Source organism: Micromonospora sp. NPDC005087 (assembly GCF_042872965.1).
Classification (GTDB): domain Bacteria; phylum Actinomycetota; class Actinomycetes; order Mycobacteriales; family Micromonosporaceae; genus Micromonospora.
The window spans coordinates 1-41,644 of sequence record NZ_JBIALB010000028.1; the positions used below are offsets into that span (position 1 = coordinate 1).

Below are 41,644 nucleotides of genomic sequence, written 5' to 3' on the forward strand. Positions count from 1 at the left end.
CCCACGGCAGATCGGCGACATCGTCCGCGCTGCTCTCCACCTCATCCACTTCGAATACCGATACCTACCGGATTCTTGTTGAGATCACGTCACTACACGGTCATCGCGCCTGACCTTCGGGGAGCCGGCGGTAGCGACGCCCCGGCAGGAGGCTACGACAAGAAGACCCTCGCCGGCGACGTGTACGGCCTGCTCACCCAACTCGGCCTTGATGGCGACGTCAGCATCGTCGGACACGACATTGGGACCATGGTCGCGTACGCGTATGCCGCCGCTCACCGCGATCACGTGAACAAGCTCGTGCTCACGGAAGCGCCTATCCCTGACCAGAGCCTGTACCAGGTCCCGTCACTGACCCCGAAGGGACCGGGTTTCTGGAACTTCGGCTTCTTCAGCCTCCCAAACGGCCTGCCGGAACAGATCGTGGACGGTCGCGAGGCCCTTTGGGTGGATCGGTTCACCGATTCGATGGAAGTCCAGAAGACCGGCATCGGCGATGACGATGTCCGCGAGTACGCCCGGTACCTGCAAGACGACGCTCACCTGCGGGCCAGCTTCGACTACTTCCGAGCACTGCCCCGAGATGTCGCCGACAACGCTGAGTACGGCAAGACGAAGCTGACCATGCCGGTTCTCGCACTCGGCGCCCGAGCCAGCCTCGGGGAAGCGGTACCTACCCAGGTCGCGCAGTACGCCACGACGGTAACTGGTGGCGTCATCGAGGACTCTGGCCACTGGATCTTCGAGGAACAGCCGGCCGAACTCACCGCGCAGCTCATGCAATTTCTCCAACAGACCTGAGCCGAACCTAGCCCCGCCCGACAAGAGGCGCGTGGCGCATCCGCTTCTGCCGCGATCCGCGCGCTTGCCATGGAGGAGCGGGGATCAGGTCTCGCCGGCTGGAGTGGTCGGCTTGGTAGCGAGAGCAGTGCCCGAGTAGATGCAATGAATGCGCCGAAAGTGGATCTTGATCTGTCGCAGCGTTACCGGTATGTACTCGGCCTGTTGCCGAGCGGGTGGTGTTGTCGGGCCCCCATGGCGGCTTCGCAGCGGCCGGACGGGGGGATCGGGCCGGACAGGTCGCCCTGCGTGACGGCGGCGGCCACGACGCGTTCGGCGCGGCGGCGGCGCATCCGCAGGACTGGCGCGGTCACGCCCTCCTCTGCAGCCAGGTGCTCGATCAGCGCGTCGCCGAACCGGGTGGCGCTGATCAGCTCAGCGGCCTCGGCCGTGATCAGGCCGGCGGCGGCTGCCCGGCCGAGCAGCAGGTCCGGGTGCCCGTAGGGCATCCTTGGTGAGCGCGACCCGGTGGACAGGTCCAGCGGCAGTTCCTCGCCGTCGTCGGCCTTGACGACCGCGGCTCCGGCGCGCCAGGCCGCCCAGCACAGCCGCAGCCATAGCCGGGGTAGGGCGAGATCCGCTCTACGCAGAGATTGCAGAAATCCGGCCAGGACTTCGGAGTCGATGTCGTCGGCGTGCCGGGCGTAGCGCGGCTAATCTTCGCCGCGAGGTGCGTCAACGCGGGCAACGCCACGCCGATCGCGCCCACGACCCAGGCCGGTCCCCATTCGGCTGGAGGTCGACGCGGCTGCCGGCCCACTTGACCTGGCCCGTTGACGAAGCCGATCAGGTCCAGCCGCGGCGGGCCGCTTGCACCCCCGCCTGGAAACGGCCGCCTGCCCCTAGCCGGGCTTGCAGATCACCGATGCGACGGCGCAGGGTCCGGACACTGATGTCCAGGTGGCGGGCGATCGCCTCACAAGACGCCGTGAAACGTCGTCAACCAGCGAGGAACCGTGACAGCCGGAGACGCCGTGTGAGCAGGCGTCGCGGGCCGTTCCCGCTGGTGGTGGGGCAGCCGCTCTCAGTTCCGCTTCAACATCTGACACGGCTAGCGGAGGAGTTGGAGCGGCTCTGGCACGCACCCGCCGACACTCCGGCGTACCGCAAAGGTGTCTTGTCGCCGGATTCCGTGCGCGATCGACGGACGGTGACCGAGGCCGAGCAGGGCACCATCGCGCAGGGTGTCGCCGATGACGCCACCCGCGCCGCGGCCGACATCGTCGTCGCGGCCCTGTCCGCGATGGCGGCCGCAGTCGCGGACAAAGAGGAGGAGCTCGGCCGGATCGACGCCGTCGCCGGCGACGGCGACCACGGCCGAGGGATGGTACGTGGAACGGCCGCCGCCGTGGACGCGGCGCGAAAGTCGCAGGCCGCCGGGAACGGGCCGGGTCGTGTCCTGGTCGCCGCCGGCGAGGCCTGGGCGGCCCGGGCCGGCGGCACCTCCGGCGTTCTGTGGGGCGCGGCGCTGGCCGCGCTCGGAGGCCGGATCGGCGAAGCCGGACGCGACCGCGGTCGTTGAGGGTGTCCGCGCGAGCTACGGCGCCCTGACCGCCCTCGGCGGCGCGAAACCCGGCGACAAGACGATGTTGGACGCTCTGCTGCCGTTCGCCGACAGCCTGGCCGCGTCCGCCGCGGCCGGCGAGCCGCTGAGCGCAGCGTGGACTGGCGCCGCCCAGGCGTCGGAGGAGGCCGCACAGGCCACGGCGCAACTGCGCCCCCAGGTGGGCCGGGCCCGGCCGCTGGCCGAGAAGAGCGTCGGTACGCCCGACGCCGGCGCCGTGTCGATGGCCCTGTGCCTGCGGGTGGTCGGCGGTGTGCTGGCCGACACTCGCGTCAACTCACGATGAAAGGACAGTCAGTGGCAGAGACCAAGCTCCGTATCGTCGTCGGCAGCGACGACGCGGGAGTCCGGTACAAGGAGGCCCTGAGCCGGGACCTCAAGGCCGACGACCGGGTCAGCGAGGTGATCGACGTCGGCATCGACCTCGACGAGCACACCTACTACCCGCACATCGCCGTCGCGGCCGCCCACCTCATCACCGAGGGCAAGGCCGACCGGGCCCTACTCATCTGCGGCACGGGCCTCGGCGTGGCGATCAGCGCCAACAAGATCTCCGGCATCCGGGCCGTGACCGCGCACGACAGCTACTCGGTCGAGCGCTCCGTGCTGAGCAACGACGCACAGGTCCTGTGCTTCGGCGAGCGCGTGGTCGGCCTGGAGCTCGCGCGCCGCCTTGCCAAGGAATGGCTGGACTACCGGTTCGACCCCCAGTCGGCCTCCGCCGCCAAGGTTGCCGCCATCAACGACTACGAGTCCCCAGCACAGCCGAAGGAGTGACGTCGTGACCTGGGTTGATCTGAATTTCGGCCTCGATGGCAAGGTCGCGGTCATCACCGGCGGCGCCTCCGGCATCGGCGCGGCCATTGCCGAGGCGTACGCCGCCAAGGGCGCGTCCGTTGTCGTTCTCGATCTCGCCGTTCCGTCCGACGACGAGCGCGTCGCCAAGCTGGGCGCCAGTAGCGCGGCCTTCAAGTGCGACGTCACCGACGAGGCGTCGGTCGCGGACGTGGTGGCCCAGATCGCGGAGCGGTACGGGCAAATCGACATCTTGGTGAACAGCGCCGGCGTGGCACTGCTGGCGCCGGCTGAGGAGCTGAGCCTGTCCTCGTGGAACACGACGCTCGCCGTCAACCTCACCGGTGCGTTCGTGCTCTCCCAGGCCGTTGGCCGGGTCATGCTCGGGCAGGGGCGTGGCAAGGTGATCAACCTGGCCTCGCAGGCCGCCAGTGTCGCGCTGCTGGAGCACGCCGCCTACTGCGCGTCCAAGTTCGGGCTGGTCGGCCTCACCAAGGTGCTCGCGTCGGAGTGGGCCGGCCGGGGCGTCACCGCCAACACCATCAGCCCGACCGTGGTGCTCACCGACCTCGGCCGCAAGGCCTGGGCGGGGCCCAAGGGCGACGCGCACAAGGCCGAGATTCCCACCGGACGGTTCGCCTTCCCGGAGGAGATCGCCGCGACGGCCGTATTCCTCGCCTCCGACGCCGCCGACATGATCAACGGTGCCGACCTGGTGGTGGACGGCGGTTTCACGATCCGCTGATCAGATCACGCCGATTGGACCACGATCGCCTCCGCGTGCTCGGAGGTTCAAGCCCTCCTCGAAGCTGGCGGCATCCGAGTGGGTCTGCCACGACGTGTACCTTGTAGCGCTCGGAAACCCGGTTCGGCCCGCTGAGTTTTGTGCGGCCCGGCCAACCCGTTCGCCGGCCTCGCCCCGGCGATCTGAGCTCGGATCCGACCCAGGTTCAACGCGTCCGTCGATCCCACAACGCAACTGTGAGTCAAACAGCGGTGGGCAGCCGCTGAGAGAGCGACCCTGCCGATCACCTCGACCAAGCCTGGCCGGGTTGCGGTCGTACCACCAGTAGATAAGTAGCCGCTGGTCGCGCGGTTAGGCCAGCTGTCAACCCCAGAAGATGCCCGTAGGGTCCTGGTCAAGTTCGTTGAGCAGGTCGTTGATGTTCGTGGTGGGCGGGGCGAGGTCGTATCGGTGGAAGCGCAGGTTGCGGTCTGCACCAGGTCAGCGAGACAGTCGCCCCGGATGCACACGGCTTCGCCGTGGCGGAGGGGTCTGATCCGCGTTCCGGTGAGTTCGGTGGCGAGGTCGCTGAGCCGTCCTTCGTGTCCGACCAGCAGTAGACCCTGCCGACGGGCCAGGTTCGGATCGAGGACCATGGCCTCCTCGATAAGCGTGTCCACGTCGCCGGGGCCGCCGTGTGGTGTCAAGCCCCGGGTTTGGTGGAGAGTTTGATGTTCCCCGGGTTTCGTGGAGTCGGGGAACATCACCTGCCCGGATGACATTCTCGGCAGGTACAGCGTCGAGGCGGAGCACGTCTGGCCGATATCGCGAGGCAGTTGGAGGTTGCCGCTCCCGGGTGGTACGACCTGCATCGACACGCGGAGCAGTCAGGGGACGGGGTGTTGCTCGACCGCCTGGACGGCATGGCCTCTGCCTGACGAGCCGCCGACTCTGCCGGAAGAAAACCCGCCAAAGATAAAGGCCCCCGTGCTGTTCAGCCGTGGGCCTTTACAAATGACTCGATGGTCTTTTTGTGATGATGCTTTTCCTGCTTTGGACTATTCCGCACGCAATACTTCAACTTTAAGTACCTTCGAGTGAAGACAGTCTAAGCTCCACCATCACCCCCACGCAAGTAGACGCGCTGGCTGGTCTCGAGAAGAGTGTGGAGATAGGTGTGTGGCTTGGCCGATCCGATCTCCATTTCTCGTGGCGTGAGCATGTGCAGGTCGATCGTGATCGGAAAGGCGCGCAGCGCCTCGTTGAGCTCCCGGTCACGGATCCAGGACGAGGTCGTGAATGGGCCGATCACCAGGATGTCGATGTCACTGTGCCGGTGCGTGGTGCCCTTGGCCCACGAACCGAACAGGATGATCTCGTCCGGGTCGCAGTGGCTGACGATGACGTCGACCAACGTCGTCAGCACCGGCGCCGACGGCCGCGTCATGATGTCGTGAAGGCGACGACCAGGTATGCCTCCGTCAGGTCGTCGGCCGGTAGTGAGTGGAAGTTCGGCACGCCGGTTCGCCGGATCTTGATGGTCAGCGGTCCGAGGATGTCTTGTGGCGGGGCCACCGGATCGACGATCAGGTGGTGTGCCTCGGTGGGTCCTCCCAGCCGGGACATCAGGTGCGTAGCGGCAGGGGCGGGCCCGGCGAAGTCGACGCTCACGTCGTAGTTGTCCGGGTGAGCGCTGTCGACGATCAGATCGAGTCGCGTGATCTTGACGCCGCGCGCACCGCGGGCTCGGAACGGCAGGTGCTTTCGCTCCAGCATGACAACCAGTTCCTGGTCTTTGCCGGGCTGCGGCGACAGGAACCGTTGCCATTCGCCGGCGAACTCTCGGTTCAGGACGAACAGCCGCATCCCCGACTTCGGGACGACCGTGGCCAAGTTGGTCCGGGCCGCGTCGACGAGGCCGGTGCTGCCCGGTTCGGCCTTGTACCGCACGTGCAGGATGACATCCGAGATCGTGTTGAAGTCGAACTGGTTGTGCTCGGGTGGCAGGTCGATCGTCCACTCACTAACCGCGCCGGCTCCCTCGAACGGCAGGAACCTGTCGTCGTTGAAGCTCAACTCGAACATGCCGCTGTCGTTCTGCGCGTGACTCGTGGCGATCGACGTGGTCGGCACCGCGTGGGTCGCGAACCGGTCGTCCGCCGGTGCCAGTGGGTCGCCGTAACCGCCCGCGGTGCCGTCCTTCACCCGGACCCCGTTGTTGGTCAGCGACAGGGTGCAGTTGACGCTGGTGTACGGGCCGACGACGCACGGGACGCTGATCGAGACGGACGTGATGCGCCGCCGGAGATGGCCGGGATAGTCGAGGTCGTACAGCCATTCGGGCAGCTTCACGTGGCAGGTGCCGGTCGTCTTCAGGGTGAGGAGGGCGAGTGGGTCGACCTGCGCGAGCGAGACGTTCTTGCTGATCTCGAACGTACGGGTGTTCCGCTCGAGCCATGCCGCTTCCATGCGGCGCAGGTCGTTGGTCAGCCGTTCACCGGCGAGCAGACCCTTCTTCAAGCCGTCCCAGTATCCGAATTGGACGAAAGAGAACGTGTCGTCGCCGAACTCATAGCGCATCGCCTGCTCGGCGCGCTTCGCCATGTCGAAGGCGAGCTGGTAGCCCTGGAAATACACCGTGCTGACCTGCCGCAGCATCCAGTCGTAGAGCTGGCGGTTGGTGTACTTCGTACGCAGATAGTCCTCGATTCCGCGCGCCTGCTCGATCTGCGTCTCCTGGCCGGCGAGGTCGGTCTCGGCGATGGCGACCCGCACCTTGGCGGCTTCGATCTGGGCCAGCAACTGGTTGACCTCGAGACCTGCCTGGCCCTTCTGGAACTCCCACTCCTCGGCGCGGCGCTGGTACCCGCCCATCGTGGTCGCCATGCTCGCCCACTTGTCGGCGGCGCCGGCGATCGCGGAGATGGTGGAGACGGCGCATTCGGCGGCTTTGGAGAACTTGATGCCGTCGGGGATGTCGGCGGCCGCGACCGGTGAGCCGCCGAAGCCGGATGCCCCGATGGTGAACTTGGGGATGAACGCGAGGCCGCCGGCCAGGGCATACCCGAGGGCAATGGCAGTTTGGGCCAGTGTGGAGATACCGCTGAGGGTCAGCGCGGTGCCCTCCCAGAGGTTGATGTAGTCGCGAGAGCCGTAGTATTCGATCCGGCCCTCGGCCGTCTCCCGGCTGCGCTCGAGCGCCACCTGGTTTTGCTCTGCCTCCTTCACCTGCAGCCGCTTGATGTCGAGGCCGGCATCCAGCAGCCGCACCTCGTTCGACGCCCTGATCAGGTCCAGCGCCTCGGCGTCGCCTTTCTCGATGGCCGCGAGCAGGCGCTCGCCGAGGGAGTGGACGTCCTGTGTGTACTCCAGTGCCTTCTGGATCAGGACTCGGGAGCGGTATTGGCTGGACGGCGCTCCGCCGCCGCCCAGCACGGTGTCGAGGTCGACACCGGCCGCCGCGGCCTGGACGAGCACGGCCGGGTCGATCGGCGGCTCGAAGAGCGGAAGCTGCCGCACGATGCCGCGGATGTTCATGCAGTTGCGGATCTTCCAGAGCCGGTCGGCGACCAGATCCCAATAGCCGAGCAGGTCGTTGTTCTGCGGGATGCCGAAATAGGAGATCTCGAGTACGGGCATCGTCTCGGCGCCTTCGTCGGTGCGGATCACCTGGACCGGCGAGTCGGCGAAGTTCTCCATCAGGATCTCGATCTTCTGGTTGCCGAACGGGTCGAGCGCGCCCTCGGCGGTGAGCTCGTTGTACGACTTGTCGGAGCGGGTCACGTCGGGAACGGTGACCGGGCGCGGGCCGAGAATCTCCCAGGCCAGCAGGTACAGGGTCGTGGCCTCGTTGATGGACTCGATCGTGTCCCGGCGGAACAGCTGGTCACCCCAGGCGATGAGGTTGTCGATGTACCGCATGACCACGGTCTTCTGATACGCGACTGGGCGATAGCGGGCGATCAGGTGTGGCTTGAACGGGTTGTTCTTCCACGCCCGCAGCTGGTCGAGGTTGGCGCCGATGTCTTTGAGCAGCTCCTCGATCCGCTGCCGCCGGTACTGCTCGTCGTTCTGCTCGTAGAAGGGCCGGGTGATCCAGAAACGCTGGGGCGAATCGACTCCGTCCGTGCTGGTGGGGTCGAAGATGAAGTGAAACCAGCGCATGGCCTCTTCGAATCGCTGGTTCTGGGTCAGCTTGACGGCCGCCATCAGCGGAGCGTGGAAGAAGATCTCCCAGTTGTAGACGCTGTAGGCACCGCCGAGGTCGAAGTCGACCACGTCGCTCGCCGCCGCCGGCCGCGCCTGCGCGGGTGTGGCCGGGGCGTATTCGGTGAATCGGTAGCCGTTGCCGGGGTGATACGACTGCGGCGAGACCTGAATCCGGCGGTTGAGCAGCCCGTCGAGTCCGGAGCGCTGCAGCTCCCGCAGGAAGATCGCCGAGTACGGGTGGTAGAAGGGCGTGAACTCGTACTGCAGCCGTTGCAGCGTCTTGTTGTATCCCATCAGGACGGTGCGCCAGTACGGCTTGATCAGGAATGAACGCTGCGGATCCTGATAGATCATCGGCGGAGGGAACCGGACTGCCTCGTCGAATTGCAGGCCGTGCTGGGAGAAGACGAGATCGAACGGTGCCCGGGCGCCGCGCAGGAGCGCGATGCTGCCCGTACCCTCCAGGACGTTGAGCACGTTCGGGTTCGACACTCGGGTGTTGTTGCGTAGCCGGGTGTTCTCGAAGTGCATCCCGGCCGGGAGGATCGTGCGCGGCATGGTCTCGCGGCCACCGGCTGCCCGGCCGATCGCGGCGCCCTGCGCGCCGAACGTGGTGCTGACCCAGGTGTGCGAATCGGTCGCCGTGAGGTTGTCGGAGACGTTGCCGTTCGCGTCTTTAAGGTGGTACTGGCCGCTGAGGCCCTTCATGCGCGTGCCGGCCACGTTTCCGTTGAAGAGGAAGGACGACGAGTGCCAGGGGCGACCGGCTTCGTCGTAGACGGTGGCCGTGAGGCGCTGCTTCTGGCCGGTGTAGGCGTCGGTGAACCGTGTGCCGTTGAACTCGACCGACGTGGAGATGAAGATGTCCAGCCAGAGCATGTTCTCCTGCGAGCGGTAGCGCGGCCGGAGATTGTAGGAGTGCAGCGGCCGCTGCCACGGGTGAAGAAGCCTCTCGCGGGACAGTTTCTTGGCCGTCCAGCCGTCGTCCTTGTGCGTGGTCCAGGCGAGCTGGAGTTCGAGCTGGGTGGACGGGTCGGGAGTGTTCTGCGGTGTGTCACTGGGCTTGGCGGCCGGCTGCTTGCGCGGCTTCTGCGGCTTCTCCGTGAACACCAGCCAGAAGACGTACAGATCGCGGTTGTAGACCACCGGAATGGCGTGGTCGCCGCCGATCTCGACATCGATGCGCTCCCAGGGTGACCAGGTGCCGTAGTTGAGGTCGTATTGGCGGTAAAAATAGACGGCTGGGTCGGCCTTGGTCCGCCCGAGCACGTGCAGCCGGTTGATGTTCGGCGGCAGGTTGTCGTAGGGATTGTCGTCGTCGACCTCGTAGTAGACGCCGGTGACCTCTAGCCGGGCCACCTCGTGGACCTTCTCCAGATAGTGCCGCAGCGCCGCTTCGGCCGCGGCGTCGGTGATGTCCGCCTGCAACAGTTCGTTCTCCAGCTCGGTGAAGAACGGTGACTTGTCATCGCGAAGCTCCGGCTCGATCCAGTTCTCCGGGTAGAGGAAGACCTTCCGGTTGGCCTCCCAGACCCGGTAGTTCTTCATCCACCGCCACTGCTTCCAGCTGTCGAGCGAGACGGTGTCGGCGAGGGCGGCCCGGGAAACCTGGACGAACGCCTGCTCCAGATTGAGGAAGCAGCGCTGGACGAACATCTGGGTCGAGCCGATCGCCTGCTTCGTCCGCGACGTGAGCTGGCACGAGCTCATCTGCACGTCAATCAGCACCCAGGCGAGCAGGTCGTCGGCATCCTTCCAGCGCATCGGGTTGGGCCACTGCCTGCCGTCGACGGTGATCGCCGGAGCGGCGGTGCGCAGCGAGTTCTCGACCAACCACGCGGTGAGCGCGTCGCGCTTCTTCTCCCGCAGGCCGTCGACGAGTGGCGTGGCCACGGTGAGCCAGGCCCTGGTGGTGTAGTGGGCCTTCGTGGCCTGACAGACCTGTCGGGCGGTGGTGAACTGCGCGTTCGCGGTGTCGCGATCGGCCCAGGCCAGCAGTTGGGTGGCCGGCACGCCGACGCGGCGGAGGGCTTGGAAGCATTCCGCGAGCCGCCGGTACGTCTCGACGGAGCGGTACGAGGACGTGAGGCCGTGCGTGAAGCCGAGCCCGGTGTGCAGGTCCGCCAGGTCCTCGCGGTCCCAGCCGGTCAGGGCGCAGAGCTCGTCCAGCACGGCGGAACCGGCCGAAGCCTGGTTGCGGGCCAGGTCGAGGACGGCGGTCAGCGAGGTTCCCTCCGGGGCGGCGTGTTCGTCCCGGAACCGGAGCAAGCGGTGCAGGGCGAGCCAGCGCTCGTACAGCGATGTCGCGGGTGCGGTGTCGACGGGCAGGTCGGCCGGGCTGAGAGCACCGACGGCCGCGCCGTTGGACAGGAACCAGGTGATCTCGGCCGGGTCGCTCATGCCGTGCAGGGTGAGCAGAATGCCAGCCTTGTGCAGCCGGCGATAGCTGCGCAGGAGAGGCGCGGAGACGGTCAGGTCCGGATCGAGGAACCGGCCGATGATCGGGCCGGCGTCGTCGACGAGGCCGTCCAGCAGCACAGCCGCCTGCCCGTCGGTGAGTGCGAGGGCGGCGGCGACTCCCGCGATCACCTGGCCTCGCGGATCGGCGGCCGGGTTGCTGCGCAGGCTTTCGCGTACCGCTGCGATCTGCTCGGCGATGACCTCGTCGCGCAGGCCGTAGGCCGACTCCGGCCGCGCGTTGAGCAGGTGGTCCAACGCCTCGACGGAGACGCCACCGGCGGCAATCGCTTCAGCTTCCGAGATCGCGTCGAGGGTTCCGGCCACCGTCGCGAAGGGATCGTCGATGCCGACCAGCTTGAGCATGGTGACCAGGTCCGGCGCGCGCATGCCGAGCCCGGACGCCAGGGCGGCGTACCCGACCAGGGTCGAGAGGTTCGCGACGGTGAGCGCTCCGTCGGTGCGCCCCAGCAGGGGAGTGAGGTCGACGTCGCTGACGCCGAGCGCGGCGACCAGGGCCGGGCGATGGTCGGCGAGCAGCGGGCCGGCGGCGATCGGCAGGTCGAACGCGGCGTCGACCGGGTTGGTGATCGTCGGATTTCGGAAGAGCCGGCTGTACGCGGACCGGATCACCTTCTGCTGTTCCTCGGGCACTTTGCGGTCTCGGGTCGGCAGTTCGCCGTACATCGCGAGCACGGTCTCGGCGTTGATGCGCAGCCGTGACTGAAGTTCGCGGACGCGCGACAGGCGCACGAGGGTGTCGCCGTCGAGGTTCTTGTTGCCGATCTTCGCGGCCCGGATCAGCAGGTCGAGCTCCGACATCTGCCAGGGCGTGTGCCGCCACAGCCGCAGGAACCGGTGCAGCTTGTCCAGCTTCGCCGTGGTGAGGTTGGTCAGCCGCTGCTCCCGGAGGCTGTAGGTGCTCGCGGGCCGTTCGATCACAGAGTGTCCGCCGCCGGCCGGGTTCACGAACTCCACGTCACACAAGCGCAGCAGTTCCGGGTACGTGATCTTGGCGCGTTCCAGGAAGTCGGCGACCGGGATCGTGGCCGGGATGGCGGTCAGTCCCCAATAGAGCTTCTGGTCCGCGTCGGTCGCCCGGGCCGTGGTGATGAGATCGGTCTCGCGCGTGGAGATCCCGAGGCTCTCGCCGGCGATGCTCACGTCGGTCGGCTTGGGGCCGGCGGCGGCCTGGAACCGCCTCATCAGCTCGTGGCGGGGGAGACCCAGGTGGTCGAGAAAGACGCGCGCCTCTTCCTGCCAGAGGTTGAAGGCGCTGTGCATCGGGAAGTCGGCTCCCGCCAGCTTGTCGTAGACGGCCTTGTCCTCGTTCTCGGGGAACGCGCGCAATTCTTCTTGCGTGCGGGTGGTCTGGTGCCCGATGGCCGGGTCGCCCGGCGGCACCAACGCCTCCAGCACCTCGTTGACCAGGTCGATGTACGGGAGCGCGATCGTGGTGTTGTCGCAGTTGAGCCTCAGGTTTCCCAGGTCGGGCCGTCGCTTGAAGAGCTGTTTGCGGACCGTCTCGCCGGCGATCTGGGAAGGCTGCTCCTCCAGGAACCGCAACATGTCGGCGAGATATGCCGGTGGACCGAGGACGGAGAGGCAGTCCGGGCAGTCGCAGACATCCATGGAGCCGAACAGGGTCTCCAGGTTGGGCACGCCGCCCGAGAACTCCTCGAGCTCCGCCGCCGTGTAGGTGTGGGCGACGATGGCCTTCGGCGTGGTGCGGTTGAGCTCGGTGCGGTACGCGACGAGGCGATTGACGGCCTGGCCGTACTGGAACTCGGCTACGCCGTAAACGGTCAGCGCCGTCCGCTCGTCGATGCCCGCGGGGGCCAGGGTCGTGACGATCCGTTCCTTGCCCATGTTCAGCACCTGGAGAGCGCTGTGGATGCCCTGGTCCAGCAGGACCCGGCCGAGGCTCGCGTCCGGGGCGATGCGCCGCACCCGCTGGAGCACCTTCAGCTCGCCGCTCACCGCGTCATCGACGGCGACATGGTGGGTCGCGGCGTAGGCGTCGATCCGACTGGTACGCAGGTCGAAGTCCGGCTCGGCGTCGACGAACTGCTGGACTTCGGCGAGGTGGGTCAGCTGCGTGTTGACCCCTCGGCCGGCCTCGGCGACGAACGCGACCGTGGGATAGAGGCGTTCGGTCTGAGCGGCCAGTGTGGCGGCGTAGTTGGCGACCTTCTCGGCGGCGTTCGTGCCGTCGGTGCCGGGCGGCACGGCTCCGCCGCCGTCCGTGATGAGCTGCACCCACTCGGCGTGGCCGAGCTTGGCGAAGTCGCGCGGCGAGTTCGCACGGTTGTCGGCGGGGTCGTCGATGATCGCCTTCAGCCGGCCGGCCATCGTGCTGAAGTTCTTAGTGACCTCGCCGAGGCTGACGGTCGTCTCGAGGTCGTCGATCGCGGGCAGGCCACCGAAGTCGGCCGGCCGGCTCCGGGCGTCGGCGAAGAAGTCGGCGCCGAGGGTCTTGTGGGTGAGGAAGGCGTCCGCCACGGCCGGGTAGCGCGCGGGGTCGATCGAGGACGCGTCGAGCAGCGTCTTGAGGTTGCCGTCACCGATGAGGATCGGCTTTTCCAGCACGTACGTTTCGCGGGCGGCGGCAAGCGCGGCCAGGATGCCGTCCCGGCCGGTTCCGATGCTGATCGGGATGTAGTTTTCGCGCACCGCGTTGTCGAACGCCTCCAGCTGCAGGGCGGGGTCGAGGAAGACCAGCCCGTTCGCGACGCGTTCGACGACCTGGTCCACGAGCGTCCACTGCTGGGTGCTCTGCAGCAGGTCGCTGGGAAGCGACGGCGGCAGGTTCTGCCGGATGAAGGCGTAGACGGCTGCCGTATCGACCGGCGGGGTGTCGATCTCGGCCGCGACCCGGGCCGCGACGACCATGCGCATCACGTCGTTGACGCCGAGGCCGGTGTTGACGGAGACGTGCGTGATGTCCTGAACGGAGTCGGTCTCCTCGAGGTTGAGCAAGCCGACCGGGTGGGCCGCGGCCGTCACTGCGGTCAGGCGCTGCTCGAACTCCGAGGTGCCACGGTACGGCTGGCCACCCTCCACGAAGTTGACCCAGGCGATGGTGGTCGGGTTGAACAAGACCTTCTGGTCCAGCACCGCGTTGGCGCGGTCGACCACCTTCACCAGTACGTGGTACGGCAGCTTCCACTGCTTCGTCGCGGGGTCGAGCGGCGGCGTGTAGGGGATGTCGTAGAAGCCGGAGCTGGTCGTCGGACGCTCTCCGAGCAGGGCCCCGGTGCCCCGGATCAGCTTCTCCCACAGCTGGACCCGCAGGCCGGCGCGGCCCCGCCAGAGCTCGTCGCGCACGGAGCCGCGGATCCGGGCCGGCAACGCCTCGGAGACCGCCTGCGGGTTGGCGCCGGCGATCTTGGCGTTCAGCCGGCGGAGTGTCTCGCCTTCGACGTGTCCGGTGACCGGGATCTGGTTGCTCTTCTGGAAGGCGATCACCGCCGTACGGGTGGAGGCGCCGAACGTGGCGGTCTTGAACTCCTTCTCGTCGATCGGCAGACCCAGGAAGGCGAGCGACTTCTGGAGCTTGCCGACGTGCTTGTTGGTCATGTTGAGCCGCAGGTTGCGGGTCACCGGGGTCAGATCGTCGGCCACCTCGACCGTCAGCTTCGCGACCGGCTTGGGGCGGCTCGTGGCGACCGTCTCCATCCGGCGAAGGGTCAGCGGGTCGAGCTCCCCGGTCGGCCGCAGGCGGTATTTGCGCTGGAAGGCGACGATCGCCGCCTTGCTGGTTTCGCCGAGCCGCTTCTCCCGCAACTCGACGGGGTCGATCCGCAGCTCCAGTTTGCCGATCCGGATGGCCGACAGCAGCGTGCGGTGGATCTGCCCCACCTGGGTCCTGGTGCTCAGCCGGGCCTTGAGGGCGTCGCCTTCCAGACGATCGACGAGCTCCGGGCTCAGGGTCGTGTCGGTGGCCAGGCCGGCGCCGCGAAGGTAATCGGCGTACGCGGCACGGGTGCTGTCGCCGAAGCGGCGGCTTTTCGTCTCGGCGGGATCGATCTGGTGCCCGCTGCGAGCGAGCAGATCCTGGATCTTCGCGGCCCGCGTCTTGCTGTCGGTGAAGTACCGGTGGCTGAGATCCCGGTTGAGCCGATCCAGCGTCTCGCTGGTCAGCTCGCCGGATGCCGGCAGCCCGGCGGCCCGTTGAAACTCGCGGATGGCCGCGCGCGTCGAGTCGCCCAAATTCCCGGCCGCTTGTTCGTCGGGGTCGACGGTGATGCGGAGCCGGCCGAGCCCCGCATGGAGGGTCGCCAACTCGTGCCGGTCCGGCGTGCTGGAGGTGATGCGGATGGGCGGCATGGCGACTCCCACTTTCGATGATGCCCGATGCGTTTACCTGATCTCGGTGACGTGATGCTTCAGCGGCGGCGGCTTGACGTGCTTCGCCGCCGCGGTGGACAAACGGGTACGGAACTCGTCGATGCCCGCGGCGAACCGGGCCAGTGCGTCGGCACTGAGGTTCAGCGCCTTCACCGCGTCATGGGTCGTGACGTCGGCGGAGCCGCTGATGAGCTCCCACAGGGTGTCGAAGCCGAGCACGGCCGACTCCCGGATCACCAGGTTGACCTTGTCGGTGGGCAGCGTCTCGGAGTCCTTCGCCACCCTCAGGAGCTCGGTGACGACCTTGGCGGCGGCCTTCTTGTCGAGGCTGTACTGGTACTCGACCTTCGCGCGCAGGAACTCCGGCAAGGTGCTGCCGCCCGCGATGCGAACGTCGCTGTTGCGAGTCACGTGGCCGACGTCGATGTGTGAGACGAAGGTGTAGTTCGACAGATCGGGGTCCGCGTGCAGCGTGTCCGCCAGGCCGTTCTTCTTCCCGCAGGAGCAGGCCTGAACCACGAAGGTGATCTGCTGACTCTGCTTCGCTTCCTTGAGCTCACGCTTGAGCGTCGGAGCTCCGATCCACTCACCGTCGCCGAACGACATCTCGCTCGAGATGCCGTGCCCGAACGTCATGACGACGTCGGGCTTCTCCTTGGCGATGACGTCACTGAGCTTGCCGGATGCGACCGACTGCGCCTTCACGCCGTGGTCGGTGGCCGCCTGCGTCGCCTGGCGCTTGAACTCGTCGTCGCCCTTGTCGTACAGAATCAGATATTTCTTCTTGTGCGCCTCGTCCCAGAGCTTGCGTGCCATCTCGTCGGTCTGCTTGGGCACGGCCTGGCGAAACTCGTCGAACGTCGTGAACGTCCGCGGATCCGGCTCGGCGTCCGGCTGCCCGGCGTCCTTGGGATCGGTTCCCTCGGGATCCCGGTAACGCACCGGGTTGTCCCTGCAGTAGCGGTAGAGGTTCGGGCCGTCCACCAGCAGCAGAGGGTCGGGCGAGCACCAGCGGCCGAGCCACGAGGCGTAGAACCGCGCGCCCGCGTAGTCGAAACCGGTCTCGTCGTCGCGTTCCCGGCCGATGTATCGGTAACGCTTGAGGCTTACCTCCGCGACGCCGCGGCCCGCCTGGAAAGAGCTCGCCCCGAACGGCGTGAACTCCTCCAGGCTGATCAGCGCGCCCGCGTCGTCGAGCTCGACCGACGCGGTGCGGAGGTGGTTGGCGAGCTGATAACGCTGGAGCGGCACCGGGTCGGCGGTGTCGGCGCCCTGGTCGACGGTGAGCGTCTCGACGATCGCCACCTGCGCCTGATCGTCCAACACCCGCAGCGACTCGCGTTGGAGCTGGACGGTGGTGCCGGCGGCGTCGTACTCCCGGTACACCTCGAACACGCCGAGGTAGATGCGCTCCTTGCGGCGCGTGCCGCCCTGGGACTCGATCACCTTACGCATGCGCCGGCCGCCGGCATCGTAGGCGTACCAGGCGACTCCGCCGCCGCCGAGGTCCGCGCGGTGCAGCCGGTCCCGGAAGTCCCAGCGCAGCTCGGCGCCGTTCACCGCGGTGATGCAGCCGTGCGAGTCGCGGCCGTTCAGGTCGGCGTAGGAGTAGGTCTCGTCCGGAAGCACCTGGCTGCCGATCGCCGTGTTGCTCAAGCGGTTGCCGGTGCGACCGGGCTCCAACCGGCTCGCTTCGTCGCAGACGTACGTGCGGGTCCAGCCGCCGCCGGTGGCGATGTGCTGCATCCGCTCGAGGTTGCCGGCGAGGTCGTACCGGTACCGTTCGGTGTAGTTGCGCAATGCTTGGTTGTCGTTGGGATCGGAGCGAACTCCCACGAACGGGCGGTCCCGGCGGTCCGCGGTCGGGTTGGTGTCGAAGGCGGTCTGCCCGACATGCTCGCGTCCGGTGGCTTCCACCAAGCGGTACAGGGCGTCGCAAGTGAAGGTCGCAGCCGCCTCCACCAGCTGTCCATCGTGCAGGACCGCCTTCTGAGCGGCGTCGCGGATCCTGGTGGTGTTGCCGACCGGGTCGTAGGTGTAGGCGAGATCCTGCACCACCGCCGGGTTCGCGAAGAGCTGAGCGGCGGTCGTGTCGGCGGCGGCCGGGCGCGTCGTCCGCAGCCCGATCAGCCGGGACGTCGCGGGGTCGTACGTGTAGGTGGTCTCGGCGCCGTTGGCGTACTCGATCCGCTCACGTCGGCCCTTGGCGTCGTAGTCGATGTCCGTGACGAACGCGGTCGGCCCGCCCGCCGCGCGGAGCGTCACCTCGATGCTGTCCAGCAGACCGGCTTCGTTCCAGCCGGGCCGATAGACGCTGCCGTCCGGAGTGCTCGCCGTGACCACGCGGTTGAGGGCGTCGTACGTGCCGGCGCTGGTGAAGCTGCCGTCGTCCACCGGCGGGTCGTCCGCCCAGTCCACCGTGCCGTCGTACGTGCGCAACAGGTCGCGGCGGCTGGACACGAGGTTGCCTTTGAAGTCGTACCCGAGATGGGTGACGCGGCCGACCGCGTCGAATACTTCGTACACACGGGTCCGGTGATTGCCGGCCGCGCCCTGCGCCTCGCCGTAGACCGTACGCTCGACCAGGCGCTCGCCCGCGCCCTCGACGAGGAAGACATCCGTCGGACGGCGCAGCGCGTCATAGGCCACGCGCCTGGTGTGGCCACGGCTGTCCCACTCCCGCAGCGGAGCGCCCGTGACGTCGGGCAGCGACCAGCGCTCGCCCGAGTCCATGCCCGCCTGCCGGATGACCCTGCCGAGCATGTCGTAGTCGGTCCGCATCGCGAGACGGTCCAGCGCGTCGTGCACCGTACGCTGATTGCCCTCGATGTCCCACGCCACCCGCGTGGCCTCCGCCGACTCCACTTCGACGCCGTTGTCGACGAACCGGTTGGCGACGATCGTCGCGAACGGGCGGCCGAGCGGGTCGAGATGGGTGGTGACCGGGGTGTTCGCGTGGACCGCCGCCCGCTGAGCGGCGTCCGCCTCGTCCAGGCCCAACGCGTTGCCGGTCCGCCGGGCGAACCAGGTCGACCACCCGGCGCCCTGGCCGTCGAAATACCCTCGGACGTGCGCGCCGACGTCAGGATCGGTCCGCGGATCGCCGGTCTCGAGATCCCGCGGCGCGACCGTGTCGTTGCGGTCGAAGGCCGTCTGCTTCCACGGCGAGTGCACGACCTTCTCGTAGGTGTGGTCGGGATGCAGGATCGCGACGACCCGGTCGACCGGGTCGTAGAAGAGGAACGGGCTCACCCCGGTGTCGGTCAGGTCCGGCTCCGGCTCGTACAGGTGGGTCACGCTGAAGAACGGCTCGTATCGGCGTACCGGAAGGCCCTTGTTGTTGAACACCGTGCGACCCGTGCCGACCCATCGAGGCGCGGCGACCGCCTGCACCGGGTGCCCCTGCGCGTCGCGGACGAGCAGGCCGGGCACGACGTCTCCGCTCGGCAGCGTCGTCGATGGCTGCCGTTTCGGCGCCTCCCCGGTCTCGGCGAGACGCTTCGCCTGGATCGGCCGCCCGAATCCGTCGGTGAAGTCGACCTTGATCTGGATCGCGGTGGCGGCCCCTCCGGGGTCGGTGGTGTGGGTTTCCCGGGCCATCGTCAGGGCCAGGGCCGGCTGGCCGCTGCGGCGGAACAGGTCGAGGTCGTAGACGATGCGCGTCGTGGCCGTGCCGAGAAGCGCCGCGGCCTCAGCCGACGGGTCGGCGAGCAGCGCGCGGCGGGCGGCCGGTGTGGGATGCGGGTCGATCTGACCCAGCAGGTCGCCGCGTTGTTCTCCGGCCTTGCCCATCAGCGCGGAGGCCACCACGAGGCCCAGCGCGTCGAACGCCACGGCGGTGCGGTTGCCGTTCGGGTCGGTGACCTGGCGGGGGAGCAGGACCCGATAGTCATGCTCCGCGACGACCACGTTGCCCAGGGCGTCCTCGGATCGGGCGACCAGCAGGTCGGACGGGTCATACGTCACCACGGTGGCGTTGCCGAACGGGTCGACGACCTTGCGCGGCAGATAGAAATGGTCCCGGGCGGTCGCCAGCTCCTGCGCCGCCGTCGTCGCCGTGGGGTCGAAGTACGCGCTGCCGCTGGGAATCCACCACGCGTCGGCCATGAACACGTACCCGCCCTGGCCCTCGAGGACGGCGGCCGGAGCCGGCAACAGTGCCTCGTCCGGCGCGCCCGGCCGCTCACGGACGAAGGCCGAGTCGACCATCCCCGGGGTGAGCGCGAGCCGGTAGACCTCGGCGAGGATCGCCTGCGGCTCCGCCGTCGCGAAGGGGAGAAAGGCGGTCAGGTCGTCCGCGCGATAGACGGTTCGCACCGCCTCGACCAGCCGCCGCTGCCGGGTGGTGTGGTCGGGTGCCGAGTTGTATGCGATCTCGGTCGCGTCGGCGATCATCGCGAAGTCGTCCGCGGCCCAATCCTCGAAACCGAACCGCTCGGCGCCGGCCACCGGCCGGAACCCGGTCAGCTCGCTGGTGCGGACGGCCGCCGGCAAGGGGACGCGGTAGTCGTCGGGATACTCGGCCGGGTCGTCGATCGCGTTGGTGTATGCGTTGTCGATCAGGACAACGATGGGCCGTGTCTGGACCTCACGGTCGCCCTGCCGGAGGGCCGCCAACCCCTGGTTGGGCACCATCGTGACCGCGCCCGCCGCGTCGACCCGCCGCACGACCTCGCGTCGCCCGTACGCGATGCGAAGCTCCTGCCGCACGTTGCCGGAGGCGGTGTCGACCCGGAGCACGATCGCATGCTTGGCGCGGGGATCCTCCGGGCTCCGGTCGTATTGCGACTCGAGCGTCTCCCGCGGATGCGCGAAGAACACGGCATGCCGCTGGTGCACCCGTGGCTGCAGCATGTGGACGGCGAAGTTCTGCTCGGTCACGACGCACGGATGCGCGTCGAGGCCGTAGACCTCGCGGTGCAGCATGACCCCCTTCAACGCCCGGCGGGCCTCCCGCTCCTCCTCGATCGTCAGCCCGCCCGGCAGGACGGTGTCGTCCAGCGAAACTCGATCCCCTCCCGCAGCGCCCCCGGTGTGGAACCACGTCCTGGTGAAAGTCGGCGGGACGTGCGACGCGGCATCGACGTTGGTCGCGGTGACCAGCTCCGCGAAAAGCTGGGTGTCCCATTGCTCCACCAGGCCGAAGCCGTGAAACTCGCGTTCGGCGGTGTCGAAGTTTCCGTGGTGATAGGCGTAGCGGGTCAGGAACCTGTTGCCGGTCAGGTGGTCGACCGTCTCCACCCGTTCGAGCACGTGGACCGGGAACGGCAGACGGGTCACCCACGGCTTGCCGGCCAGCCGGTCCGATTGGAAGAACGTGGTCGACGACACGTAGCTGAGCCGGATTTCGGCCCCGAGGTTGTTGCGCCGGCCGATCAGCAGGTGGGGTTTACGGCCGCCCATGAGGTCGACGTAGCGCATCGACCGGCCCGTGTCGTCGGGACTGCGGCTCCACCAGACGAGGCAGGCGGTGCCCGCGCCGAGCAGATCGACGATCCGTACGTCCTCGGGTCGCTCGGTGATCGGGCACTGCGGCAGCGTCACGCCGTCGCTCCAGCTGTTGCCGGACAGGTTGCGGTAGAGCGTCGCCCCGTCGCCGCCGAGGTAGACGACGTCGGTGGTCCCGGACCCGTCGACGTCGGCGAGATGGATCCGTGCCGGGTCGAAGAGGTCCGCCGTGGCGAACACCGGCGCGTTGTCCATCACGATCTTGGCGCCGAACCGCCCGTACCCCAGATTCGGCCAGTACCAGACAGATCCGTTGGTGATCTGAACGAGGTCGGTCAGGCCGTCACCGCTCAGGTCGGCCACGAAGAACCTCGTCGCGCTGTCGCTGAACACCAGCTGAGGCCCGCCGGACTGACACACAGCCGGCCCGAAACCCTCCTTCCCGAGTGACGGATACCAGGTGATGGCGTCATCGCCGGTGACGACGATCTCCGCGATGCCGTCGCCGTCGAGGTCGAGCATCCGCAGGTTCGGATCCTTGAGGTCGAGGTTGGGGAACGACGCGAAAGGCTGAAAAGTCGACCAGTCCCCGGCGTCCGTGCGCTCGTGGAACCCGCCGGTGCCGGGCTCGAGGGCGGCGAGGGCCACCCGGCCCTCGCCGGTCAGATCGATCAGGGTGGCGACGCCGGGCCGGCCGGCGAGCGCCGGCCGGGATGTCACCGGCCGGCCGGGATCGAACCGCGCGAACGGCGGGCTGCCGGCGTTGCGGCGGTAATACCAGGCGCCCTCGTGCTCGGTGAGAATGCCGGACACGCCCTCGCCGTCGAGATCCACCCACTGCGCGGGCGAATCCGCGGCGTCGAGGTCGGTGCCGCCGACGGTCTCCACCGGCAGCCGGGCCAGCTCCGCCGCGTCCGGCACCCTGCTGTAATCGAGATCCACCGGCGGGTACGAGCGCACCAGATAACGGTCCGGGAGCAGTGCCGTGGCGCGTAGCGCGAAGCCGGACTCGACGACCGCGGTGAGGTAGGTCGCGGCGGGATCCGGCTCGTACTCGAATCGCATCGCGCGGGTCAGGTAGCCCGCGCGACCCAGTTCCCCGGGGAAGTGGTGGAACATCAATACGCGCCGGCAGAGGCGGGCGGTGCGCACCTCGAACCCGGCACGGTAACTGGAGAACGGATCCGCCCGGTCCGGCCAATGCGCGCCCAGGGACCGGGCCGCCGTGACGCTGGCGAACTCCTCGCCATCCACCGCCGGGGCCTGAACGTAGTGGCCGTCGTCGTAGTCGAACACGACGTCGAACATCCAGTCTCCGATGATCTCCGGGTCGATGGCGGTGCCGCCGGCGTCGCGGTTGGGGATCCGGTTGCCGTAGCGAACCCGCTTGAGATAGCGGTTCGCGCTCTCCGGCTCGTACTCGTATCTTGTGGCATTGCCCTTGTCGTCATAGCTGGAGCAGATGAGCCAGCTGAATACCCGCGTGGGATCAACGGGATCGACGATCCTGCTCTGCGGGGTGCGGCCATACCAGGACGTCACGTTGTCACGGCTGATCGTGCGCCAGCACGTGTCGCCATCGGACTGCCGGACCCACCGCTCGATCCGGGCGAACAAGCCCTCGATCCGCGGCCGGTAGCGATGGACCAGGAACCCGTCCCGAAGCACCGGCACGTGCCGCCACCCGCCCGCCGCGTCACGCTCCAGAAAAGGCACGAGATCGTCCGAACCGGAGACAACGAACGTGTCCGACTCGTTCGCGTCGTCGTACCGGGGGACCTGGCGGTCCGTCCGCCGCCTGATCACGGGCAGCGCGAGGCTCCAGCCGAGGCCGAACGGTCCGTTGCCGGAGCCGCTGTCGTACGAGAGCGACAACTGCGGGCCGAACCCCGCCCGGCCCGGCGAGAGGGGGAGCGGAAAGCGCAACGTCGCAGTGCCCGTCGCCTGGTTCGCGGCGAACGTCTCGCCCACGGCGCGGATCGCCCCGCCGCCCTTGGGAACCGTAGGGGGCACTACGGTGGGGCCGCTCGTCCCGGCGGCGGGGGGTTCGAACTGTGTGAGGCTTCCGGTCATTGACGCCTCCGGTGCACCGTGTAGTCGTCAACATCCTTGTGCCGTGTTGCGGCCGAACGACCAGCCAGTCCCGTATCTGACAGAGTTCGGCGGCGGCGTTAATCCCGACGTGGAGGCCGGCGAGTGGCGGAACCTCGATGTGTCCAGCGCGATCGACGCGGCCCGCGGCGTGGGTGACAAGCCCGAGTATTTGCAGTGGGCCGTCCAAGATCCATACTGCAAGACTGCAGGGAGGCACTCCGCGGCCGCTCGCCGATCCTTCACGCGGGCGCTGCGGATGCTCAAGGTGAAACCGACTGAGGTAGTCACGGATGCCGCGCCGGTCTATCCCGGCGTGCTCGACGAGCCTGGTGCCTTTGGCGTAGCGCCACGTCGAGCGTAATGCGAACAACCCGATTGAGGCCGATCACGGTCAACTCAAGCGCCCGCTGCGACCAATGCGCGGACTTGGGACTGATCGGACCGCTCAAGTGGTGATCGCCGGCCATGCCTTCCTGCAGGAGCCTGCGCCGCGGTCACTACGAACTCGTAGTCGCCGCCCGCCCGACATTGCGGGTCGCTGCGGCGTTCACCAAACGCGACTCACTGAGGAGCGGCAGGCGCGTCTGCCTGGTGGCTGGGGCGCCCGGCATGCCGCGCCAGGTGGGGGGCGGAGACGGGCAGGAGGCAACCGGGCACATCGCGGACGAGTTGGCGGCCGGGCGCGACCACCTTGGCGACGGTTCTGGGCTAGGGCGGAGATCATCACCCGGGGCATACCCGGGGGGGTATGTGTTACCGTGGGATGCGGAGGTAGATGAGATGAAGTTGCGTCCCGAGATGACCGGCGAGGCCCTGACTCGCTTGAAGCGAGCCCGAGGGCAGCTCAATGCGGTCATCGAGATGATGGAGAACGGCGAGGACTGCCGTGAGGCGCTGACCCAGCTTGCTGCGGTGTCGAAGGCGATCGACCGGGCGGGCTTCAAGATCATCGCCTCCGGGATGCGGCACTGCTCCGCTGCCCGTGATCGCGGCGATCAGCCGGAGATGACCGAAGAGGAGCTGGAGAAGCTCTTCCTGGCCTTGGCGTGAGCCGCCGGGGCTGACTCTGGTAGGCCCAGGCGGCGTGTGACCCGCCCGGGCGGGTAAACGCGTGTTCGATTTCGACCAAGGGTGACGACTAATCCCCGGATACCCCCGGGGGTATAACTGGAAGGAGTGGACGGATGGCGATGCAGGTGTCGGTCATCGCGACCTCGTCCCTGGGTGACCGCAGCTACCTGGCGACAGACGGCCGGGTGGCGGTGGTGGTGGACCCACAGCGGGACATTGACCGGATCGTGTATCTCGCGGGGGAGAAGGGTGTGGGGATCACGCACGTGGTGGAAACGCACATCCACAACGACTACGTCTCTGGTGGCCTGCAACTGGCCCGGCTCACCGGCGCGGAGTACCTGGTCTCCGCCCACGACGAGGTGGGCTTCGACCGCATGCCGGTGTCCGACGGCGACCAGGTGACCGTGTCCGATGGGCTGCGGCTGCGGGTGGTCGCCACTCCCGGGCACACCTTCCACCACCTTTCCTACGTGCTGGACGAGCCCGGTGACGGTGGCTGGTCTCCGGTAGGGGTGTTCACCGGCGGCTCGCTGCTGTTCGGCACGATAGGCCGCACCGACCTGCTCGGGCAGCAGCACGCTCACACGCTGGCCCACCAACAGCACACCTCGGCGAAACGGCTGGCTGACCTGCTGCCCAACGGGGCCCAGGTATGGCCGACGCATGGGTTCGGCAGCTTCTGCTCGGCCAGCCAGGCCGACGCCTCCGAGTCGACCATCGGCCGTGAGAAGCAGGCCAACCCGGCGCTGCGGCTGGCCGCCGACCAGTTCGTGATTGAAACCCTGGCCGGGCTGGACGCCTACCCGGCGTACTACGCCCACATGGGCGTAGCCAACACCGCCGGACCGGCTCCCGTCGACCTCAGCCCCGTGACCCGCGCCGACGCCGGTCAGCTGCGGGAACGGATCGCCGCCGGCGAGTGGGTCGTCGACCTGCGACACCGCAAGGCGTACGCCGCCTCGCACCTCGCCGGCACGATCGGCCTCGGCCTGGACGGGCCCATGTCGACCTGGCTCGGCTGGCTGATCCAGTGGGGCGTGCCGATCACCCTCCTGGCGGAGACCCCGGAGCAGGTCGCGGGCGCCCAACGGGAACTCGTCCGCATCGGTATTGACCGTCTGGCGGCGCAGGCCACCGGAACCCCCGAGCAGTGGGCGACCGACCTGACCGACCTGCGGGAGCTGACCGTCGCCGACTTCGCGGCCCTCGCAGCCGCACAGGCGGGCAACATCCCCGACGGCCTGCCCGCCCCGCGGGTGCTCCTGGACGTCCGGATGACCAACGAGTGGAACGCCGGCCACATCGACGGCGCGGTGCACATTCCACTGCCCGACCTGCCCAAGCGCCTTCGCGACGTGCCGGCCGGAACCGTCTGGGTGCACTGCGGCTCCGGCTACCGCGCCACCGCCGCCGCGTCGCTGCTGGCCAACGCCGGCCACGACGTCGTCCTGATCGACGACATGTTCGGCCGGGCCGAGCAGGCCGGCGTGCGCATGGCCGCCTCGGTCTGACGATCGCCGCCCTCGTGCCGCGCCGACCACTCGACAGTGGCGTCGCCGGCGTCCTGCACGCCACCACACCCCTGTGGTCCCTGCTGGTCGCCCTCGCCCTCGGCGCGGAACACCGACCTCACCTGGCACGCCTCGCCGGGCTGCCGGACTTCACCGTCGCCGCCCTGCTCTGCAACGCCCTGCCGTTCCTACTCACCAACATCAGGCAGCAGAGCGTCGCACGCGGGCACCCCGACCACGTGGGCCCTACGCCCCACCAGCGGCCCGAGCCCCGAACCGACTCCAATCGAAAGGAAGCGCATGAGCACGACCCCGACGAGCCCCGCGACGCTTGACACGGCCACCCTGCGCGCGCTGATCGCCGCCGGGCAGGCACCCCGGCTGCTCGACGTCCGCACCCCCGGTGAGTTCGAGACCTCGCACATCCCCGGCTCCTACAACGTGCCGTTGGACCTGCTCAAGGAACACCGCGAGGAACTGCGCCACCACCTCGACGAGGACGTTGTCCTGGTCTGCCGCTCCGGCGCCCGCGCCGCCCAGGCCGAACAGGCCCTCGCCGGCGTGGGCCTGCCCAACCTGCGCGTCCTCAACGGCGGCATCATGGCATGGCAGGCGGCCCACGCGCCGATCAGTCAAGGCAAACCCCGCTGGAACCTGGAGCGCCAGGTACGCCTTGCCGCCGGCTCCATCGTCCTGGCCAGCATCCTCGCCTCGGTGTTCGTACCCGGCCTGAAGTGGATCGCCGGCTTCATCGGCGCCGGCCTCACCTTCGCCGCGCTGACCAACACCTGCGCCATGGGCATGCTGCTCGGCAAACTCCCCTACAACCGCGGCGCCACCTGCGACCTGGACAGCGTCGTCGCCCAACTGCAGCGGGAGCCTACGACCGGGCGGCAGGAATGACTGGCAGCATCGCCCTGACCGCCGGGTTGGCCGTACTGATCGGGATCAGCCTCGGTCTGCTCGGCGGCGGCGGTTCGATCCTGGCCGTACCGCTGCTGATCTACGTCGCCGACCTGCCGGCCAAGGAAGCCATCGCCACCTCGCTGCTCGTCGTCGGCGTCACCAGCGCTGTCGGCGTGCTGCCGCACGCGCGGGCCGGGCGCATCCGGTGGCGCACCGGGCTGCTCTTCGGCGTCGCCGGCATGGCCGGTGCCTACGCCGGCGGCCGCCTGGCCCAGTTCATCCCGGCCGGAGTGCTGCTGACCGGGTTCGCCCTGATGATGCTCGCCACCGCCATCGCGATGATCCGCGGCCGGCGTGCCGCAGAGGCTCGGCCGGTGCCGCACGAGCTTTCCGTCCTGCGGGTCGCTCTCGACGGCGTCGTGGTCGGCCTGGTCACCGGCCTCGTCGGCGCTGGCGGCGGCTTTCTGGTGGTCCCGGCACTGGCCCTGCTCGGCGGCCTGCCGATGCCCGTCGCCGTCGGCACCTCGCTGGTCGTCATCGCGATGAAGTCCGTCGCCGGCCTCGCCGGATACCTCTCCAGCGTCAGCATCGACTGGGGCCTGGCCGGCGCCGTCACCACCGCCGCCGTGATCGGTAGCCTGCTCGGCGGCCGGCTCGCCAGCCGTGTTTCCGAGAACGCGCTGCGCAAGGCATTCGGTTGGTTCGTCGTGGTGATGGGCGTGTTCGTCCTAGCCCAACAGATGCCCGGCCAGGTAAGGGCCAACCCCCTGCCATGGGCCACCCTCGGCCTGACCGCTGTGGTGGCAGTCGGCATCATCGTCCGGCAAAACCGACGGCGTGGCCGGCAAACCGCCCCTGAGGTCGTGGCGGCCGCACGCCGCTGAGACTCGGGGGGGTCCGAGATCGCCTCACCACCGTGGGCGAGCATCAACGTGAGATCCCCGCGAGCCGTGCCCGGGTCGTGCACACCACGTCGCCGCCGCAACCCTGCAAGGGTGTCGCCGCATGCACCGGTCAGCCCGGTCGCGTCAGCGACGTCAGCCAGCAGCGGAGCGTTGGCATGCACGAACCAAGCCACGCCCGTCGACGCTCACGAATGACCTTGGGCGAATGATGAGGACCTCCTGTCATGAAGTGGAGCTGCTGAAGGCGACCACGTCACAAACCAGGACATCCTCGTGTCCTCACCCAACGCAGCGCTGAGTCCACGTGCCCAGCTGCGTCTGGCCAAGTTCATGGTGAATGAGGGCTGGCCGGTCGCCCGCCATTGCGACCTGTGCCGATGCGGCGGCGGCACGGCCGGCCAGGCGAATGGTGCGTACAGCCTCACAACGGGTCACGGCGGGTCTCCAGGTCTCAGGCGTGGCAGCGGACGCACTGACATGCCGATGAGCGTGCGTCGGCGACCGAGGTCGAAGCAGGTGCAACATGCTGGGTGCGCCGATCAACATCGAGTGGGCACGGGAGTGGCGGGAGACCGTCGCTGATCAGGGCTCGCGGGCGCCGTACACGCGCAGGATGCTGTGGCGCAGCGCTGCCGCCGTCTGCGCGGTGGTCATGCGGCCAGCGGCAACTTCGCCGCCGGCCGCGTGCCCGAGCGCCATGGTCGCGGAGACCAACCAGGCCGGGCTGACGGTGCTGTCGAACTCGCCGGTGACCTGGCCACGCCTGATCAGCCGCTCCAGGCGCTCGGTGACTGCGGCATGCTGACGGTCGGAGTCCGCCTGGTCGGCGGCGGTCACCGAGGGGTGCAGGAGCAGCGGGTACCGGTCGAACAGCCGCCAGGTGACGTCCAACCAGCGCAGCAGCGCCTCGGTGACGGTGCCGCTGTCCACGTCGGCGGCGTCGAGGGCGGCGACGGCTTCGGCGGTGATGCGGTCGATGACCGCGGCCACCAGCAGCGGCCGGGACGGGTAGTGGGCGTACACGGTTTGGCGGGTGACGCCAGCTGTGGCGGCGACCTGTTCCACCTTCGCCGCCGGATGCCGACCGAGCACCTGGACGGCGGCGTCGAGTACCGCGGCGGCGCTGCGCTCGGCGTCGGAACGCCGCCGGCGGCGCCGACCATCTGTTATCTCTGACACGTTGTCTAATCTACCGCCTTGCATTAACGTAGACACCGTGTCAAAGATAACTCGATTCAGGGAGATCAAATGACGCCCCGTACCGACCTGACCGGCTACCTGGCCCGCTATCCGCAGGAGGCAGGGCTGGGCGACGAGGATCCGGCAACCGTGCTGGACCGCTACCACACGCCGGACTATGAGCTGGTCAACGACGGCGTGCTGCTGGACCGGAAGCGGCTGCTGGATCACATCCGTCCGGCCCGCAAACGGGCCATTGGTCTCCGTGTCGAGGTGGAGCAGGCGCTGGTGGACGGCGACCAGGTGGCCGCCCGGTACCGGCTCATCGCGGAACTGCGCAAAGGCGGCACCATCACCACGGAGATCTACATGTTCGGGGAGTTGGCTGCCGACGGTCGACTGCGCCGCGCCATCCAAGCCACGCGGGCGATCCCATCAGAATAGTTCCAAAAGTTTGCCAAGCGGCGCCTCGACGGTGATGACCACAGTGAGGTTCGCGCCCGCCCGATTGGGCTGCGCGCTGGCCGGCTGAACCGCGTACGACCCGGTCGGATTTTGTGTCCCAGCGGTGGCTAGGGGTCGGGGATCACGGTGGGAGCAGCCGGGTGCACTGAACGGCGTTGAACTGCATCCGACGGGGGCGCCGACACCGCCGCGCGTTGCACCTCGGCGGCCAGGCCGCCGGGCCCGACACCGACCCGCTGGTGGTACTGCCCGACTCCACTGCCCAGGCGTTCGCGGTTCCGGGCCGGCCCGGCCGTGTTGTCGTGACCACCGGCATGCGCCGGCTGCTCACCGACCGCCAGTTCGACGCGCTCCTCGCACACGAATACGCGCACCTGAGTTCGGGTCATCACCGGCTGGTCCAGTCGGCCGAGCTCGCCGCCGCGATGCATCCGGCCCTCTGGTGGGTCGCACGTCACGTCGACTAACTCGTCGAACGAGCCGCCGACGAGCAGGCCGCCGTGGAGGTGGGCAACCGCCACACCGTCGCACACGCGATCGGCGTGGTCGCACTGGCTTCGCGGGTTGAGATGGATGTCCCGCGAGGCCTGTACGCCGCATCGCCGGGGGGAGTCGTTCCTCGCCGGGTGGCCCAGCTGCTGCGACCGCACGCCACCCTCCGCTCACCCGCGCTGCACGGGCTGCCGGTGGCGCTGGCGCTGTCGTCGCTGATCTGGTCCGGCGAGGCGGTCTACGACTTCGTTCAACTGATCGGCGCGGCCCGGCCAGGCTGATTAGCGGCCGCCGGCTAGCCCGATTTTCCGGAGCACACTTCGGCAGCTACTGCTCCCTGTTCGACGCTCCCGCCGGACAGGGGCATCATTCGAGCGCGCCGGCATGTCCGTCACAACCGCCGGGACCGGCGGCCCCTGCACCCCTGGCCGGGCGGAGCGGGAAACTGATGGCATGTCCTCGACGATGCTCGTGGTTGGCCCGAAGCTCGGCGTTGCGCTGGTCGTGCTGACCCTCGTGGCGGCGGCCGTCGTGACCCTCGGGAAACTGGGCCACGGCCGGCAGGTGACGGTCGCCGCCGTCCGTGCCGCGATTCAACTGGGTGCCGTGTCGGTGCTGATCGCCGGCATTGTGGTGTCGCTGTGGGCCACGGCCGCGTTTGTCGTCCTGATGTGCGCGGTGGCGGCGGGCACCTCCGGTCGGCGGATTACGGGCGGCAGTCGGGGGTGGTGGGCCGGTGTGCCGATCGTGGCGGGCAGCATGGCCGTGGTGGCGGGGCTGTTGTTGGCGGGCCTGGTGCCAATGCGGGGTATCGCGATCATCCCGGTCGCGGGGATCCTGATCGGTGGGGCGATGACCGCGACGTCGTTGGCCGGGCGGCGTGCGCTCGACGAGTTGACCAGCAGGCGCGGTGAGGTGGAGGCCGGCCTGGCCTTGGGTCTACTTCCCCGTGACGCCGTGCTGCTGGTGTGCCGTCCGGCGGCCGGACAGGCGTTGGTCCCGGCACTCGACCAGACCCGGACGGTCGGCCTGGTGACCCTGCCCGGCGCGTTCGTCGGCGTGCTGCTCGGCGGAGCGAGCCCACTTGCCGCCGGAGTGACGCAGTTGGTCGTCCTCGTCGGGCTCCTCGCCGTGGAGGCCGTCGCCGTCGTTCTCACCGTCGAGCTGGTGGCCAGTGGCCGTCTCCAACCCGCCGGGCCGAACCCCGACCAGGCCACTGGCGCAATTCGATGTCGCAACGGCCGCAACGGCTTGCCTGATGGCAGTCGTCCGCTTCCATTCATTGCGGTCGGTCGTCGAACGTGCAAGCACCGGCCTAGGTCGGCAGCTCGTGGGCTCGGGATGCCTGGCCGATCACAGGCCGTTTCGCCTGCCCGGCCGGCGTCCGCGACGGCGGGAGACCACTGGGACGGAGCATTGTCTTCGGCTGGCCGCCGTCCGGATCGCGGCGCGGGCTGTTCAGATTCTGACCTGCCTGGGAACGGGCGGTGCGGCCGGTGGGCACGACGGTGCGGCGACCGCGCTCGGTCGCAGATTCGAAAGGTGACGCAACCATGTCGCGGTGGCTTTGATCATTCCGTCCTCGAACGCGAGGCGGGCACTCATCGCCGGGGATCCCTCGGCGGTGGCATCCGTCAGATTCCGCTGGCGTAGATGGGCCGCCGCCAGGCTGGTGCTGATGAACGCCTCGAACGTAGCCAGGTCTGCGCTATCGACGGCCAGTATGCCCTTGGTGTAGATCTCCTCGAGGCTGGCGTGCTCTGTCACGTCGGTCAGCCACGACTGTTGCCGGTGCTGGCACGCTGCCGTCAGCACACACCTAGGCCGGTTCTGGTTCTTATTGTGCGGTGAGATCACGCGTTCCAACCGCACGTGCCCGGAGCGTGCAAGTCGGTTCACCGTCGTGGTGAACCGCCGAATGTCGACCGCCTGCTCGGGGCCGAGAAGCAGGGTGTGGCGTTGGTGCAGGTCGAAGGCGTTGGACGGCTGCCCGTTCAGCAGGACCAGCAGGACGTCGCCCAACGCCACGGGCGCGGACATCAGCGTCCTCCCCAACTCGTACTTATCCAGCCCTCGGCTCGTGGGCAGCAGCGACGACGGTGGCGAAACCGACTCGTGGGTGCCCTGCTGCGCGGCCTGCGGCCAACTGAGCCGAGGGCGATGAACTTTTACACAAGATGTAGAAGCAAGCAAGCGGAGGCTTGTCCGGATCGGTTCGCCTCGGGCCGCGTACTCGAACGTCACGAGGCGAGACGTGTCGGACCTGGATACCGGGGCCCTGCTCGGGTGACGGCACCTCAGCATCGGGGTAGCAGGCATGCCCCGCCCCTTCGCGCGCGATGATCGGAGGTGACGCGGACCCTGCCGGGTCCGCCGGGACTGCGGGCGGGAAGGAACGAACGGCGTGCGTGTGCTGGTCGTCGAGGACGAGACCGCCCTGGCGGAGGTGATCCGTACCGGCCTGACCGACGAGGGATTCGCTGTCGATGTGCAGCACACCGGGACCGACGGGCTGTGGGCGGCCACCGAGAACCCGTACGACGTGGTGGTGCTCGACATCATGCTGCCCGGCCTCAACGGCTATGAGGTGTGCCGGCAACTGCGGTCGCGGGACGTGTGGACGCCGGTGCTGATGTTGACCGCGAAGGACGGCGATTACGACCAGGCCGACGCGTTCGACCTCGGCGCGGACGACTATTTGATCAAGCCGTTCTCGTTCGTGGTGCTGGTGGCCCGCCTGCGGGCCCTGATCCGCCGCGGCGCCCCGGCCCGACCGGTGATCCTGACCGCCGGTGACCTGGCAGTGGACCCGGCCCGGCGGCAGGTGACCCGCGCTGGGCAACCGATCCGGGTGACCGCCCGGGAGTTCGCGCTGCTGGAGTTCCTCATGCGTCATTGTGGCGACGTGGTGTCCAAGCGGCAGATCATCGACAACGTTTGGGACGCGCACTTCGACGGCGACCCCAACATCGTCGAGGTGTATGTCGGCTACCTGCGCCGCAAGATCGACCAGCCGTTCGGCCGGCGGGCCATCCAGACTCAACGGGGCATGGGCTACCGGCTGGCCGCCGACGGCGGTTGACAGTGCCCCAAGTGGTGTCAGGCCTCAGCTCACAAAATGCGGGTGTGGTCGGTGAACCGATCCGCTCGGGAACGCAACAGTAGTGGCGATGGACAACGAGGATCTGATCGCTGCCATGGCCGGTGGTGACGAGAGCGCCCTGCGGGAACTGTTCTCGCGGCACGCCCCGTGGCTGGCGGGTCGGCTGCGCGCGGCGCTGCCGCCCCCCGACGTGGAGGACGTCCTGCAGGAGACCTTCCTGGCCGCCTGGCGGGGCGCTGCTACGTACCGAGGTGGGGGTGCCGGCGGTTGGTTGTGGGGCATAGCCCGCCGCCAGGGCGCGCTGTGGCTGCGCCGGCGCGGGCAACCCGCGCTGCTGCTGGCCGCCCTGGCCGAGACCGGTGATCACAACTGCGCAGACCCGGCTGAGACGGCGCTGTCCAGGGCCGAGCTTGCCGACGCCGTGAAGGTGCTCGGGCCGGAGGGCAGCCTGCAGCGCGAGACCTGGCGGCTGATGTACGTCGAGGACAAGTCCGTGGCTGAGGTGGCCGAATTGATGGGTGTTCCCGCGGGAACGGTGAAGAGCCGCGCGTACCAGATTCGCCGGCTGATGCGTGCTGCCCTACGGCGCCACGAGCCGGCGCGCGATGGAGGTGGGCAGTGACCAACGGTGATGTGACGCGCCGGGTCGAGGAGCCCGACGGGCGGGGCCCCGCACCGGAAGGTGTCGATCTTGATCGGGTCTGGGTCGGGGTGGCCGCCCAGGTGTGGCGTCGCCGCCCCGGGGCGGTGGAGCGGCTGGCTGGGCATCTGCTCCGCTCGCCGGGCCTGGCCCGGGCTTTGGTCACGACGCCGTCGCTGCTGCTTGGTTGGGTCATCGCCACCGCGGTGGTGCTGCTCGCCGGGCTCCTCGCCACGCTGAGCACCGGAACGCCGTACGTGGCGCTTCTTGCCCCTGCGGTCGCCGCGGCGGGCATCGCGTTCGCCTACGGCCCGGGCATCGACCCCGCCTGGGAGCTGTCGTGCAGCGTGGCCGTCAGCGACCGCATGGTGCTGCTGGTCCGGGCGCTGGCGCTGTTCGGTGTGAACGCGGCGTTCGGGCTGGGCGCTTCGGCCGCGTCGGGAACCGCCACGGCCGTCACGATCGGTTGGCTGGTCCCGATGACCGCGGTGTGCGCGCTGGCCCTGGCCGCCGCGACTGTCGCCCGGTCGGCGAACGTGGGCGTGGCCGCGGGCCTGCTCGGCTGGACGATCACCGTCCTGTCCGGGCAGGTAGCCGCCGGTCGGCTCACCGCCGCGGTCACCGACACCGCGCTCTGGCCTGCCTACCTGGCGTTCGCCGCCTGCTGTGCGGCGATCGTCCTCTACTCGACCCGGACACCGAGAGGAACGTCATGAACGTCGAGATCAGCGATCTCACCCGGCGCTTCGGCCGCACCGAGGCCGTGGCCGGGGTGACGATGGAGACCGGCCCAGGGGTGTTCGGTCTGTTGGGCCCGAACGGGGCGGGCAAGACATCGCTGTTGCGGATGTTGGCCACGGTGATCCCACCGACCTCGGGTCGGATCCGACTGCTGGGCCGCGACCCCGGCCAGTACGGACAGCGCCGGCAGATCCGGCGCCGGCTCGGCTATGTGCCGCAGAACCTCGGCTACTACCCGCGGTTCACCGTCGTGGAGTTCGTGGAGTACTTCGCGCTGCTCAAGGAGATGCCGCCCGCGCGGGTGCACCACGCGGTCGCCGCCGCGGTCGAGCGCGTGGGCCTGGGCGACAAGGCGACGGCGAAGCTACGCACTCTCTCCGGTGGGATGCTGCGCCGGGTCGGGGTCGCGCAGGCCATCGTCAACGAACCTGAACTGCTCCTGCTGGATGAGCCGACCGCCGGGCTGGATCCCGAGCAACGGGTGGCGTTCCGTGCTCTGCTGCGCGACCTCGGCCAGCGCGCCACCGTCATGGTCAGCACGCACCTCGTCGAGGACGTCGGTGCCGCCTGCACCCAGGTCGCCCTCATGGACCAGGGGAAAATCGTCTTCCAGGGGACGCCGGAGGAGTTGACATCGCGCGCCGAGGGAACCACGGCGGCCGGCGATGCTCCACTGGAGCGCGGATACAGCGCGGTGTTAGCGCAGGCGCGGTCATGACCGCCGCCCCAGTGATCTCCGCGCTGGACGAAACGGCCCGTCGTACACGCGTGGCGATCACGGCGGCGGGAGGGCTGCTTCGCCTGGAGATGCGCCGCAGCGTGATGGTGTGGATGCTGCCACTGGTCGCCGCGCTGTTCTGGTTCATCACCTACCGGCCGAACATGGCGTACCCACCGCTGTGGAACGTCCGTGCGATGGCCATGCAGACGACAGCTCTGGCGGTCTTCGCGCCGACGGTGGTCGGCGCCTCCGCATGGCTGGGCTGGCGGGAGCGCCGTCACGGCATGGCCGACCTGGTCATCGGTACGGCCCGGCCGCGGTGGACTCGACAGCTCGCCACCTGGACCGCGACCACCTGCTGGGCGATCGTCGCCTACCTGGGATGCGTGAGCGTCTTGTACGCGGTGACCGCATGGCAGGGCGCCTGGGGTGGGCCGCTGTGGTGGCCGGTCGCGGTGGGCGCCGCGAGTATGCCGGCGTTCTCCGCGCTCGGATTCGTAGCCGGGGTGCTGCGCCCCAGCCGGTTCACCGGACCGCTGGTCGCGATCGGTGTGTTCCTCGCGGTGCAGATCAGCCTGCAGTTCATTCACGGCGATGACTCGTACTGGCAAATCTCGCCGTTGGTTGCCGGCCCCTGGGAGATCGGGCCTGACCCGGGTGTGGCGACCTTCTACCGCTACCTGCCCGACCTTCCCGTCGCGCAGGTGTTGTTCCTCGCCGGCCTGACCGCGGCGTTGCTGGGCGTTCTCGGCCTACCCGCCGACGCCGGCGGGCGGTGGCTGCGCCGGTGGGCGGCGGCTATCACCGCGGCCGGGCTGCTGGCGGCCGGAACCGCGGTTGCGTTGGCCGGCACCGGCCGCCTCGACGCCCACGGCATGATCGCGATCCCGCTGCTGCACACCGCGGGCAACGATCGTCCAGTGCGCTACACGCCCGTCTGCAGCCACACCCCAATCCCGGTCTGCCTGCACCCCGCCTACACCGGCTACCTGCCCGCGGTGACGGACGCCCTCGAACCGGTGCTCACCGAGGTAGCGGGCCTGCCCGGCGCGCCAACGCGGATCAGCCAGGCCGCTGCGAGATATGAACAGGGGCCAGACAATCGCGTCAGCATCGGTCGGGCTGGCCCCCCTACGAGCGGCACGCCGCCGATATTCCACCTGCTCCTGCCCCATCAACTGACCACCGACGAGTTTGTTGCCGAGCTACGCGTGGACGCCGCGCCCAGCATCGTGAACAGCGTCGTAGGCGGTGGCCGCAACGCGAGTCCCGCGCAACAGGCGGTCGCGGAGGCCATCCTGGGCACATCCACCCTGACGCCCGCTAGTCCCGCCGCCGCAGCGGCGCAGCGATTAGCCGCGCTGCCGGCTGCTACCCGCCACGCCTGGCTCATGGAACACGTGGCGGCGCTGCGCGCGGGCCAGCTCACCCTGGCGCAGCTGCCGTGACCGCCAGCGAAACTCGCAATCGCGGGTACGCGATGGCACCCGGCGGCCCGGTGCGGGCCGGGCTCCGGCTGGCTCGTCTGCACCTGGCCAGCCGCCGCGTCCCGGCGGCCCTGGCGGCGGTGGCGGCCTGCGCCGTCGGACTGCGGGTCGCGCTGCGGTGGCAGTGGGAGGCCTACGGAGCGCTGCAGTTGCCGCTGATCTTCGAAACCGGTTGCGCCGTGGCCATCGCTGTCACCGCCACGAGCCTGCTCGGCGAGCCGGAACGCGTCACCGGCCGGTGGCTGCCCTTCCTGCGACTGGCCACCGCGCTGGCGCTGACCCTCGCCGCCGTCGGTGCGCTGGCCGCCGCTGGAGCCGGTACGCACCTGCCCGGCGGCGCCGTGGAGGTGCTGCGCAACCTGGCCGGGCTGGTCGGCGTCGCCCTGCTGTGCGCAGCCCTGTTCGGCGGCGCGCTGGCCTGGGCCGGCCCTACCGCCTATCTCATAATCGCCCTCTACGCGCTGTACACGCAGTGGCACGGCCCAGCGGTGACCACGCCCTGGATGTGGCCAGCCCGACCACCACACGACCTCGGCGGCGCACTGTGCGCCGGTGTGGTGTTCGTCGCCGGAGTGACGCTCATCGCGGTGCGCGGAGCCCAAGACACCGGCCCGGAGACCCCACGCAGCGGATGACCGGAAGAGACGTCGGGGGAGTCGCATCACCTCGCCGTCTCTCAGCGCCCTCTCAGCCCCGAGGACCCTAGGCTGCGGGTATGGCCGCCATGCTCACCCTGTTACAGGCCCCGGCCCGCTGGGCACGCCGCCGCCTGGGTGTACGGCTGCGCTCAGCGCTGGCCGCCACCATGGTGGTGGCAGTGACCTTCGGGATCGGCGCAGCGGCCTTCATCTACCTGGCCCGGGCCAACCTGGTCCGCGACGTGGATGCGACTGCCAGACAACGCGCCGCTGAGGTGGCCACCGCGGTGACGGGCGGAGACTCCGACGCCATCGCCCAGACGCTAAAGCCCAGCCCGGGGGAGCAGAACCTGGTGCAGGTCCTGGCGCCCTCGGGTGAGGTGGAGGCGGCGTCGCCGACCCTCGGCGGGGCAGAGCCTCTGTCCCCACTGCGCCCCTCCGCCGGTCAGACCCTGCGGGAACAGCGGACGCTGCCCTTTGCCGTCGAAGACCCCTACCGGGTGGTCGCGATCGGTGTCGGCACCACCTCGGGCACCCGGACCGTGCTGGTGGCCCAGTCACTACGACCAGTGCACGAGAGCACCGAGGTGATCGCCGCGATCCTGGTCGTCGGGTTACCGACGATGCTGCTGCTGATCGGCGCGGCCGTGTTCCTGTTCGTCGGCCGGTCGCTGCGTCCGGTGGAGACGATTCGCCGTCGGGTCGCGGGCATCACCGCCCGCGACCTGCATGCCCGGGTGCCGGTGCCGCAAGCCCACGACGAGGTGGCGGCACTCGCTGAGACGATGAACAGCATGCTCGACCGCCTACAGACGGCGGCGACCAGGCAACGCCGTTTCGTCGCCGATGCCAGCCACGAACTGCGCAGCCCACTGGCAACCCTGCAGGCCGGCCTCGACCGCCTGACGATGACACCCCTGCCCGGCGCGAACGACGACCTGGTCCGACTGATGCGCCGCGAGTCGCAGCGACTGGGCCGGCTGATCGCCGACCTGCTGCTGCTCGCCCGTATCGACGAGCACGGCCTCACGATGCGCCGTGAGGACGTCGACCTCGACGACCTCGCCTACATCGAACGGGACCACCTCACCGCCCGCCGACCCGACCTGACCGTCCGAACCCACCTCACCCCGGTCCGCGTGACGGGCGACGCCCACGACCTCGGGCGCGCGCTGCGGAACCTCGCCGACAACGCCGCCCGCCACGCGCGCCACGAGGTGCTCCTACGGGTCCGCGTCGACGACGGGTGGGGGTGCCTGGAGGTCACCGACGACGGGCCGGGCATTCCGCTGGGGCAGCGGCAGCGAATCTTCGAACGGTTCGTCCGGCTCGACGAGAGCAGGGCCCGCGCCGACGGCGGAAGCGGCCTTGGCCTGCCAATTACCCGCGAGATCGTCGCAGCGCACGGCGGGACCGTACGGGTGCTGCCCGGCCCAGGAACGACGATCCAGATCCGACTGCCGCTGACCAGCGACAACGAACCCGGCGACTGACCCGCACTGCGCAGGGCCGCCGACCCCTTCAGGCTCCTCTCAGCTGTGACCAGATTGGCTGGGCTCAGCCGGCCGAGGAGCCGGGTCGACCACGGGATCGGATGCCCGGTGAACTACCACCTGTTTCATCTCATCAACGCCGCCGCCGGACACAACGACCCGCTCGACGACGTGCTGGAGTGGTGCGCCGTCTGGCTGATCTACCTGCTCGGCGCTCTGGCCGCCGTCACGGTGCTGCTCGGACTGAAGTCCGGCGGCGGGTCGGTGGTCGTACGCGTCGGCGCGTCGTTGGCCCTGGCGTTCGCCGCCGGCCAGGTGGTCGCCGTGGCCAGCACCGAGGTCCGCCCGTTCCAGACGCACCCCGTGCACCAGTTGATCCCGCACGACCCGGGCGGGTCGCTGCCCAGCGACCACGCCACGGCGGCCTTCGCGGTGGCGTTCGCCGTCGGCGTGTTTCTGTCCTGGCGCTGGGGATTACTGCTCTCGGCGCTGGCCACCGTCATCGGATTCGCCCGAGTCTGGTCGGGCGTGCACTACCCGGCGGACATCCTCGCCGGCGCGGTCATCGGCGCGGGAGCCGTGCTGATCATCGCGCTCGCCGTACGCGTCCTCGACCGGCGCGCCCACCAAGACCGTCCCCGCGCGGCTGCCAGCCGCCGCTAGCCTCCTCGGCTTGCCCGCCCGCGTCACCCGTCACGCCCTCTCGGAGGTCTTCTCGTGTCAACGTCCCTCGCCCCGGTGGCCGTGGGTCCCAGTCTCCTCAACCCAGAGTGGTTGATCTCCACCTTCGGGCTGATCGGCATCCTCGCCATCGTCTTCGCTGAGTCCGGGCTGCTGATCGGGTTCTTCCTGCCCGGCGACTCGCTGCTGTTCACGGCCGGGCTGCTCGTCGCCGACGGCCACTACCTGCACCAACCGCTCTGGCTGCTCTGCCTGCTGGTGGCCGTCGCCGCGATCATCGGAGACCAGGTGGGGTACCTGTTCGGCAAGCGCGTCGGCCCGAACCTGTTCCGCCGACCCAACTCCCGCCTGTTCAAGCAGGACAACGTGCATCGCGCGAACGACTTTTTCGCCCGCTACGGAGCCCGGTCCGTGGTCCTGGCCCGGTTCGTGCCGATCGTGCGGACGTTCACCCCGATCATCGCCGGTGTCAGCCGGATGCACTACCGGACGTTCCTCATCTACAACGTCATCGGCGGGACCCTCTGGGGCGTCGGCGTCACCGTCCTGGGCTACTTCCTCGGCCAGGTCGCCTTCGTCAAGGCGAACATCGAGGTCATCCTGATCGGCATCGTCGTGGTCTCCGTACTGCCAATCGGAATCCAACTACTCCGATCCCGCCGCGCTGCCGGCACACCCGCAGCGGATGCCGCGGCAGCGGCAGAAGCAGCGCCCCGAATCGATTGACTCGCCGCACTAACGAGCCACTGACGGCTCTCGCATGCCACCGTCCTCTGCGGCGTCGAGGCGGACAGTGGTCGACGCTTGATGCGCGATTGGGGTCGGTAGCTGCCCGACCGCGACGGTTGCCGCCCAAAGTCCCTGAAGGAACGCCGAACTTGAGGCTGCTGACATGTACGAAGTCGACGACTGCCAGGTGCGTGCCCGTCTGGCTCGCCTCGGGCATCCGCGGGTGGATCTACGCCGACGCCACCGCCGGGTGGGCGGCGGGTCGTCGCCGGACCGGCCAGGGGCGTCGCCGATCTCGGGGACGCTGAGGTGAAATCCGTGGGTGGATGTCGTCGCCAGGGTCACTGGAGGACCTGGTTGCTTCTGTTCCGTGCTGCCCTGTCGTGTGGTTCTGGGTGTGGCTGGCTGTTATCGCGGGCTGGGTACACGCGGGTTTCGGTTGCTTTCACCGAGGCCCACAGCGGCTGTCCTGGGACGAGTCGTAGGTGCGCGGCGGCGGTCGGGGTGATGTCGGCGACTACGTCGATCGGACCGTCGAGTTGGATCCTCAGGTTGTCGCCGTGGCGTTGGATGCCGGCGATGGTGGCCGGCCCGCATGATGTCCGGGAGGTCTCCGTCGATGACCACGTCATCGTCTGCGCCCCTGACGCCGTCCACGACTGGGCAGACCTGGTGCAACACAACACCTGGGCGCACGAGTGCGTCCGCCTCGACTTCGCGGGGCCCAACAACTGGTCCGGAGACTGGCCGCTGGGTGACGCGTCCCGTTGGACACCGAACCGTGAGGATGTCCCGTCCTGGTTCGAGCCCGGTGACAACTTGATCTCGTGGGGGTGCTCCGTCAACGGCGACTTCCTCTTCTGGCACGTCAGGCCCGGCACGGCGCCTGACGACTGGCCTGTGGTGCTGAAGGAAAGAGGGCCGTACTGGGAGCAGTACTGCGTCGGATTCTCCGCGGCACTGGTCGGCCTACTCACCGGCGACGTTCAATCCGAATATCTCAGCCGTTGGCTTGGCGGACCGCACTCCTACGCTCTCTGACGAGGTGATCTTGGCATACGGCCTCCGCCGCAATCATTTGCTCGGATCTGCCGCGAACCGCGCGGCACGCAGCGTGACGGCTGGAGCTGCCGCTCGCCATCCGGAACTGCCGATTACCGAGCGTTCAAGGCACCGCTGGCGCTTCGATGATCGATTCGTCCATATCGCGGTGTTGCCGCCCGTTGGCGATGCGGTCGCGGTGGGCGGGCCACTGGTCGGCGAGCATGGCGAAGTCGAGTTCGGTGCTGCATTCGCCTTTGAAAAGCTCGTTGTGGACCAGGCGGGCCTCCTGTCGCATCCCGAGCCGGCGCGCCACCTTCGCTGAGGGACCGTTGCGCTCATCGAGGCGGGCGACGATGCGGTGCAGGCCCAGCTCGTCGAAGCCGAGTCGAAGTAGCGCGTGTGCCGCTTCGGTGGCGTAGCCATGGCCGGCGAAGTCGGGGTTCAGGATGTATCCGATTTCCCCGCCGCGGTGCTCCCGGCTGTGCCAGAACAGGACCACGTCGCCGACGAGTCCGCCGGTTCGGGCGAGCTCGATGCCGAGCGTCAAGGCCTGGCCCTCGTCGGTGAGTGCGATAGTGGCCCACTGCGCCGCGAGTCGTTCGCCGATCAGCTGACGGTCCATCGGCTCGAAGGGCACGTAGCGGCAGACATCGGGCCGGCTTCGGTAGGCCAGCAGGGCGTCGACGTCGATGACGGTCAACGGACGTAGCAACAGACGCTCGGTCCGGATCGGATAGGCGGGACGCAACTCGGGCTGTCGGTTGGGTGACACGCCGAGCATCGTGCCACCCGACGGTGTCCCGCACCTCCGTTTTCTAGGTGCGCGCGAACTCCGCGCCGGTGACCGTGCTCATCTGCCGCCGACCGGGCGCTACGTTCTGTCACCTTGCCCGGCGGGCTGCGCCGCCCGCTCGTGCCGATGTGAGTGCACCAGCTGACGGAGCAGGCGGGCGACCCGCGACCGCCGCTGCGGACCCAACGCCAAGTCCCAGTGGACGGGATGAGAATTACCGTCGCCGAACCTCACCGAATTCTCGCCGTGCAGCTCCACGACCATGCCCCGGCCACCAAATGGGAAGATCAGCCAGGCGCCGCTGGTGAAAGGCGTGCACGCGCCGGGTCGGCTGGCCGCACTGCGGACACGCCCCCGCCGCTGCCAGCGTACGAGCGCGAACCCGCAGGACCTCTTGTGATGGATCACCCCATCGATCACAGCTGCGGAGGCAACATCTTCATCGGGTCAGAGCGACACCGGCCTTAGAGCGTCCGCCAGTAGGTGACGGCGGGGATGCAGAGTAGCGAAACGGGCACGGAGTCAGTGATCATCGAGTTGTCTACGCTCTGTGATCGCTGG

32 protein-coding genes and 3 pseudogenes are annotated in these 41,644 nt (G+C 68.9%); 25 read left to right on the forward strand and 10 right to left on the reverse strand.

Annotated features, from left to right (window positions below):
* Positions 1–78 precede the first annotated feature (78 nt).
* Positions 79–801, forward strand: a complete 723-nt coding sequence (locus ACFYPS_RS33445; RefSeq protein ID WP_387330025.1) for an alpha/beta fold hydrolase — start codon at positions 79–81, stop codon at positions 799–801.
* A 182-nt stretch (positions 802–983) separates the two neighbouring features.
* Here the strand turns inward: ACFYPS_RS33445 and ACFYPS_RS33450 are convergent, their stop codons facing one another.
* Positions 984–1,289: a hypothetical protein gene (locus ACFYPS_RS33450; protein WP_387330028.1), complete on the reverse strand. Its 306-nt coding sequence runs from the start codon at positions 1,287–1,289 to the stop codon at positions 984–986.
* 875 nt (positions 1,290–2,164) lie between these two features.
* On the opposite strand from ACFYPS_RS33450, the pseudogene ACFYPS_RS33455 reads away from it, so the two are divergent.
* The 3 genes and pseudogenes from ACFYPS_RS33455 (at position 2,165) to ACFYPS_RS33465 (ending at position 3,944) form a co-directional block, all read left to right on the forward strand.
* Positions 2,165–2,690 (forward strand): annotated as a pseudogene (locus ACFYPS_RS33455) (DAK2 domain-containing protein).
* 11 nt (positions 2,691–2,701) lie between these two features.
* On the forward strand, positions 2,702–3,181 hold the full coding sequence (locus ACFYPS_RS33460) for a ribose-5-phosphate isomerase (RefSeq protein WP_387330031.1): 480 nt from the start codon (positions 2,702–2,704) through the stop codon (positions 3,179–3,181).
* Between the two features lie 4 nt (positions 3,182–3,185).
* A complete protein-coding gene (locus ACFYPS_RS33465; protein WP_387330034.1) occupies positions 3,186–3,944 on the forward strand; it encodes a GolD/DthD family dehydrogenase in 759 nt (252 codons plus the stop codon).
* Between the two features lie 363 nt (positions 3,945–4,307).
* On the opposite strand, the gene ACFYPS_RS33470 is transcribed toward ACFYPS_RS33465, so the two are convergent.
* The 4 genes from ACFYPS_RS33470 to ACFYPS_RS33485 form a co-directional block, all read right to left on the reverse strand.
* A complete protein-coding gene (locus ACFYPS_RS33470; RefSeq protein ID WP_387330080.1) occupies positions 4,308–4,406 on the reverse strand; it encodes a DUF3024 domain-containing protein in 99 nt (32 codons plus the stop codon).
* Positions 4,407–5,031: 625 nt separating this feature from the next.
* Positions 5,032–5,370: a nucleotidyltransferase domain-containing protein gene (locus tag ACFYPS_RS33475; protein WP_354968321.1), complete on the reverse strand. Its 339-nt coding sequence runs from the start codon at positions 5,368–5,370 to the stop codon at positions 5,032–5,034.
* On the reverse strand, positions 5,367–14,918 hold the full coding sequence (locus ACFYPS_RS33480; RefSeq protein WP_387330037.1) for a neuraminidase-like domain-containing protein: 9,552 nt from the start codon (positions 14,916–14,918) through the stop codon (positions 5,367–5,369). Before ACFYPS_RS33480 ends, ACFYPS_RS33475 begins: the two co-directional genes overlap by 4 nt.
* Before the next feature lie 33 nt (positions 14,919–14,951).
* Positions 14,952–22,358: a SpvB/TcaC N-terminal domain-containing protein gene (locus ACFYPS_RS33485; RefSeq protein WP_387330040.1), complete on the reverse strand. Its 7,407-nt coding sequence runs from the start codon at positions 22,356–22,358 to the stop codon at positions 14,952–14,954.
* 145 nt (positions 22,359–22,503) lie between these two features.
* Between ACFYPS_RS33485 and ACFYPS_RS33490 the strand changes: the two genes are divergently transcribed.
* The 7 genes from ACFYPS_RS33490 to ACFYPS_RS33520 all read left to right on the forward strand — a co-directional run bounded on the left by ACFYPS_RS33490 (position 22,504) and on the right by ACFYPS_RS33520 (position 26,856).
* Positions 22,504–22,842 (forward strand): hypothetical protein, encoded by a 339-nt coding sequence (locus ACFYPS_RS33490; RefSeq protein ID WP_354968324.1) that lies wholly within the window; start codon positions 22,504–22,506, stop codon positions 22,840–22,842.
* Positions 22,843–22,888: 46 nt separating this feature from the next.
* Positions 22,889–23,260, forward strand: coding sequence for a hypothetical protein (locus tag ACFYPS_RS33495; protein WP_387330083.1), 372 nt, complete (start codon positions 22,889–22,891; stop codon positions 23,258–23,260).
* Between the two features lies 1 nt (position 23,261).
* Positions 23,262–23,531 carry a metal-sensitive transcriptional regulator gene (locus tag ACFYPS_RS33500; RefSeq protein ID WP_354968325.1) on the forward strand — a complete coding sequence of 90 codons (270 nt, stop codon included), beginning with the start codon at positions 23,262–23,264 and terminating at the stop codon, positions 23,529–23,531.
* Between the two features lie 134 nt (positions 23,532–23,665).
* Positions 23,666–25,066 (forward strand): rhodanese-like domain-containing protein, encoded by a 1,401-nt coding sequence (locus ACFYPS_RS33505; protein ID WP_387330045.1) that lies wholly within the window; start codon positions 23,666–23,668, stop codon positions 25,064–25,066.
* A gap of 14 nt (positions 25,067–25,080) precedes the next feature.
* Positions 25,081–25,401 (forward strand): hypothetical protein, encoded by a 321-nt coding sequence (locus ACFYPS_RS33510; RefSeq protein ID WP_387330048.1) that lies wholly within the window; start codon positions 25,081–25,083, stop codon positions 25,399–25,401.
* Positions 25,367–25,969, forward strand: a complete 603-nt coding sequence (locus tag ACFYPS_RS33515; RefSeq protein WP_354968328.1) for a rhodanese-like domain-containing protein — start codon at positions 25,367–25,369, stop codon at positions 25,967–25,969. Before ACFYPS_RS33510 ends, ACFYPS_RS33515 begins: the two co-directional genes overlap by 35 nt.
* The gene (locus ACFYPS_RS33520; protein ID WP_354968329.1) at positions 25,966–26,856 is read left to right on the forward strand and encodes a sulfite exporter TauE/SafE family protein; all 891 of its coding nucleotides are present in this window, start codon (positions 25,966–25,968) and stop codon (positions 26,854–26,856) included. The genes ACFYPS_RS33515 and ACFYPS_RS33520 overlap by 4 nt, the downstream gene beginning before the upstream one ends.
* A 603-nt stretch (positions 26,857–27,459) precedes the next feature.
* Here the strand turns inward: ACFYPS_RS33520 and ACFYPS_RS33525 are convergent.
* On the reverse strand, positions 27,460–28,056 hold the full coding sequence (locus ACFYPS_RS33525; RefSeq protein WP_354968330.1) for a TetR/AcrR family transcriptional regulator: 597 nt from the start codon (positions 28,054–28,056) through the stop codon (positions 27,460–27,462).
* Between the two features lie 69 nt (positions 28,057–28,125).
* Between ACFYPS_RS33525 and ACFYPS_RS33530 the strand changes: the two genes are divergently transcribed.
* The 4 genes and pseudogenes from ACFYPS_RS33530 to ACFYPS_RS33545 all read left to right on the forward strand — a co-directional run.
* Positions 28,126–28,500: a nuclear transport factor 2 family protein gene (locus ACFYPS_RS33530; protein ID WP_387330052.1), complete on the forward strand. Its 375-nt coding sequence runs from the start codon at positions 28,126–28,128 to the stop codon at positions 28,498–28,500.
* A gap of 176 nt (positions 28,501–28,676) precedes the next feature.
* Positions 28,677–28,988, forward strand: a complete 312-nt coding sequence (locus ACFYPS_RS33535) for a M48 family metalloprotease (RefSeq protein ID WP_387330055.1) — start codon at positions 28,677–28,679, stop codon at positions 28,986–28,988.
* A gap of 159 nt (positions 28,989–29,147) precedes the next feature.
* Positions 29,148–29,294 carry a hypothetical protein gene (locus tag ACFYPS_RS33540; RefSeq protein WP_387330058.1) on the forward strand — a complete coding sequence of 49 codons (147 nt, stop codon included), beginning with the start codon at positions 29,148–29,150 and terminating at the stop codon, positions 29,292–29,294.
* Between the two features lie 184 nt (positions 29,295–29,478).
* Positions 29,479–30,123: pseudogene (locus ACFYPS_RS33545) on the forward strand (ABC transporter permease); the annotation flags it as partial.
* A 348-nt stretch (positions 30,124–30,471) separates the two neighbouring features.
* Here ACFYPS_RS33545 and ACFYPS_RS33550 read toward each other — a convergent pair.
* Complete coding sequence (locus ACFYPS_RS33550) at positions 30,472–31,053, reverse strand: hypothetical protein (protein WP_387330088.1); 582 nt, start codon at positions 31,051–31,053, stop codon at positions 30,472–30,474.
* Positions 31,054–31,417: 364 nt separating this feature from the next.
* Here ACFYPS_RS33550 and ACFYPS_RS33555 point away from each other — a divergent pair, with 364 nt between their 5' ends.
* The 9 genes from ACFYPS_RS33555 (at position 31,418) to ACFYPS_RS33595 (ending at position 39,243) form a co-directional block, all read left to right on the forward strand.
* Complete coding sequence (locus tag ACFYPS_RS33555) at positions 31,418–32,095, forward strand: response regulator transcription factor (RefSeq protein WP_354968333.1); 678 nt, start codon at positions 31,418–31,420, stop codon at positions 32,093–32,095.
* A gap of 88 nt (positions 32,096–32,183) precedes the next feature.
* Positions 32,184–32,738, forward strand: coding sequence for an RNA polymerase sigma factor (locus tag ACFYPS_RS33560; protein ID WP_354968334.1), 555 nt, complete (start codon positions 32,184–32,186; stop codon positions 32,736–32,738).
* Positions 32,735–33,472 (forward strand): hypothetical protein, encoded by a 738-nt coding sequence (locus ACFYPS_RS33565; protein ID WP_387330061.1) that lies wholly within the window; start codon positions 32,735–32,737, stop codon positions 33,470–33,472. Before ACFYPS_RS33560 ends, ACFYPS_RS33565 begins: the two co-directional genes overlap by 4 nt.
* Complete coding sequence (locus tag ACFYPS_RS33570; protein WP_387330064.1) at positions 33,469–34,215, forward strand: ABC transporter ATP-binding protein; 747 nt, start codon at positions 33,469–33,471, stop codon at positions 34,213–34,215. The genes ACFYPS_RS33565 and ACFYPS_RS33570 overlap by 4 nt, the downstream gene beginning before the upstream one ends.
* Positions 34,212–35,666: a hypothetical protein gene (locus ACFYPS_RS33575; RefSeq protein ID WP_387330066.1), complete on the forward strand. Its 1,455-nt coding sequence runs from the start codon at positions 34,212–34,214 to the stop codon at positions 35,664–35,666. The genes ACFYPS_RS33570 and ACFYPS_RS33575 overlap by 4 nt, the downstream gene beginning before the upstream one ends.
* Positions 35,663–36,340 (forward strand): hypothetical protein, encoded by a 678-nt coding sequence (locus ACFYPS_RS33580; protein WP_387330069.1) that lies wholly within the window; start codon positions 35,663–35,665, stop codon positions 36,338–36,340. Before ACFYPS_RS33575 ends, ACFYPS_RS33580 begins: the two co-directional genes overlap by 4 nt.
* An 80-nt stretch (positions 36,341–36,420) precedes the next feature.
* Positions 36,421–37,836 carry a HAMP domain-containing sensor histidine kinase gene (locus ACFYPS_RS33585; protein WP_354968339.1) on the forward strand — a complete coding sequence of 472 codons (1,416 nt, stop codon included), beginning with the start codon at positions 36,421–36,423 and terminating at the stop codon, positions 37,834–37,836.
* A gap of 108 nt (positions 37,837–37,944) precedes the next feature.
* Positions 37,945–38,499 (forward strand): phosphatase PAP2 family protein, encoded by a 555-nt coding sequence (locus ACFYPS_RS33590; RefSeq protein WP_354968340.1) that lies wholly within the window; start codon positions 37,945–37,947, stop codon positions 38,497–38,499.
* 54 nt (positions 38,500–38,553) lie between these two features.
* Entirely contained in the window at positions 38,554–39,243 is a 690-nt protein-coding gene (locus ACFYPS_RS33595) for a DedA family protein (protein WP_387330074.1), read from the forward strand.
* 344 nt (positions 39,244–39,587) lie between these two features.
* Here the strand turns inward: ACFYPS_RS33595 and ACFYPS_RS33600 are convergent.
* Positions 39,588–39,836: pseudogene (locus ACFYPS_RS33600) on the reverse strand (TOBE domain-containing protein); the annotation flags it as partial.
* On the opposite strand from ACFYPS_RS33600, the gene ACFYPS_RS33605 reads away from it, so the two are divergent.
* Complete coding sequence (locus ACFYPS_RS33605; RefSeq protein ID WP_354968342.1) at positions 39,817–40,287, forward strand: hypothetical protein; 471 nt, start codon at positions 39,817–39,819, stop codon at positions 40,285–40,287. The pseudogene ACFYPS_RS33600 and the gene ACFYPS_RS33605 overlap by 20 nt on opposite strands.
* Positions 40,288–40,411: 124 nt before the next feature.
* Here the strand turns inward: ACFYPS_RS33605 and ACFYPS_RS33610 are convergent, their stop codons facing one another.
* Complete coding sequence (locus tag ACFYPS_RS33610; RefSeq protein ID WP_387330077.1) at positions 40,412–41,071, reverse strand: GNAT family N-acetyltransferase; 660 nt, start codon at positions 41,069–41,071, stop codon at positions 40,412–40,414.
* 226 nt (positions 41,072–41,297) lie between these two features.
* Complete coding sequence (locus ACFYPS_RS33615) at positions 41,298–41,471, reverse strand: transposase family protein (RefSeq protein ID WP_387330086.1); 174 nt, start codon at positions 41,469–41,471, stop codon at positions 41,298–41,300.
* Positions 41,472–41,644 lie beyond the last annotated feature (173 nt).

What these genes read in the sequence shown, in the direction of transcription:
- ACFYPS_RS33450 (WP_387330028.1), bottom strand. Translation starts at nt 1,289, where the DNA reads ATGCCCTACGGGCACCCGGACCTGCTGCTCGGCCGGGCAGCCGCCGCC.
- ACFYPS_RS33475 (WP_354968321.1), bottom strand. Translation starts at nt 5,370, where the DNA reads ATGACGCGGCCGTCGGCGCCGGTGCTGACGACGTTGGTCGACGTCATC.
- ACFYPS_RS33480 (WP_387330037.1), bottom strand. Translation starts at nt 14,918, where the DNA reads ATGCCGCCCATCCGCATCACCTCCAGCACGCCGGACCGGCACGAGTTG.
- ACFYPS_RS33500 (WP_354968325.1), top strand. Translation starts at nt 23,262, where the DNA reads ATGAAGTTGCGTCCCGAGATGACCGGCGAGGCCCTGACTCGCTTGAAG.
- ACFYPS_RS33505 (WP_387330045.1), top strand. Translation starts at nt 23,666, where the DNA reads ATGGCGATGCAGGTGTCGGTCATCGCGACCTCGTCCCTGGGTGACCGC.
- ACFYPS_RS33515 (WP_354968328.1), top strand. Translation starts at nt 25,367, where the DNA reads ATGAGCACGACCCCGACGAGCCCCGCGACGCTTGACACGGCCACCCTG.
- ACFYPS_RS33520 (WP_354968329.1), top strand. Translation starts at nt 25,966, where the DNA reads ATGACTGGCAGCATCGCCCTGACCGCCGGGTTGGCCGTACTGATCGGG.
- ACFYPS_RS33530 (WP_387330052.1), top strand. Translation starts at nt 28,126, where the DNA reads ATGACGCCCCGTACCGACCTGACCGGCTACCTGGCCCGCTATCCGCAG.
- ACFYPS_RS33550 (WP_387330088.1), bottom strand. Translation starts at nt 31,053, where the DNA reads ATGTCCGCGCCCGTGGCGTTGGGCGACGTCCTGCTGGTCCTGCTGAAC.
- ACFYPS_RS33560 (WP_354968334.1), top strand. Translation starts at nt 32,184, where the DNA reads ATGGACAACGAGGATCTGATCGCTGCCATGGCCGGTGGTGACGAGAGC.
- ACFYPS_RS33570 (WP_387330064.1), top strand. Translation starts at nt 33,469, where the DNA reads ATGAACGTCGAGATCAGCGATCTCACCCGGCGCTTCGGCCGCACCGAG.
- ACFYPS_RS33575 (WP_387330066.1), top strand. Translation starts at nt 34,212, where the DNA reads ATGACCGCCGCCCCAGTGATCTCCGCGCTGGACGAAACGGCCCGTCGT.
- ACFYPS_RS33585 (WP_354968339.1), top strand. Translation starts at nt 36,421, where the DNA reads ATGGCCGCCATGCTCACCCTGTTACAGGCCCCGGCCCGCTGGGCACGC.
- ACFYPS_RS33605 (WP_354968342.1), top strand. Translation starts at nt 39,817, where the DNA reads ATGCCGGCGATGGTGGCCGGCCCGCATGATGTCCGGGAGGTCTCCGTC.
- ACFYPS_RS33610 (WP_387330077.1), bottom strand. Translation starts at nt 41,071, where the DNA reads ATGCTCGGCGTGTCACCCAACCGACAGCCCGAGTTGCGTCCCGCCTAT.